Source organism: Enterococcus sp. FSL R5-0957 (assembly GCF_038008005.1).
In the GTDB taxonomy this organism is placed as follows: Bacteria; Bacillota; Bacilli; order Lactobacillales; family Enterococcaceae; genus Enterococcus_B; species Enterococcus_B faecium.
In genome coordinates this window covers 1,411,872-1,469,542 of record NZ_JBBOYG010000001.1, presented here as the reverse complement: position 1 = coordinate 1,469,542, position 57,671 = coordinate 1,411,872, and the positions used below count along the sequence as shown (strand labels likewise).

58 protein-coding genes, 2 tRNA genes and 3 pseudogenes (2 of these 63 cut by a window edge) are annotated in these 57,671 nt (G+C 37.5%); 42 read left to right on the top strand and 21 right to left on the bottom strand.

The features are described from left to right. The 3 genes in view from MKX69_RS07115 to MKX69_RS07105 are tightly spaced (each overlapping or abutting the next) and all read left to right on the top strand, a layout consistent with a single transcriptional unit that may run on beyond the window. A protein-coding gene (locus MKX69_RS07115) for a CAP-associated domain-containing protein (RefSeq protein WP_002298986.1) crosses the window boundary here: on the top strand, positions 1-471 show its end. Its footprint begins 654 nt before the window's first position; 471 of the gene's 1,125 nt are visible here — the last part of the coding sequence; its start codon lies off the left edge, out of view; its stop codon occupies positions 469-471. Then, positions 452-898 (top strand): YlbF family regulator, encoded by a 447-nt coding sequence (locus MKX69_RS07110; protein WP_002295488.1) that lies wholly within the window; start codon positions 452-454, stop codon positions 896-898. The genes MKX69_RS07115 and MKX69_RS07110 overlap by 20 nt, the downstream gene beginning before the upstream one ends. Next, the gene (locus tag MKX69_RS07105) at positions 882-1,220 is read left to right on the top strand and encodes a YlbG family protein (protein WP_341009520.1); all 339 of its coding nucleotides are present in this window, start codon (positions 882-884) and stop codon (positions 1,218-1,220) included. The genes MKX69_RS07110 and MKX69_RS07105 overlap by 17 nt, the downstream gene beginning before the upstream one ends. A 36-nt stretch (positions 1,221-1,256) precedes the next feature. Here MKX69_RS07105 and MKX69_RS07100 read toward each other — a convergent pair whose 3' ends face one another. Then, entirely contained in the window at positions 1,257-2,216 is a 960-nt protein-coding gene (locus MKX69_RS07100) for an IS30 family transposase (RefSeq protein ID WP_000222573.1), read from the bottom strand. A gap of 198 nt (positions 2,217-2,414) precedes the next feature. On the opposite strand from MKX69_RS07100, the gene rsmD reads away from it, so the two are divergent. From rsmD to holA, 9 genes and pseudogenes are all read left to right on the top strand, one after another. Further along, positions 2,415-2,975, top strand: coding sequence for a 16S rRNA (guanine(966)-N(2))-methyltransferase RsmD (gene rsmD, locus MKX69_RS07095; RefSeq protein WP_002295491.1), 561 nt, complete (start codon positions 2,415-2,417; stop codon positions 2,973-2,975). Next, positions 2,972-3,463, top strand: coding sequence for a pantetheine-phosphate adenylyltransferase (coaD, locus tag MKX69_RS07090; RefSeq protein ID WP_010724013.1), 492 nt, complete (start codon positions 2,972-2,974; stop codon positions 3,461-3,463). Before rsmD ends, coaD begins: the two co-directional genes overlap by 4 nt. Beyond that, on the top strand, positions 3,453-4,496 hold the full coding sequence (locus tag MKX69_RS07085) for a SepM family pheromone-processing serine protease (RefSeq protein WP_002295493.1): 1,044 nt from the start codon (positions 3,453-3,455) through the stop codon (positions 4,494-4,496). Before coaD ends, MKX69_RS07085 begins: the two co-directional genes overlap by 11 nt. A gap of 158 nt (positions 4,497-4,654) precedes the next feature. After that, positions 4,655-5,383: a helix-hairpin-helix domain-containing protein gene (locus MKX69_RS07080; protein ID WP_016628352.1), complete on the top strand. Its 729-nt coding sequence runs from the start codon at positions 4,655-4,657 to the stop codon at positions 5,381-5,383. Between the two features lie 115 nt (positions 5,384-5,498). Further along, positions 5,499-5,744: an SGNH/GDSL hydrolase family protein gene (locus MKX69_RS07075; RefSeq protein ID WP_002297231.1), complete on the top strand. Its 246-nt coding sequence runs from the start codon at positions 5,499-5,501 to the stop codon at positions 5,742-5,744. Beyond that, positions 5,741-5,959: an esterase gene (locus tag MKX69_RS07070; RefSeq protein WP_002295502.1), complete on the top strand. Its 219-nt coding sequence runs from the start codon at positions 5,741-5,743 to the stop codon at positions 5,957-5,959. The genes MKX69_RS07075 and MKX69_RS07070 overlap by 4 nt, the downstream gene beginning before the upstream one ends. Positions 5,960-6,094: 135 nt before the next feature. Further along, a complete protein-coding gene (locus tag MKX69_RS07065; RefSeq protein ID WP_002295503.1) occupies positions 6,095-6,634 on the top strand; it encodes a ComE operon protein 2 in 540 nt (179 codons plus the stop codon). Then, positions 6,627-8,899, top strand: a pseudogene (locus MKX69_RS07060) (DNA internalization-related competence protein ComEC/Rec2). Before MKX69_RS07065 ends, MKX69_RS07060 begins: the two are co-directional and overlap by 8 nt. Positions 8,900-8,936: 37 nt before the next feature. Further along, positions 8,937-9,983, top strand: a complete 1,047-nt coding sequence (gene holA / locus MKX69_RS07055) for a DNA polymerase III subunit delta (protein WP_029485599.1) — start codon at positions 8,937-8,939, stop codon at positions 9,981-9,983. 88 nt (positions 9,984-10,071) lie between these two features. Here holA and rpsT read toward each other — a convergent pair whose 3' ends face one another. The 8 genes from rpsT to MKX69_RS07015 form a co-directional block, all read right to left on the bottom strand. Next, positions 10,072-10,326, bottom strand: coding sequence for a 30S ribosomal protein S20 (gene rpsT / locus MKX69_RS07050; protein ID WP_002292188.1), 255 nt, complete (start codon positions 10,324-10,326; stop codon positions 10,072-10,074). 399 nt (positions 10,327-10,725) lie between these two features. Then, positions 10,726-10,995 (bottom strand): hypothetical protein, encoded by a 270-nt coding sequence (locus tag MKX69_RS07045; RefSeq protein ID WP_002289125.1) that lies wholly within the window; start codon positions 10,993-10,995, stop codon positions 10,726-10,728. Positions 10,996-11,256: 261 nt separating this feature from the next. Continuing rightward, positions 11,257-11,385, bottom strand: coding sequence for a hypothetical protein (locus tag MKX69_RS07040; protein ID WP_002295511.1), 129 nt, complete (start codon positions 11,383-11,385; stop codon positions 11,257-11,259). 79 nt (positions 11,386-11,464) lie between these two features. Beyond that, entirely contained in the window at positions 11,465-11,920 is a 456-nt protein-coding gene (locus MKX69_RS07035) for a DUF441 domain-containing protein (RefSeq protein ID WP_002289123.1), read from the bottom strand. Between the two features lie 137 nt (positions 11,921-12,057). Beyond that, positions 12,058-13,986, bottom strand: a complete 1,929-nt coding sequence (locus MKX69_RS07030; RefSeq protein WP_010724018.1) for a heavy metal translocating P-type ATPase — start codon at positions 13,984-13,986, stop codon at positions 12,058-12,060. A 196-nt stretch (positions 13,987-14,182) separates the two neighbouring features. Beyond that, on the bottom strand, positions 14,183-15,016 hold the full coding sequence (locus MKX69_RS07025) for an undecaprenyl-diphosphate phosphatase (protein WP_002298973.1): 834 nt from the start codon (positions 15,014-15,016) through the stop codon (positions 14,183-14,185). A 191-nt stretch (positions 15,017-15,207) separates the two neighbouring features. After that, a complete protein-coding gene (locus MKX69_RS07020; RefSeq protein ID WP_002289120.1) occupies positions 15,208-15,912 on the bottom strand; it encodes a histidine phosphatase family protein in 705 nt (234 codons plus the stop codon). A 22-nt stretch (positions 15,913-15,934) separates the two neighbouring features. Beyond that, on the bottom strand, positions 15,935-16,561 hold the full coding sequence (locus tag MKX69_RS07015) for an MBL fold metallo-hydrolase (protein ID WP_002289118.1): 627 nt from the start codon (positions 16,559-16,561) through the stop codon (positions 15,935-15,937). Positions 16,562-16,886: 325 nt separating this feature from the next. Between MKX69_RS07015 and MKX69_RS07010 the strand changes: the two are divergent. Continuing rightward, a pseudogene (locus tag MKX69_RS07010) lies at positions 16,887-19,261 on the top strand (ATP-dependent DNA helicase). A gap of 23 nt (positions 19,262-19,284) precedes the next feature. Here MKX69_RS07010 and MKX69_RS07005 read toward each other — a convergent pair. Continuing rightward, positions 19,285-19,776: a YajQ family cyclic di-GMP-binding protein gene (locus tag MKX69_RS07005; protein ID WP_002309430.1), complete on the bottom strand. Its 492-nt coding sequence runs from the start codon at positions 19,774-19,776 to the stop codon at positions 19,285-19,287. Positions 19,777-19,960: 184 nt separating this feature from the next. Here MKX69_RS07005 and MKX69_RS07000 point away from each other — a divergent pair, with 184 nt between their 5' ends. After that, positions 19,961-20,881, top strand: a complete 921-nt coding sequence (locus MKX69_RS07000; RefSeq protein ID WP_341010525.1) for a YitT family protein — start codon at positions 19,961-19,963, stop codon at positions 20,879-20,881. 152 nt (positions 20,882-21,033) lie between these two features. Beyond that, positions 21,034-21,378 (top strand): metal-sulfur cluster assembly factor, encoded by a 345-nt coding sequence (locus MKX69_RS06995; RefSeq protein ID WP_002292174.1) that lies wholly within the window; start codon positions 21,034-21,036, stop codon positions 21,376-21,378. Positions 21,379-21,563: 185 nt separating this feature from the next. On the opposite strand, the gene MKX69_RS06990 is transcribed toward MKX69_RS06995, so the two are convergent. Further along, entirely contained in the window at positions 21,564-22,064 is a 501-nt protein-coding gene (locus MKX69_RS06990; protein WP_341009508.1) for a GNAT family N-acetyltransferase, read from the bottom strand. A gap of 297 nt (positions 22,065-22,361) precedes the next feature. Between MKX69_RS06990 and MKX69_RS06985 the strand changes: the two genes are divergently transcribed. Together MKX69_RS06985 and MKX69_RS06980 are read left to right on the top strand one after the other, a co-directional pair. Next, positions 22,362-23,882, top strand: a complete 1,521-nt coding sequence (locus tag MKX69_RS06985; RefSeq protein ID WP_341009506.1) for a hypothetical protein — start codon at positions 22,362-22,364, stop codon at positions 23,880-23,882. A gap of 21 nt (positions 23,883-23,903) precedes the next feature. Further along, a tRNA-Leu gene (locus MKX69_RS06980) sits at positions 23,904-23,987 on the top strand. Between the two features lie 225 nt (positions 23,988-24,212). Here the strand turns inward: MKX69_RS06980 and MKX69_RS06975 are convergent. Further along, entirely contained in the window at positions 24,213-24,836 is a 624-nt protein-coding gene (locus tag MKX69_RS06975) for a LysM peptidoglycan-binding domain-containing protein (RefSeq protein ID WP_002329110.1), read from the bottom strand. Positions 24,837-25,170: 334 nt separating this feature from the next. Here MKX69_RS06975 and MKX69_RS06970 point away from each other — a divergent pair, with 334 nt between their 5' ends. The 3 genes from MKX69_RS06970 to MKX69_RS06960 all read left to right on the top strand — a co-directional run bounded on the left by MKX69_RS06970 (position 25,171) and on the right by MKX69_RS06960 (position 26,282). Further along, positions 25,171-25,605 (top strand): universal stress protein, encoded by a 435-nt coding sequence (locus MKX69_RS06970; RefSeq protein WP_002292929.1) that lies wholly within the window; start codon positions 25,171-25,173, stop codon positions 25,603-25,605. A gap of 22 nt (positions 25,606-25,627) precedes the next feature. Continuing rightward, positions 25,628-25,948, top strand: a complete 321-nt coding sequence (locus MKX69_RS06965) for a hypothetical protein (RefSeq protein ID WP_002315116.1) — start codon at positions 25,628-25,630, stop codon at positions 25,946-25,948. A gap of 142 nt (positions 25,949-26,090) precedes the next feature. Then, the gene (locus MKX69_RS06960) at positions 26,091-26,282 is read left to right on the top strand and encodes a hypothetical protein (RefSeq protein ID WP_002315115.1); all 192 of its coding nucleotides are present in this window, start codon (positions 26,091-26,093) and stop codon (positions 26,280-26,282) included. Positions 26,283-26,351: 69 nt separating this feature from the next. On the opposite strand, the gene MKX69_RS06955 is transcribed toward MKX69_RS06960, so the two are convergent. After that, positions 26,352-26,609 (bottom strand): hypothetical protein, encoded by a 258-nt coding sequence (locus MKX69_RS06955; RefSeq protein ID WP_002292934.1) that lies wholly within the window; start codon positions 26,607-26,609, stop codon positions 26,352-26,354. 157 nt (positions 26,610-26,766) lie between these two features. Here MKX69_RS06955 and MKX69_RS06950 point away from each other — a divergent pair, with 157 nt between their 5' ends. Both MKX69_RS06950 and MKX69_RS06945 read left to right on the top strand, forming a co-directional pair. Further along, positions 26,767-27,030 carry a hypothetical protein gene (locus MKX69_RS06950; protein ID WP_002292935.1) on the top strand — a complete coding sequence of 88 codons (264 nt, stop codon included), beginning with the start codon at positions 26,767-26,769 and terminating at the stop codon, positions 27,028-27,030. A gap of 23 nt (positions 27,031-27,053) precedes the next feature. Continuing rightward, positions 27,054-27,242: a hypothetical protein gene (locus tag MKX69_RS06945; protein WP_002288067.1), complete on the top strand. Its 189-nt coding sequence runs from the start codon at positions 27,054-27,056 to the stop codon at positions 27,240-27,242. A gap of 91 nt (positions 27,243-27,333) precedes the next feature. Here MKX69_RS06945 and MKX69_RS06940 read toward each other — a convergent pair whose 3' ends face one another. Then, positions 27,334-27,522, bottom strand: a complete 189-nt coding sequence (locus MKX69_RS06940; RefSeq protein ID WP_002292937.1) for a hypothetical protein — start codon at positions 27,520-27,522, stop codon at positions 27,334-27,336. A 215-nt stretch (positions 27,523-27,737) separates the two neighbouring features. Here MKX69_RS06940 and MKX69_RS06935 point away from each other — a divergent pair, with 215 nt between their 5' ends. Next, positions 27,738-28,109 carry a YxeA family protein gene (locus MKX69_RS06935; protein ID WP_002315113.1) on the top strand — a complete coding sequence of 124 codons (372 nt, stop codon included), beginning with the start codon at positions 27,738-27,740 and terminating at the stop codon, positions 28,107-28,109. Between the two features lie 147 nt (positions 28,110-28,256). Here the strand turns inward: MKX69_RS06935 and MKX69_RS06930 are convergent. From MKX69_RS06930 to MKX69_RS06920, 3 genes are all read right to left on the bottom strand, one after another. Then, positions 28,257-28,329 (bottom strand) — tRNA-Gln (locus tag MKX69_RS06930). A gap of 45 nt (positions 28,330-28,374) precedes the next feature. After that, positions 28,375-28,803: a hypothetical protein gene (locus tag MKX69_RS06925; protein WP_002329143.1), complete on the bottom strand. Its 429-nt coding sequence runs from the start codon at positions 28,801-28,803 to the stop codon at positions 28,375-28,377. 59 nt (positions 28,804-28,862) lie between these two features. After that, complete coding sequence (locus tag MKX69_RS06920; RefSeq protein WP_341009498.1) at positions 28,863-29,621, bottom strand: C39 family peptidase; 759 nt, start codon at positions 29,619-29,621, stop codon at positions 28,863-28,865. 294 nt (positions 29,622-29,915) lie between these two features. Here MKX69_RS06920 and MKX69_RS06915 point away from each other — a divergent pair, with 294 nt between their 5' ends. After that, a complete protein-coding gene (locus tag MKX69_RS06915; protein WP_002315110.1) occupies positions 29,916-30,113 on the top strand; it encodes a hypothetical protein in 198 nt (65 codons plus the stop codon). 105 nt (positions 30,114-30,218) lie between these two features. Continuing rightward, positions 30,219-30,701 (top strand): annotated as a pseudogene (locus MKX69_RS06910) (hypothetical protein). 55 nt (positions 30,702-30,756) lie between these two features. Here the strand turns inward: MKX69_RS06910 and MKX69_RS06905 are convergent. Further along, the gene (locus MKX69_RS06905) at positions 30,757-31,353 is read right to left on the bottom strand and encodes a nitroreductase family protein (RefSeq protein WP_002309425.1); all 597 of its coding nucleotides are present in this window, start codon (positions 31,351-31,353) and stop codon (positions 30,757-30,759) included. 418 nt (positions 31,354-31,771) lie between these two features. Here MKX69_RS06905 and MKX69_RS06900 point away from each other — a divergent pair, with 418 nt between their 5' ends. The 8 genes from MKX69_RS06900 (at position 31,772) to MKX69_RS06865 (ending at position 46,969) form a co-directional block, all read left to right on the top strand. Then, positions 31,772-32,731, top strand: coding sequence for an IS30 family transposase (locus MKX69_RS06900; RefSeq protein WP_000222573.1), 960 nt, complete (start codon positions 31,772-31,774; stop codon positions 32,729-32,731). Positions 32,732-32,804: 73 nt separating this feature from the next. Further along, the gene (locus MKX69_RS06895; protein WP_010732688.1) at positions 32,805-34,271 is read left to right on the top strand and encodes a peptide MFS transporter; all 1,467 of its coding nucleotides are present in this window, start codon (positions 32,805-32,807) and stop codon (positions 34,269-34,271) included. 180 nt (positions 34,272-34,451) lie between these two features. Then, positions 34,452-37,979: a PD-(D/E)XK nuclease family protein gene (locus MKX69_RS06890; protein WP_341009493.1), complete on the top strand. Its 3,528-nt coding sequence runs from the start codon at positions 34,452-34,454 to the stop codon at positions 37,977-37,979. Beyond that, positions 37,976-41,698: a helicase-exonuclease AddAB subunit AddA gene (gene addA, locus MKX69_RS06885; protein WP_341009491.1), complete on the top strand. Its 3,723-nt coding sequence runs from the start codon at positions 37,976-37,978 to the stop codon at positions 41,696-41,698. Before MKX69_RS06890 ends, addA begins: the two co-directional genes overlap by 4 nt. Before the next feature lie 68 nt (positions 41,699-41,766). Further along, a complete protein-coding gene (locus tag MKX69_RS06880) occupies positions 41,767-42,108 on the top strand; it encodes a winged helix-turn-helix transcriptional regulator (protein ID WP_002292948.1) in 342 nt (113 codons plus the stop codon). A 311-nt stretch (positions 42,109-42,419) separates the two neighbouring features. Further along, positions 42,420-43,463, top strand: a complete 1,044-nt coding sequence (pheS, locus tag MKX69_RS06875) for a phenylalanine--tRNA ligase subunit alpha (RefSeq protein WP_086323273.1) — start codon at positions 42,420-42,422, stop codon at positions 43,461-43,463. Between the two features lie 4 nt (positions 43,464-43,467). Continuing rightward, on the top strand, positions 43,468-45,888 hold the full coding sequence (pheT, locus tag MKX69_RS06870; protein ID WP_341009488.1) for a phenylalanine--tRNA ligase subunit beta: 2,421 nt from the start codon (positions 43,468-43,470) through the stop codon (positions 45,886-45,888). Between the two features lie 952 nt (positions 45,889-46,840). Continuing rightward, on the top strand, positions 46,841-46,969 hold the full coding sequence (locus tag MKX69_RS06865) for a hypothetical protein (protein ID WP_002292953.1): 129 nt from the start codon (positions 46,841-46,843) through the stop codon (positions 46,967-46,969). Between the two features lie 164 nt (positions 46,970-47,133). On the opposite strand, the gene trpS is transcribed toward MKX69_RS06865, so the two are convergent. Then, complete coding sequence (trpS, locus tag MKX69_RS06860) at positions 47,134-48,144, bottom strand: tryptophan--tRNA ligase (RefSeq protein WP_341009486.1); 1,011 nt, start codon at positions 48,142-48,144, stop codon at positions 47,134-47,136. Between the two features lie 253 nt (positions 48,145-48,397). Here trpS and MKX69_RS06855 point away from each other — a divergent pair, with 253 nt between their 5' ends. The 8 genes from MKX69_RS06855 (at position 48,398) to cbpB (ending at position 54,762) form a co-directional block, all read left to right on the top strand. Further along, on the top strand, positions 48,398-49,135 hold the full coding sequence (locus MKX69_RS06855; protein ID WP_341009484.1) for an amino acid ABC transporter ATP-binding protein: 738 nt from the start codon (positions 48,398-48,400) through the stop codon (positions 49,133-49,135). Positions 49,136-49,148: 13 nt separating this feature from the next. Further along, complete coding sequence (locus MKX69_RS06850; RefSeq protein ID WP_341009481.1) at positions 49,149-49,964, top strand: transporter substrate-binding domain-containing protein; 816 nt, start codon at positions 49,149-49,151, stop codon at positions 49,962-49,964. Between the two features lie 12 nt (positions 49,965-49,976). Further along, positions 49,977-50,624, top strand: coding sequence for an amino acid ABC transporter permease (locus MKX69_RS06845; protein ID WP_002288038.1), 648 nt, complete (start codon positions 49,977-49,979; stop codon positions 50,622-50,624). Positions 50,625-50,639: 15 nt separating this feature from the next. Beyond that, positions 50,640-51,296 carry an amino acid ABC transporter permease gene (locus MKX69_RS06840; protein ID WP_341009478.1) on the top strand — a complete coding sequence of 219 codons (657 nt, stop codon included), beginning with the start codon at positions 50,640-50,642 and terminating at the stop codon, positions 51,294-51,296. 160 nt (positions 51,297-51,456) lie between these two features. Further along, positions 51,457-52,278, top strand: a complete 822-nt coding sequence (gene racE / locus MKX69_RS06835) for a glutamate racemase (RefSeq protein ID WP_341010522.1) — start codon at positions 51,457-51,459, stop codon at positions 52,276-52,278. 2 nt (positions 52,279-52,280) lie between these two features. After that, the gene (gene rph / locus MKX69_RS06830) at positions 52,281-53,636 is read left to right on the top strand and encodes a ribonuclease PH (protein WP_341009476.1); all 1,356 of its coding nucleotides are present in this window, start codon (positions 52,281-52,283) and stop codon (positions 53,634-53,636) included. After that, a complete protein-coding gene (locus MKX69_RS06825) occupies positions 53,637-54,155 on the top strand; it encodes a metallophosphoesterase (protein WP_002288030.1) in 519 nt (172 codons plus the stop codon). Between the two features lie 106 nt (positions 54,156-54,261). Beyond that, positions 54,262-54,762 (top strand): cyclic-di-AMP-binding protein CbpB, encoded by a 501-nt coding sequence (gene cbpB / locus MKX69_RS06820; RefSeq protein WP_341009473.1) that lies wholly within the window; start codon positions 54,262-54,264, stop codon positions 54,760-54,762. Between the two features lie 279 nt (positions 54,763-55,041). Here cbpB and MKX69_RS06815 read toward each other — a convergent pair whose 3' ends face one another. After that, positions 55,042-55,962, bottom strand: coding sequence for a mechanosensitive ion channel family protein (locus MKX69_RS06815; protein ID WP_341009471.1), 921 nt, complete (start codon positions 55,960-55,962; stop codon positions 55,042-55,044). 125 nt (positions 55,963-56,087) lie between these two features. On the opposite strand from MKX69_RS06815, the gene MKX69_RS06810 reads away from it, so the two are divergent. After that, positions 56,088-57,140, top strand: a complete 1,053-nt coding sequence (locus tag MKX69_RS06810; protein ID WP_341009469.1) for a branched-chain amino acid aminotransferase — start codon at positions 56,088-56,090, stop codon at positions 57,138-57,140. 109 nt (positions 57,141-57,249) lie between these two features. Here the strand turns inward: MKX69_RS06810 and fabI are convergent, their stop codons facing one another. Next, positions 57,250-57,671, bottom strand: partial view of an enoyl-ACP reductase FabI gene (fabI, locus tag MKX69_RS06805; protein ID WP_341009467.1) — the 3' portion only. 334 nt of this gene lie beyond the right edge of the window; only the last 422 of its 756 coding nucleotides appear in the window; its start codon lies beyond the right edge, outside the window — the gene reads right to left on this strand; it ends in the stop codon at positions 57,250-57,252.

Here is a 57,671-nt window from a genome sequence, read left to right as displayed (position 1 = left end):
GATTGGGAATCAATCAATCGCGTTAAAGAACGAAAAAGTACGACTTTATTAAATATGCTTAGAAGAGAAGACGAACTTCCCATATACAATCAAACACTTGCCTTTCAAAACCACAGTCAGCTGCTACTACATGATTTTTTGACAAGGCCTGAGGAAATATTGTCAGAGGAACGTATGGCTGATTGGCAAAAATCGCTAGGCAGTGCTCAAACGACAGTGAAATTCTCACTGACGAATGATGAATTGGAGAAGTTAATCAGTAAACAAAAATTAGAAAATACTAGTGGGCTATTTATTCATCCGGCGATCGACGCTACTTTTTCGTTTTTATATTGGTACAGCGATCCTTACAACCATGACCGTTTCATGGACCCGGGAACGGATTCTGTAGGCATTGCTTTTTCTAAAGAAAATATGTTAGTCTTATTGCAAGAAGAAAACGGAGAAAGTAGTGATAGCAGTGATCGTTAACGAAGAGCTGTTTCAACTGGAGGATCAATGCCTCCAAGTCGCTGAAATGATAAAAAAGAGTAAAACGATGGCTTCTTATCTTGAACATAAACAGTCAATGGAAGAATCTGCAAAAGTTTGCCAGTTGAAAGAAGCGTTCTTGTCTAAGAAAGAAGCATTTGAAAATGTAGCGGCATATGGTGAGTATGCACCTGATTATCGTGAAAAAAAACGAGCTGTTCGAAAAGCAAAAAGACAGCTTGATATGGATGAGCATGTTGCAGCTTTCCGATATAGTGAAACACAGCTGCAAAGTCTGTTGGATCAAATTGTCCAAGTACTTGCCGAAGAAGTTTCTAATGAAATCAAAGTAGATGCAGGTAGCCCGTTTTTTGAAACGAAAAAACACTTTGGATGCGGAGGTAATTGTCATGCAATTAGACAATAGTGAATTTGAAATAACAAAACGACGCGGGCTGATCGTATGGGTCTACAGCTTAAAACAATTAAAGAATCTGAAAAAGTTCGGCTTGTTGCATTATGTCTCAAGAAGAATGAAATATGTCGTGCTTTACTTAAATGAAGAGACATTTGAAGAAACAGAAGAACGAATCCGTAAATTACATTTTGTTCGAAACGTAGAACATTCTTACCGACCGGATATCGAAATGAATTTTGCCGAAAAAATAGGAAACAAAACAGTATTAAAAGACGAAGGTTTCGAAATCGAAGAGCTAAATACAGAAATCCGATTAGCTGAACATCTTTAAAAATCTCTTATGAGCAGTTTTTAAATATCTTAATTGTCAAATTAAGTTAGACAAATCATCAATACTTACGTAACTCAAAAATACTTCCAAAGGTGTTCGATAATTCAGTGATTTTCTAGGAATATTATTTCGTTTCGATGCGACAGATTGAATAAAAGATTCATCTACTGAATTGAAATCCATAGATTTCAATAAACCATCTCTACGTAACAATCCGTTAGAATTCTCGTTTAGGCCTCTTTGAGACGGCGTTCCTGGATCAGCGAAATAAATGGCAATATCATTGGCATTACTGATCTGTTTCCAATTTGAAAATTCCTTTCCACAATCAAAAGTGATGGATTTGAATAGATTTTTCGGTACAGATTCAAACCAATGATTTAATTTGTTTTCAATATCAATCGCTTGTCTACCACACGGTTTCAATGTGATGATAACTTTTGATAATCGCTCAACTAAGGTAATTACAGCACTTTTATGTTTCAAACCTACGATAGTGTCACCTTCAAGGTGACCAAACTCATTTGAGAATTGGCTATAATCTTTTTCACGTTCATGAATAGAGCGACGGAAAGCTTGTTTTCCACGTCTTTCTTGATGTCCATTTGGTTTACGCTTGCCTTTCATCGGTAAGTCAGAAGGATTAAATAGCCCCTTTTTGAACATACGATAAATGGTACGAGCAGAACAACGAATAGGAAACGCTGCACGACCAACAATCACATCGGGTGTCCATCCTTGAACAACCTTTCTTTGAATATATTCTGATTGTTCCTCAGGTAAAACAAGCGGGCGTCTACCACAGTTTGATTTGTTTTTCTTATACTGTTGATAGTACTCTAAGGCTGATTTTCCTTGCTTGAAGAACAGGTATACTTTATGGATCGTTTGTCTTGAACGATTCAAGCAATGCGCAGTTTTCGCAACAGATTGATTTATTTTGAAATAAGACTCTATCATTACAAGTTCATCCGTTGTAAGATGGGTATAGGTCATTTGTACTCACTCCTTATAATTCTTTGGACGGAACTATTTTGAGTGTAGCACAAATGACTTTTTTAGTTGTCTAGCTTAATTTTACAATCGGCGATAAAAAATAACTTGGATAACGATCGATTTTTGATCATTGTCCAAGTATTTTTTTGTCTTTTTTTTGGTATACTAGTACCAGTACCATTTCTAAGGAGTGAGTAGATGCGGATAATATCAGGAAATTATGGCGGGCGCCGTTTAAAAAGTTTAGCAGGGGCGAACACCAGACCAACTACAGATAAAGTAAAAGAATCCATATTCAATATGATTGGACCATATTTTGATGGAGAGACAGTATTGGATCTGTTTGCAGGAAGCGGTGGTTTAGCTATCGAAGCAGTATCTAGAGGCTGCAGTCATGCGGTATGCGTAGACAAAAATTACCAAGCGCTAAAAATCATCAAAGAAAACATCGAAATTACGAAAGAACCAGAGAAATTTACCACAATAAAACTTGATGCGGACAAAGCAATCGAACGGCTAGCAGCGGAGAAACAACAATTCGACTACTTGTTTCTTGATCCGCCATATGCAAAACAAAAAATAATCGATCAAATCCATAAAATGGAAGAACTGGGACTGTTTTCTAAAACCGCAGTTATCGTATGCGAAACGGATAAAACAGTCGAATTGCCAGAAACTGTGGCTGGATTCCATCAAATAAGAAAACAGATTTATGGCATAACGGCCGTAACTATCTATAGAAAAGAGGGAAATCAATGAAACGTGCATTATTCCCAGGAAGTTTTGATCCTTTTACAAAAGGTCACTTAGATACGGTGGAACGTGCGGCTAAATTATTCGATGAGGTAGTAATTGGTGTTTTTATCAATACTTCAAAGAAAAGTTTGTTTCCCCCAGAAGAAAGAATGACATTGATCACAAAAGCTGTTTCTCATCTTCCTAATGTAAAAGTCATGCATAAAGAAAATCAATTGACGGTAGAAACAGCAAAAGAGATTGGTGCAGATGCGTTGATCAGAGGTATACGAAGTATCAAAGACTTTGAATATGAACGAGAGATTGCTCAGATGAATCATCATCTATATGATGAATTGGAAACTGTCTTCTTATTAGCAAAACCAGAATATAGTCACGTGAGTTCCAGTATTTTAAAAGAAGTACTGCACTTTGGCGGAGATGTGAGCAGCTACTTACCGCCAGTGATCAACGAAGCTTTAGCTGGAAAGCGTGAATCAAATGAAAGCTAAACAATGGTTGAAAACAGTACTAATTATCATATTTGGAATGTTGATCATTGGATTTGTAGTAGTTCCCTTGCCGTATTATGTAGAATCACCGGGAGCCACGATCGATCTGAAAGAACTAATTACAGTCAATGATAAGGAAGATAAAGGTTCTGGGTCTTTCTCTCTTACCTCTGTTGGTATCAGGCAAGCTACAGGTTTCTTAGCTTTAAAAGCTAAAATGACCCCTTTTGAAGAATTGATCAGTGAAGAAGAATTGACTGGTGGGGCGACAAATGAAGAATATAATCAAATGCAGCAGTATTATATGGATTCTTCCCAAAATGCAGCAATCGAACAAGCGTTAAAACTTGCAGACAAGCCTTATAAAATGGAATTCAAAGGCGTATATGTCATGAGTGTAGAGAAAACATCGAATTTCTTTGGCAAGCTTTCAGTTGGAGATACAGTAACAAAAGTAGACGGGAAAAGCTTTCAAAGTACAGAAGCATTTATGGATTATGTAAAAAGCCAAAAAGTTGGACAAACAATCGAAATCAGTTATTTGCATAATGGTGAAGAAAAAACAGCTTCTGGTGATCTGATCGAGTTACCAACAGATAAAAAGGCAGGAATAGGTATCACGCTTACTGACCATACCGAGATCGAATCAGATACAGATGTTCGTATTAATTCTGGCTCTATCGGTGGGCCATCAGCGGGATTGATGTTCACTTTAGAAATCTATGAACAAGTCACTGGTAAAAACTTGCGACATGGTAAGCAAATTGCAGGAACTGGAACGATCAACAGTGAAGGAGAAGTTGGCCGAATCGGAGGAATCGATAAAAAAGTGGCAAGTGCGGATAAAGCTGGCGTAGAGATTTTCTTTGCACCAGATGATACGATTTCAGACGATGTTAAGAAAGAATATCCTGAAATAAAAACCAACTACGAAGAAGCAAAAGCTGCCGCTAAAAAATTGAATTCCTCAATGAAAATCGTACCAGTAAAAACAGTACAAGAAGCGCTTGACTATCTAGAGAAAATGAAATGAAACTAAATAATTAAAGAGGGGTTGTGACACGAGTTCTGTCACACCCCCTCTTTTTCGTCAAAAATCTTCACGATAAAAATAAAAACAAAAGAAAAAATTGACGTAATTAGATGTTGAAGGGACGATTTTGCCAGAGCTCACTGTTTCTTCAATTTCAAATGAAAGGAGTAATGAATGATTTTTACTGGTCATTCTTTGGAAAAAGAACAATGATAGAAAAAATCAGCAAGAAAATACTAGCTTCACCCAAATTGATCATTTGGATGTCTATGATAGTTCTTATCTTTTGTATCGCAAGTGGTTTTTTATTATCAAATTTGCTATTTTATAGAGAACCAGAAGAGACTGCTGCAAAAGAAATACTTTCTCCGTTTAGTTCCAGTGGAGAAGATCCATCAGCTGAAGGAAACGATGTAGAAGAGGATGCTCGTCCAAAGGTCATGTACACCGATATCAAAGGAAGTGTGAAGGAGCCTGGTATCTATTCCTTTTCTTCAGAAGAACGGGTCTATGATGTACTAAAGCGTGCAGGTGGATTATTAGAAGAAGCGGATAGCGATCGAATCAACTTTTCTGCGAAGATAGAAGATCAGCAAGTCCTATATATCCCTGCTGTAGGTGAAGAGCTGCCAGAACATCTTGATCAGTTGGCATCCTCGGAAGGAAAACAGCCTACAGCAGATTCCGAGCCTCCCAAAATAAATATCAATACAGCCACTCCATCAGAACTTCAGCAGATTCCTGGGATCGGATCAGTCAAAGCGCAAGAAATCATTCGATTTAGAGAAGAAAACGGATCCTTCCAGAAAGTGGAAGACCTGCAGGAGATTTCTGGTATCGGTGAAAAGACAGTTGAAAAACTAAAAAACTTCGTTACAATTAAATAGAATGATTCAAAATCGACTGGCACGAGCAATAAATGGACGCTAATGGATACTAAGAATAATCCAATTCTAAGAGCTTGGCAGGACGAGGAGGTAGTATTTTTGGATAGGAAATAGCTTGATTGTTCGCAAAGAAACATTAAAAAAACCAATGCTGAATGTCTATCTCCAAAATAAAATATCTGGGATTCATATTATGAATACGGCTGTCAGCGGCAATAACAGTCAAGCTCTACGAGAACGCTTTGCCAAAGATGTACTTAGCTATACAGCAGATAAAGTATTTATTCTCATTGGGACGAATGATCTAGCAGAGCATAAACAACTTTCTAAAGAAACGTACCAAAAAATCTGCAGTGGATGATAGTTCAGCTGAAAAAAGACTATAGTTCTGATCATGCTTTCTTTATCACGCCACCAGCAGTCGATGAGACAAAACAAAAATATCGGAATAACAAGTTGATCAAAGAATATATCTCTGTTCTCACAGAAGTAGCAAAACGCCATGATTGTGAAGTATCGATTTTTATACGGAATTTCTTGAACAAATGGATTCGAAGAATTTTTATAATGGGCTAATGGATGACGGACTTCATTTCGGCAGTGAAGGGTAGGATCTTTTGTCAGACAGGATGATTCGTTATATTTAAAGAATATTTTGTTTAAGCAATGAGTACTTTTTAATCAACTTGAAAAAACGGAGGAATATAAAACATGTTAGAAAAATCTTCAAAAGCATGCGATACGAATAAAGAAAAAGTTACTGATAAGTCACATAATGAACGCATTCCTTGGGACCAGTACTTTATGGCTCAGGCAGTACTGTTATCTTTACGTAGTACGTGTACACGTTTAGAAGTAGGAGCGACACTCGTTCGAGAAAAAAGGATCATTGCTGGCGGCTATAATGGAGCAGTCAGTGGAGATGTCCACTGCATAGATGAAGGGTGTTACGTCGTGGATGGACACTGCTTGCGAACGATCCATGCAGAGATGAATGCACTCCTACAGTGTGCAAAACTTGGTATCCCGACGGAAGGTTCAGAAATCTATGTCACACATTTTCCATGTTTGGCCTGTACAAAGGCTTTGTTGCAAGCTGGTGTGAAAGGGATCAATTATCTCCATGACTATCGAAATGATCCTTATGCCCAAGCGTTGATCGAACAATTAGGTGTATCTGTACACCAAGTTGCTTTAGACTCACAGCATTTTTCAAAACTTCAAAATGAATTAACAGGAAAACATGTCTAGCGTTTTAGAAAGGCATTTTCGAAATCGGTTGATTTTTCCGGCAATTACGTCGATGATTATCTGTTTGTTGTATTACACTGACAATTGGGGTTATCGTTTGCTTCTTGCCGGAATTTTTTTATGGTTTTCGCTAAAAGAAGGACGTTTTATCGCGTACTTGTGTATTTTGTGTAGCATAACGGTATCCATTTCTTATAGGCTACAAGAGTATTCATTTTTAGAGGAAAAAACAACATCTGCGCAAATTACTGTATTTACAGATACGATTCGTGCAAATGGTAATTTTTTGACAATGGAAGGAAGGTTATCAGAGAATAAACAAAAGCTCCAGCTTTCTTATCAAGTAAACACAGAAGCAGAATTGAAAACATGGCTTAACTTCCGAGGAAAGGGAATAGAATTGACTGCTGAAGGCGAGTTCATTTCTCCAGCAAAAAAGCGGAATCTTTATAGTTTTGACCAAGAAGCTTACTTCAGGAACCATAGAATCTCTGGACGGTTCCAAATTCAAAAGATTGAACAGATCACCATGCAAAATCACTGGCGAAACTGGCTTCAGAGAAAAAGAGGATCTTTTATCTCCTTTGTCCAATCTGAATTTCCGCAAAAAACAAGTGTATATATTAATTCTTTATTATGGGGCTATAAATATGCAGGATTCAGAGAATCAGAAGAAATTTTTAGGGAGAGTGGTTTGCTGCATCTGTTCAGTCTATCGGGTCTACACATCCAATTTTATTTAGGGTGGCTGTATTATTTATTTCGACGTATCGGATGGCCACTACACGTCAGTATTATTCCGTTGAGTCTACTAACTATCTGTTATGTTTCTATTGCAGGAAGTTCTATTTCTGTTTTGCGTGCTAGTTTGCTGTTTTTATTGCGATTGCTAGTCAAATTGCTGAATAAGCATTATTCCACCATGGACTTATTTGCAGTTGTCTTTTGGCTTCTTTTACTATTTGATCCTCGATTTCTTTTTCATGCGGGTGGACAGCTTAGTTTTTTCATGAGTTTTTTGTTTATCCTGATTTCTTTTGATGGAGATTGGTTGAAAAAAACGGCCCTCACGTCCTGTTTACTATGATCACGATGCCGTTGATTGTATGGCATTTTTATGAGTGGCCTATTTTAGGTAGTCTTTTTACATTACTGATTGCACCGGTATTCAAGTTTCTTTTTCTTCCTGGTGTGTTATTTCTCACACTCTTCAATCGCTGGCTGCCGGAAACTTTACTTTTGCTGATAGAAGAGGGATTAATCTTATTTGAGCGAATAATCGATTTTTCTTCAGGGTCGTCTCTCATTATAGGACGTTTGCCCCTTGTACTATCTGGGATGTATATTTTCGGATTACTGATTTGTACGGATAGGTTGAAAGAACAACCTGTGAAACACTTGTTTTATGTTGGTCTTTTTTCTTTTATTTTTTTGACTTTGCCATTTTTACGCTTTTCTTCAACGATCGCTTTTATCGATGTCGGTCAAGGAGACAGTATCTTTTTGCAAAGTCCTTTTCGAAAAGAAACGATTTTGATCGATACTGGAGGTCAGTTACACTTTGAAAGAGAAAAGTGGGCGCAAGGTATGATACGTCCTCCTGCTGAAAGAAATATCGTTCCATATCTAAAAGGTCAGGGGATAAGTGTAATCGATAAACTCATCTTGACACACGACGATACGGATCATGTGGGAGAATTACCCACGTTATCTCAGCATTTTACTATCAAAAAAATTTATATCGGTTGGGGCGCTGGACGAAATGAGCCATTACAAAGCCATTTATCTGAAGCTCAAAAAAATGGTACTGAGATCATTGAAATTAAACATGGGGACAGGATCAGCGGTTATTATGATCTTTATTTATTGACTCCTTTTGAAAAGGGAGAGGGAAGAAATGAAGATTCGATTGGTCTATGGATGGAATATAACAATAGGCGCTTTTTATTTTTAGGAGATTTGAATCAAGCAATGGAAAAACAATTGCTTTTGATTTATCCTAATCTGAAAGCCGATGTAGTCAAATTAGGTCATCACAGTAGCCGTACGTCAAGTAACACAGATTTTCTTTCCCATATTGAAGCAAAACATGGGATTATATCCTGCGGAGTAAATAATCGTTATGGTCACCCGCACAGCGAAGTATTGGAGACACTAGAAGAAAATCAGATAAAAACATGGCGAACGGATCAACAAGGAATGATCACCTATCGCTGGCATCCAGTTTTTCATCCTCATGGGCTAGTGGAAACAATGATAGACTAGTAATTCTCATCTGCTCATGGTAGGATAATTTTTGAAAGTGGTGAGTAATTTGAGTATACAAGCAGAGTTACAAAAAATACGTAAAGAAAAACTTGCATCTTGTTACTTGATTTTAGGAACAGAAAAGTTTCTCCAAGATCAAATTCGGACAGAAATTGTCAAAAAAATCCAATTAGAGGGCGAAGATGACTTAAATTTTTTAAGTTTTGACATGGAAAATGCAAGTTTAGATGAGGTAGTAGCTGAAGCAGAGACGTTGCCGTTTTTCGGAGATCAACGGTTAGTATTCGTAGAGAATCCTTATTTTTTAACAGGTGAAAAAGTAAACAATGGAATCGAACAAAATACTGATTTATTGACGGCTTATTTGAAAGAACCATTAGAATCGACTGTATTAGTATTCTTTGCGCCATATGAAAAGTTGGATGAACGGAAAAAAGTAACGAAACAATTGAAAAAAACAGCAATCATCATCAATGTCCAACAGTTGAATGAAAAAGAAGTACGTCAATATCTGATGAATACCTTAGAGAATTCCTCAATCAAAATGGAACGAAGTGCAATTGATTTATTCTTGAGGTTGACCGACTTAGATTTATCCAAAATGATGAGAGAGTTACAGAAATTGGTCCTTTATGGACAAAATCAACAGCAAATCACGGTAAGAGAAGTAGAAGAATTAGTTCCTAAAACGTTAGAACATAATATTTTTGACATGACCCAATATATTTTAAAAGGGAAGACGGAACAAGCTTTGCGTTTATACGAAGATTTAGTTATGCAAGGGGAAGAAACAATCAAAATTAATGCGATTTTGCTTTCTCAATTACGTTTATTTTTACAGACAAAATTTCTTGTAAAGATTGGTTATCAGCAGGCAAATATTGCTGAAACATTGAAAATCCATCCATATCGTGTAAAACTTGCCATGCAGGAAGTAAAAAAATTCGATGAACATTTGCTGGTACAGTTGTTTGATCAATTAGTTGAGATGGATTATCAAATCAAAACGGGACAAATCGAAAAAGAATTAAGTTTTCAACTATTCGTTTTGCGCACAGGGCAGTTGTTAAGAAATCGATAAGAAGAAAGACGAGGGCAAAGCATGCGGGAAGGTCGTTTGTTTTTGTCCTTTTTTTGACAAATAAAAAAATCGGCCGAAGCCGATTCTTTTATTTAGCGATTTTTTTGCTTAAACGAGATTTGTCGCGGTTAGCTTTGTTTTTGTGGATTAGACCTTTTGATTCAGCCATATCAATAGCTTTAACAGCTTCTTTATATAACGCATCTACGTTGTCAGCACCTGAAGCTACAGCATCTTCAAATTTTTTGATTGCAGTACGCATAGCGCTTGTTTGAGATGAATTTTTCACATTAGCGTTTTCGCTTGTACGAACACGTTTGATTGCAGATTCAATGTTTGGCATTAGTTTCACCTCCGATAACTTAAGTTCTTACGCGTGTTACCGCATAATTCAACATTCATTATTATACCTAAAGGCAGCGTGCTTTGCAATATGAACATGACAAGTTTTTTTCCTTAACAGTCTTTTATTAGGATTTTTTTTCAGTAAAAACGGATAGTACAAGCTGAAAAAAATCAAAAAGACGCTATTGTGGGAGGCAATAGCGTCAAACCAAACTAGATTTTTATTTATCTATTTAAACAAAGTTTGAATGGGAATGTTTGGTACTAAGTTATTATATAACAAAGAGAACCGTTTGCAAAGTTTTTTTTGAAAAGGGATACGATTCCCTGTTGTTCTTTGTTTTTCTATTAAGAAACTGCAGTTATTTTATAACCAGTATCCTTTGATCAGTAAAGGCTATTCTGGTGTACCGATTATTTTAATGTATTCATCGATATTTTTTATCAACATTTTTTTTATGACCAACTGGTTCCGACGGTTCCATTTGCCACTTACTTCCAGCACATATTTATTTAGGGGCAAACGTAAGATATATTTTGCCAAATAGCGATCTTTAAGCAGGCCATTGATCACACGGTCCTCAAGCTGCAAGTTGATCCCAGTCAGCATCATTGGCTGTTCTTGTAAAACGTACGTATCAATTAAAAGACCTTCAAAAGTTTCCACAAGCGTCTTCCTTTCTTTTCAAAGTAACCTGAAAACAGGCACTAATTCTTCCATTTTGATATTCGTTGAAGTGGATGCGATCATTCTTTCTTTTGTCCACTGTAATCTAGTATAACAAAAAAGAGCAGAAGAGCCAAAAAGAAAAAAGAGCATCGAATTCTATAGGAAGTCTCATTGGCATGGCCTAAATTATTACAAAACATTGATTAAAAAAAGCCCCTGCATCGCAGGAGCATCCCCTATATCGTTTTAATAGGTCAATCAAAAAGCAGTATCAAACACATTTTGTATCAAATCAGGAAATAATAGATAAGCTAAGCCCAGAATCAAAAGTACCGCTAGAAGAAACCAGCCGATTGTTCCTATGAAATACTTTAATTTTTCGAACATTGTATCACCTCGTTGTCAGTATATCACGGATCAGTAAATTGGGGGTGTTAAGAATCTCCTAAAATAGACAAAATTTGTTCTATTTTCCTAAAGCAAATACTTGTAAGATACAGTAAGTGATACCAGAAGCAATGACCGGTCCGGCGGCGATTCCTCTTAAGAAGACAACGCCTAAAATCGTGCCGAAAACAAGTGCAACAGTGATTTGTGGATCAGAAGCAATCAATCCTACACCCTTGGAAGATAAGACAGCCACTAGCCCACCGCAAAAAACAGCTACCCAGCCAATAGGGGATTTAAAGGCTTCTAATAGATCACGTAGACCGATTTCTCCTGTTGCGATAGGGATTAGAATAGCCGCTGTGATGATCGTCACCCCAATATTGATTCCTTTGCCTTGAAGCCAAGGGAAAAAGGAACGGGAGGCTGGTATGAGCTTCATAATCAAAACAAAAGCTGCCGCTATCATCAGACTTTGATTTTTAGCTAAAATTGCTACAAGTAAAATAATTCCTAAAAAAAGCCAACTTTCCATGAAATATATTCCTCACTTTCTTCGAAACAATCATAACATGTTTTTAGAAAGTTGCAAAAGTAGGAATTCATCCTTCAAGACCTATTCATAAGCTGTTTTTTTCATAAAATAAACAAAATCATAAAAAAACACTTTGCTTATTTGACAGAAGACAGCCGCGCTTTGTATAGTGGACAAGACTTACATTTTTTTGAAGAATCAGAAAGATCAGGTAAAGGTCTTAGTAAACGCAAGCCATTCAGAATAACCAATATTGTGCTTCCTTCGTGTCCTACAACTCCAAGAGGTAGATTTAAAAATTGCAGGAAGTTAGAAGCAATCAACAAGAGAATAACAAGAATCGAAAAAATAATATTTTGTTTGATGATCCGCCGCATTTTTAAAGATAGCCGATGACTGTAGACAAATTTATTTAAGTCGCTTTTCATTAAGACGATGTCTGCGATATCCATAGCGGCATCTGTCCCTTGCCCCATAGCGACACCTAAAGAAGCGGCTGCTAAAGCAGGCGCATCATTGACTCCATCACCAACCATCGCATTTACTTGGTAAAGTTCATTCTCTTTTTTGACTAGTTGTGTTTTTTCTTCCGGAGTACAGCTTGCATAGTAATGTTCAATCCCTACTTGTTCAGCAATGGCCTTTGCTGTGCCAGAATGGTCGCCGGTTATCATACTTGTATGGATGTTTTGGGATTTAAAGTAGGAAATTACTTGTTGGGTATTTGCTTTTGGAATATCTAGCAGACCTAAAACAGCAATTAACTGCTGATCTTTAGAAAGATAAATCACGGTTTTGCCTTGATTTTCCAAACGTTCGATCATTTCCGCAATCTCTTTGCTGATTATCATCGTCTCAGGATCATATGCGTGCTTGCCAACTTTCCATTGCGCACCTAAATAGGTAGTTTGTAATCCAAAACCAGTAATTTCTTCTATTGGTAAGTATTGGATTTCTTCAGGTATTGTGCAATCGAAATATTGCAAAATCGCATGAGCAAGTGGATGCGTCGTTTTTTGTTCCATAGCAACAAGAAGTTGTTGTGCCAAATCCTTTTCATCAAAGAAAAAGCTGTCAGTTACAACTGGTTTTCCTTTAGTGAGCGTTCCTGTTTTATCAAAGGCAATCGCTTTTAATTCAGAAAGCTTTTCTAAATGGATACCGCCTTTGATTAAAATCCCATTTTTTGCAGAATTTGAAAGAGCAGCTAGAGAAGCTGGTGTAGCAGATGCGACAAGCGCACAAGGAGAAGCCACAACTAATAATACCATTCCTCGATAAAAGCTTTCATCCCAACTCCAACCTAGGAAAAAGTGGGGGAGAAGGATCATTAGAGGAACAGCAAGCAAAATCAATTTTACATAATTATTTTCGATTCGTTCGATAAATGAAGCTGTTTGAGTTGGCGTATTCTGCGCTTCTTCTACTAATTGGATAATCTTAGCAAAGACAGTTTCGGAACTCGTTTTTGTTACTCGAATCGTGATGGGATTTCCTTGATTCAGCGTTCCTGCATACATCTCATCGCCTAAATATTTTTCTACAGGCACAGATTCACCGCTTAATGCAGACTCATCGATCGTTGCCTGTGTGCTTTCTAAAAAGCCATCTATCGGAACAGCTGCTCCTTTAGCGACAAATACCAAGTTATCCACCTTTAGTTGAGAAACATCTACTTCTTGCATTTGTCCATTTTCTTTTAATAATTGGGCTTTTTGTGGTTGAAGATTCATCAAAGCAGTAATTTCTTTTTGACTTTTATTAGTTGTGTATTCCTCTAATGCACCGCTTAAACAAAAGATGAATGTCAACATTGCTCCTTCAAAGTAATTACCGATCAAACAGGCACCAATAGCAGCTAAAGCCATCAATAAATCCACATTCAGTGTTCGATCATTCCACAATTCTTTCAAGCCTTCCGATGTTTGTTTATATCCACCGATGATAATGGCACTGATATAAAAAAGTGGGGTGATGGTAAGAGAGAATCGGTCGAAGATAAAACCGAAGATCATAAATAAAAGGCAGCAGATTGTTGCTGCAAAAGCTTTTTTCTGATTAGTCATCGTTATTAGACCTCCTTGTCAAAACAAGGATAGCATAATAAAAATGTAATTGATAATAATAATAGCTAAATGAGAACGATAATGGTTATCATTTGGTGATTAAGCTTGATGTTGTTTTCATTATTTATAATGATTATTATTAAAGAAAATAAAAAACCAGAACATTTCTCAAATAAGAGAAGTGTTCTGGTTTTTTCTACATTGCAATAAACCAATAACCAATCAAAATGATACCAAGGATAATACGATACCAGCCAAAAGCGGTAAAGTCGTTTTTCTTCAAATAGCTTAGTAAGAATTTGATAGCTAAGACGGAAACCACAAAAGATACGAATGTTCCTACAAGAAGAACAACAGTTTCTTCCATTTTGAATGAATTCCCTTCAGCTAAATATTTGACGATCTTCAAGCCGCTTGCGCCAAACATGACAGGAATCCCTAAGAAAAATGAAAACTCTGTAGCGACAAAACGCGAAGCACCAATCAAGATAGCTCCTAGGATCGTTGCGCCAGAACGGGATGTTCCGGGAACAAGTGCCAAGACTTGGAATAACCCAACAAGAAGAGCTGCTTGGTACGTAAAGTCATTCAGAGAAGTCCAACGAGGTGTTTTGTTTTTGTTGCGTTTTTCGACAATAATAAAGGCAATACCGTAAACGATCAAAACAATGGCAACTGGTAAGAACTTGTGGAAATTTGCTTCTAACCAATCATCCAAAGGCAAACCAATGATGATGGCTGGTATGCAAGCAACGATCACTTTAAACCAAAGTGTCCACGTATCTTTTTTTTCTACCGTTGATTTACTTGGAGAAAATGGGTTTAACTTGTGAAAATAAAGAACGACGACAGCCAAGATCGCCCCTAATTGGATAACGACATTGAACATCGACATAAATTGTGAACTGGCATCCAGTTTGATGAATTCATCTGCTAGGATCAAATGACCAGTACTACTGATGGGCAGCCATTCCGTTATTCCTTCAATAATACCGAGAATCACTGCTTTGATAATATTTGCAAAAAACATAAATTCCTTCCTTCCCAATTAAGATACATCTTATAGTATACCGTTATTTTTTGAGAAACCCAATCTGTTTTTTAATATTAAGAAAAACTTGAGAAATAAAGCAGATAAGTACACGAAGAGAAAAAAGAAGACAAAGCCCTCATTCAGACTTTGCCTTTTATGATTCTCTGGTAAAAATTAAAATATCCCCATTATAGAAACGAGTCGCGACTATGTGTTTTCCCGTTATCGATATAAGACGTATCATTGATGCCGTGGATAGAAAATCGACCGTTTGCATAAGTGACCTTTGTTACGCTGCCATTTAAAAGCCCAGCACGAACAGGCTGTTTAGGATCGATCAGATTAAGCAAAAAGGCGATCGTCAAACCATGAGATACGACTAAAACATTTCCACCACCATTTTTTTCGCAGTGATGGGCGATATCTTCAAATCCTGTCCATACACGGTCTCGCAATGTTTCATAAGTTTCCGCCCACCCAGCGGTATCTAAGTTGTATACAGCATTAGCAATTTGTTCAAAAGAAACTTCTGTGGTAAACATTTCATCATATGTTTTAAAATTCAATACACGAGGGATCACACCCCACATTTCCATGTCATATCCACCTTCAAGAGACCCGAAACACCATTCTCTAATCCTTTTTTCAATAAAATAAGGAATTTCTTTTCCCTTAGAATGTTCTCCTAGAATAATACGGGCAGTTTCGATCGCACGACCACTGTCACTAGAATAAGCAAATGAAAAGTCGACATTTTTTAACCCGCGACCTAAATAATGAATGCCTTCTTGTCCTTGCTTTGTGAGGGGTGTATCACACCAGCCTTGTACTCGTTCAATTGTATTGAACATCGTTTTTCCGTGTCGTACGATATAAAGTGTAGTTTCTGTCATTTTATTCTCCTCCTAAGTCGTTTTAACGATTGAAAAAAGGATTTGTCCTTTTTTCCTGTTCAATCGTCGTTGCATCGCCATGTCCTGGATAGACTGCAAATTCATCAGGTAAAACAAACAGCTGGGTCCGAATACTATGAAGTAATTGTTCTAAATTCCCTGTATACAGATCGGTTCTACCGATACTTCCTCTAAACAGGGCGTCGCCAGAAACGACAAAATCATCAAAAATAAAGCTGACGCTTCCTATAGAGTGCCCGGGGGTAGGGACGACGCGAAAAGACATGTTTCCTAAAGTATAAGTTTTCATTTCAAATTCATATTCTGCAGGCGAGACAATAACATCAGCAATATCATCATGTCGTCCGAGTCCAGAAAGGTTCAAAATCGGATCACCTAGCCATTTTTGCTCTAGTGGGCTGACATACACTGGGATTTGATAATATGCGCGTAAAGGTTCTACTGCACCGATATGATCGTAGTGGGTATGGGTAAGCAAAATCGCTACCGGCTGTTGGTTTGTTTTTTTGATTTCTTGTTTGATTCGTTCCGCATCTTCTCCAGGGTCAATGATCAAAAGTGCTTCTTCGTTGTAGACCAAATAACAGTTTTCTTCAATCATTCCTGTTTTTAATCTTTCGATATGCATGTGCATTCCTCCTTGATAGCCAAAACTTCTTTCATCCATTAGTATAACGCATTCATTGCTAGGAAACAAAAACAGGTACTTATTTCTCTTTACTTATCTGAATTATCAGACTATATGAAAAGTATTTGGATATTCTAAAGAGAAGGAAAGTAAGTTTTCATAGCATTTTAATATGTCCTTGTTACATTAGACTCATCCAAAAATCCAAATTCTATATCCTATATCCCTGCCTAATCAGCAGGGTGTTTTTTTATGCTTGAAAAGAGAGCTCTTTTTGCTAAACTAGGCTTTTTCAGGTAATCTTAGAGAGAAAGAGGTGGTGGAAATGATCAAACAGTCAAAAATATCTGTGCGGCACTTAGTAGAATTTATTTTGCGACGTGGAAGTATCGACAATCGTAAAAAAATAGCCATACTGCATTAGAAGGAGCAAGAATCCACCGCAAGCTCCAAAAAGATGCGGGAGAAGACTATGAAAAAGAAGTCTTTTTAAAAACAACAGTTCCATTAGATGAATATCACCTGATCGTTGAAGGCCGTGCAGACGGTATTTTCAAAAGAGATGGTATTTATTATATAGATGAAATCAAAACCTCCGAGCCACGATTTGAAGATTTAGAACCAGAACAAGTGGAACTTTTCTTTCATCAAGCAAGGGTGTATGCCTATATCTATAGTCAAGAACATGATTTACAAGAAATAAATCTGCAATTGACTTACTTTCAGACGGCTGAAGAAGTGATTACGAGAAAGGTCGAACATCAGACAAGAGAGCAGTTAGAAACTTTTTTTAAAAAACTGACTGAAGATTATAAAGAATGGCTTGTTTTTCAAGAAAACTGGCGCACTGTACGCAATGCCTCTTTGATGGCTTTGAAATTCCCCCATGATGAGTATAGGAAAGGCCAGCGTGAACTAGCGGTAGCTGCTTATAAAACAATCCGTACGAAACAGAAATTGTTTGTAGAAGCACCTACCGGAACAGGAAAAACAATCTCTACGTTATTCCCCGCTTTGAAAGCTGTAGGGGAAGAAGAGGGAGAAAAGATCTTTTATCTAACAGCCAAAACAATAACTAGACAAGTAGCTGAAGATGCCATGACAGCATTAAAAGATACTGGAGCTGAAGTAAAAAGTGTCACTTTGACGGCTAAAGATAAGATCTGCTTTTTAGATGAGACGACCTGTAATCCAGATCAGTGCCCGTATGCCAATGGTTATTACAATCGTATCAACGAAGGGTTATGGGATCTTTTGAATCATGAGAATCAGATCACTCGAGAAGTCATCGAAACTTATGCAAGAAAGCATACACTTTGTCCTTTCGAACTATCATTAGATGTCAGTATCTGGTGCGATGTGATCATTGGGGATTACAATTATTTGTTTGATCCTACTGTTTATTTAAGACGTTTTTTTGAAGATGAAAAAAACGAGGATTATCTGTTTTTGATTGATGAGGCACATAATTTGGTGAATCGTTCCCGAGTGATGTATTCGGCAGAACTATCTTATGAAAAAACAAAACGAAGTAAGGAAGCTATACCAAAGGAATTCAAAAAACTCCATCGTCGTTTCAACAAACTATTGAAAGAATTTGATACGATCCGAGAAATAGCAAAAGAAGATCATTGGGATTATCATCATCAAAAAGCACCAGCTGAATCTTTAGTAAAGGCAGGTTATCAATTAAGCGAAAAAATCAAAGAATGGCTAGCAGAATTTCCTGAGCATCCATCACAAGAACAATTGCTTCCTTATTATTTTGATTTGCTTCATTTTTTGAAGGTCAGTGAATTTTATGATGATCACTATGAAACAACGGTCGAAAAAACGTATCACGATCTGATAGTAAAAGAGTTTTGTATTGATCCAAGCTTGTTTCTTGAGCAGTCGTTGGATAAAGGAAGAAGCAGTATCCTTTTTTCTGCGAGTTTTTCACCTCTATCTTATTATCAGGAAACACTGGGCGGACAAAAAAGTCTCGCTTACAAACTGCCGAGTCCTTTCCCAGAAGGAAACCAGCAAGTTTTCATTGCAAATTACTTAGAGACGACTTATCGAAAAAGGGAACAAAGTCTGGCAAAATTAGTTGAGACGATCCATGCTTTTGCTGATGGAAAGGTCGGAAATTATTTCGTTTTCTTTCCTTCTTATCAATATTTAGACCTTGCGGCGGAAGCATTCAACCAGCAATATCCTGACAGCAATGTGCTGATCCAAGAAACGGACATGGGTGAAGAAGAACGCGAACGATTTTTAGCAAAATTCCAAGCAGATCCCGATGAAACATTGATAGGATTTTGTGTACTTGGTGGGATTTTTTCAGAAGGAATCGATTTGAGAGGGAACCGATTGATCGGCAGTATGATCGTAGGTGTAGGGTTGCCGCAGATGAATCATGAGCAGGAACTGATCAAATCATATTATGATGAGAAGGAACACCTTGGATTTGCTTACGCTTATCAGCTTCCTGGAATGAACAAAGTCTTGCAAGCTGGTGGTCGAGTGATTCGTGGCATGGCGGATCAAGGAATCGTGGTATTGGCAGATCAACGATTTGCTCGTTTCTCTTATCGACGTTTATTCCCACAACATTGGCAAACAGCAAGAGAAGTACGAAGTGTTGGAGAATTGGAAGAAGGAATACAGCGTTTTTGGTCATCCAAAGAAGCAGTAAATGAAAAAAACGAGGGATGACAGATGTCAGCCTCGTTTTTTCATTAACGATAGTTAGTGAATTGCAACTCGATTGGTAAGTCAAGTTTACGTAATAAAGCAATCACAGCTTGAAGATCATCACGGTTTTTACCTGTCACTCTAATCTGATCTTCTTGGATTTGTGCTTTTACTTTCAGTTTTTCATTTTTGATAGCTGTAGTGATTTTTTTCGCGTTTTCGCGATCGATTCCGTTGACCAGATCGGCAGTTTGACGAGCTTTGCCACCTAGCGCGTGTTCCGATTCGGAAAAATGGATATTTTTGATTGGCACATTTCTTTTGATCAACTTACCAAATAATACATCTTTGATCTGTTCGATTTTGAAATCATCATCGCTCAAGACAACTAGATTGCTGTTCTCTAATTTGATTTCTACCGTAGAATCCTTGAAGTCAAATCGATTAGTCAATTCTTTTGTTGTTTGCTGAATCGCATTTTTTACTTCTTCTGTATTGACTTCTGATACAATGTCGAAGCTAGCATCTTTTGCCATAAGAACCCTCCTGATATACGTATAAGTTTACTATACATCTATCTTATCATAGGAATGGGGCAGATTCTTACTTGTTTGCTAAAATTCTTCTCATTTGAGTTCGAAGTATTTTATTTTAATAGATAAACTGTTATTCTTACATTTGGAATAATAAAGTAGAGGAGAGGTGCTTGTGAGCAAAATTATGACTGCGTATCATAAAAATGAAAGATTAAAGAAAATAGTGGTTATTTTGATAACCGGATTGACCGCTGCGGTCGCTTTAAATTATTTTTTGATTCCAGCCAATGTCTTTTCTGCAGGGATGAATGGGATCGCTCAAATCATTTCCTCGCTTTTATATGAATGGTTTCATATCAAGGTAGACACAGGAACATTTATTTTTATTTTGAATATCCCTGTGTTTGTATTAGGGTTTCTCAAAGTAGGAAAACGAGCAACGATCCTTAGTTTTGTGAACGTTGTATGCGTATCAGTGATGACGATGCTACTTCCAGTCGGACAGATTACTGATAATATTTTGATGAATGCCTTAGTAGGCGGTGTCTTATTAGGTCTTGGCGTAGGCTTATCTTTAAAAATGGGCTTTACAACTGGTGGGATGGACATCATCTCTCTTGTGCTTTCACAAACAACTGGAAAAACAGTCGGAAATTACATGCTGATTCTAAATGGGATCATTGTAGTCATCGCAGGCTTCTTCTTTAACTGGGAAAGTGCCTTGTATACGATTATTTCCATTTATGCGATGACTCAAGTGATTGATGCCATCCATACGAGTCATCAAAAAGTAACAGCGATGATCGTGACCGTCAAACCGGAAGAGGTATCAGAAGAACTAGCGAAACGGATGGTACGTGGAATGACATTGCTTCCGTCTGTCGGTGGCTATTCAAAAAAACAAGGAAATATGATCATGATGGTCATCACCCGCTATGAAATGTATGATCTTGATCAGATCGTTCATGAAATCGACGACGATGCATTTATCAATATTTTACCAACTCATTCAGTATTTGGCCGATTTGCAAATGAAAACGAACAAAAAATGTATCGAACAACAGGTGTATTGCCAGAAATAAAAAATCGTTCACAAAAAAAATGAGGAATCAGATTTATTTTAGAATGAATTTAATGTATTCCATCTAACAAGGACATTTTATAAATTTAAACGAGAATCTTCCTTCTAAATTCTCATTTACAAGTAGTTAAAAAAAGAGTATGATAAATAAAAATCGTGTTAAGGAGTGTCGTACGATGAGCGAAGCAAACCAAGAACGGTCTGCGCAAGAAATAGAACTGATCAAAGAACGTATTCTTGCTGCCTTGGAAATGGTGATCGATCCTGAATTAGGAATCGATATTGTCAACTTAGGCTTGATTTATGATATAGAATTCAATCCTGAAAATGGAGAAACAGTCATCAAAATGACGCTAACAACTATGGGCTGTCCACTAGCCGATATTTTAACAGAATCTATCCATGACGCATTGAAAGAAGTGCCAGAAGTAACGAAAGCAGAAGTAAAACTTGTCTGGTATCCAGCATGGACGACCGATAAGATGAGCCGTTATGCACGGATTGCGTTGGGGATTCGATAGGAATCTTGACTGACTAGCTATGAGAAGTAAGTAGTAAAAAAAAAACTTTTATCCTTTCTTGAAGAAAAGAGATAAGAGGTTTTTTTGTTTATAAAATTTTGTCTGCTATATTAGAAGTTAATCAAATAAATGTGTTCTATTGATAAAGGACGTTCAAATCCCTTTCCTTTTGCCATCCATCTTTTTTACATCAATTTGATTTTCGTATAGTATTCTTTCTCATCTTCACGATAAATCGTGGCCCCATTTTTTTGCTGCGCCTTAAGACTGCCAAGATTTTTTTTATTTACAGACAAAAGTGCCTCATTGATGCCGAGTTTTTTTACCTCTTGCAGTACTAATGCTAAGCCTTGTGTTGCATATCCTTTTTTACGATAGTCAGGGGAGATGCCGTAACCGATATGGCCAGCGCCGTTTCTTAATGATTCGTTCAGTTTATGGCGCAGATTAAAAATTCCTACATACTCATGTCCATCATTTTCCAAAATAAAGACGGTTGCGGGAACGTAATTCTCAGGAAGATCGATCCCTAAAGAAGTGTTTTCGCATTTTTTTACATAATCTAAAAATTCAGCAAGTGTATAGCCGTAAGCATTGTTGATAAATCCATTCTCGTTTGGTCCGAAGCTAGTTTGCAGCCGATAAGCTTTCTCCAAATCTGCTTCCCATAGTTTGATCAATTTCATCGAATCCGCCTCTTCCTAAGTAAACATATTTTTTTCTACTATGGCACTATTTTGGTGAATAGCCATTCTTATTTTTATTTTTTGTGATGTATCGTATTAAGAATAATTTAACAAAATAAACGATTGCAGATTTTTGTTATTTATTGTATTGTTTTTATAATAGATGAATGCTCGTTATCTTTTGAAAAAATGATCTTATTGATTGATATTGAAAGTTCAAGATAAATTGAATTTTTAATAAATGTGTTATTTAAAGTTTTTTCGTCCGTTGCTTATGATCACTAGAAAGGAGATCTCGTGAACTACTTTAGCGGTTATAAAAGAATTCCAGAAGGATGGCAACAAGCAGAAATAAAAAATGATCAGTATCAAAATGAAAGAAGAAGACAGTTGTTGGAGAAAATGAAGCAAAAACAGCTGAATCGAGAGAAAAAGAAGAACAAAGAAACGAAGAAAAAGCAGCAAAATAAAATAGCTACCGATCCCAGAGTCGTTCGTTTAAACAATGAAATGAATCAACTGAAGCAAGAATTGAGTAAAGCAAAAAAGCAAGTAGCTACTGTGAGCAAGAAAAGAAGAGAGGACAAGAAACACATCAGAGAGCTGTCACAGCAACTCGAACGACAGCACCAACAAGCAAAAGTAGAAAAAGAAGAGATGAGACAAAAAGTCATCGAACAGCAGAGGAAAACAGAACTATTGTATCAAAAATTAGAAGAAGTGGGCTGGGATACAGATAATCACGCACTTCAGGAACTCCAAAAACGTAACCAGATCATCATTTATTTGCTGCAAAAAAATAGCCAAATGCAACATTATCTAGAGAGAATACATAAAGCGTCAGATTTATTAAAGAAAAGAAATGATCGACTGAACAAGAAATTAGAAAAGCTTTCAAATAGAAATGCTACGTATCTGAAAATCATGGAGAAGAAAAAACAAGAACTGCAGCAGTTGTCTAAAGTCAACAAGCGACAAACAGAACAATTAGCAAAGGAAAAACAAAACTTCGTACAAGCAGCTCCTCAAGATCTGATCCATGCATTGATTCAGCAGTTAGACACCCAATCATTTTATAAGTTCAATCAGCTGAACAAGCTGTTCAATAGGTATCAATGGATCTTCGAACATCAAGCGAATGATTTGCAGTATCAAGAAACAAATATTTTTTATGGTTTTGTAGAAATAGAAGAGGGCAGCATTTATTTCCACGAGGTCAATACGGAGCAAAGAAGACCACTGATAGTAGAAGAGAGCTTTAAACGCAAAGATCTTTTAACAGATGGGATAGCAGTACGAGTACATCAAAAAACAGTAGACGGTCCAGTATATCTAAGGTATTGCTATCCTATCGTTGAACAGAATAAGTCAAAAAGAAGAAGCGACAAATATCTAAAGAGAACAAGTCAAAAATCTAAACAGCCAAGTAAAAAGCAATTGAGCATAGATGCTGAAAAGTGGGCATCATCACTCAAAATTGCTGTGATCGGGAACAAACAAATAAAAGGATTCGTAAAAGGATTGCAGAAATATGTAAAAACTGTCGAAAGAATCGACGCATATGAGTATGGGGAGAAAGCACTATTTGAAAGAATCCGTGCTGTTGACTATGTCTATGTTTGCATCGATAGCGTCCCGCATCATGTGACCAATTTTCTGAAAAGTGAAATTGAGCTTATGGAAAAAACAGAATTTTTTTATCGCCCTTCAATAGATGATGGAGTTACTCGGATGAACTATTTGTATTGGTTGCAAGAGGGAAAACGCGTAGAGATAAAAAAGAACAAAAAATATGTTCTTGACAAAAAACAAATGTAATCCTAAACTAGAACATGTGATGCGGCTATGGCGGAATTGGCAGACGCGCTAGCTTCAGGCGCTAGTGAGGGCGACCTCGTGGAAGTTCGAATCTTCTTAGCCGCATAATTTTTTTATATACTGAGAAAAGATATCGAGGGAGAGATCCCATCGGTATTTTTTTATAAAATCTGATATAAAATAGATTTCGGTAAGAAAGTCATAGAAGTAATAGATAAGCAAAAAACTCGCTCTGATGTGACAAAACAACTCAAAAATAGGCCATGCGATGTATTCTTTCGCATGGCCTCTTCCTATTTTGAATGTGTTTAAACGTTCAAATAATGAATCTTAGTACCAACCGTTTGCTTCCCAGAATGCTTTCGCAGCTTCCCAAGAACCATAACGTGAAGCAACATATTGTTCTGCCACTTTTTCTTGGTTCGCAGCAGAGTAGTCACCATTCAAGTAAGAAGAATCTAATTGGTAACGTCCGATGTAACGTCCGTTCGTTGCTGTGTAAGAACCGCTTGATTCTTTTTGTGCGATCCATTCTTTTGCAGCATTCGTGCTTGTTGCCGTTGTTGTTGTTTCTGTTGCAGCAGGAGCAGATTGTGTTTCAGCAACAGGGGCTGCTTGTGTTTCTGTTTGAACCGTTTCTTGTACAACAGGTTGTTCAGCTTGGACGGGAGCTTCTTGAACGGTTGCTTGAGGTTCAGCAGCTGCTTGTGCAGAGCCTTCTGTTGGAATCGTTAATTGTTGTCCTGAGTAGATCAGGTTAATGTCAGAAATTGAATTTGATTCTGCAATGGCATTGATCAAGGAGTTGTCACCAACGTATTTTTGAGAAATCGTTGATAGAGTATCACCTGATTGAACGGTATAAGCTTCGTCCGCATGAGCAGTCGTTCCCATGAAGAATGCAGCACCGGCAGCCAAAGTTGTTCCAAAAAGTAAAGTTTTAAGTGATGTCATGAAAAATCTCCTTTATTCGGTAAAAAGTTTTATTTGTTGTGTTCAACGAGGAATACTTTAACACGTGAAAATATTTCATAGGTAAAAGAAGCATGACAATTTATGACAAATCCACGTTTTTTGTAACAGAATGATGTTCATCTCATGTGAAAAATGATGAGAAATTCCACATAATGCAGAAATGATAGGTTTAGAACAAGTGTTCTGATGAGAACAGAAATGTATAAATAACTTGAAAAAAATTGCTATTAATCATCATTTTATTTACACATTGCGTATATTTTTTGTATTTTTGCTTGAGATGTTACAATAAAAGAAAAAGGAGGCGGTTCCAATGAGTAAGAGATACCAGAACATCATGGTAGCAGTTGACGGATCAAGACAATCGATCAAAGCGTTCGCTGAAGCCCTTGACTTAGCAAAGGACAATGAAGCCCACTTATTTATCGTGTCAATCATCAACAAAGTTGAGCTGACCCATAGTGCCTATGCCTTTTCAAAAATCTATGCAGATGAAAAACAAAGAACAGAAGTAGCCATGCTGAAAAAAATCAATGATGCCAAAGAGTTCGGCATTGCTGAGATCCATGCAATAGTTGAAACTGGAGATCCAAGAAATTTGATTGCCAATGTCATCCCTGGACAAGAAAATATTGATTTGATCGTTATGGGAGCGACAGGAAAAGGAGCGATACAACAAGCACTAGTCGGATCGACCGCTTCTTATGTCGTTTCACATGCCCCTTGCAGTGTATTGGTCGTGAAGTAATTAGATAAGGGAGGAATAGAAAATGGTTCGCCCTCAAGAAGTTCGTGCACCAAAAGAAAAAATAGAAATTTTAGCAATTATTGAAGACGGCACACAAACAAAAAAAGGATACTCGATTGCTTTAATAAAGTGGAAAGGAAAAAAAGGTGTTGCTGTAAGGTGGGATGGAGATAATCAACAAGACAAAGGATTCCCGATCACTGCGAACGGCTACCATCCAGCGTGGTTTGTTCTGCCTGATAAATTTACAGAATTATACAGCTATGATTATGCGAAAACTGTCACATCCATTAAAGCATTAGACAAATTAGCAGAAGAGCAGCATAAAATGGATGAAAAATAAAAAAGATGAACCAATCAGTCTTTAGAAAACTGATTGGTTCGAGGAGTAAAAAATGAAAAAAGGTTATTTGGGATGAATATAGAATAATGCGTATAGCTTAAATCAAACTTAAAGCCATAAAAAAGGCAAGAGGGTGAGGTAAATGGAAGCAGGAAAAGTTTTACAGGAAGTAAAAGTATTATGTGCAGATAAAAAATATGAAGAAGCAAAAAGTCTGATTGAAAAGAACAAAGAAAATTTGGAAGAAAAATATCCGATTGCACAAGAATTTATAGAATTAAAACAAGGAACGCTTCTTCATCGATTCAAACATTTTTTTGGTATCACAGAATAGAAAAAAGCGATTAAAGATACAGCAAATCTCTGCTGATCTTTAATCGTTTTCTTTTGAAACTGCTAGGATTCAATTCTGATTTTTATATAAAAAATAGATCCAAATGATTAGAAAAACTACTGCAAGCGTCAATTCGATGATGTGTATCACTAATACAGATGTTGTTTCCCAATGTCTAAAAGAAAAAATCTGATAAGTAAAATATACGGCAGGTAAAGAGGCCAGTAAAACTGAAAACTTCTTTTTCGTCCATTTTATGTAATAGAAAAGAATGCTTAGCATAATAAAAAAAGGAATATAAAAAACGAACTGACCGATCGCGATCATACTATTGCCTCCAATAAATAAAGTCCAAGATACAAAATAACACTTTGTGCGTGAAGGCGCAAGCAGTTCTATGGATTTATCCAGTAAAATATGTATTGATTTTGAATTTATAGGGGAAAATTGCTATAATCAAAGTGAAAGAAGGAGTGGAATTTTCATGGATCATGTAGTGTTAGAAATCGATTTGCATTTAATCAATAATATTCGGGTGATTTACTATGTTGTAAGCAATAGTGTCGAACAACGTGTACTGACGAATAAAATCAATGGTATTTTAGCAAAGAAAGACGTTCACCGATTCAATAACGGTGAAGGTAGTTATTATAGTATCCCAGTAGAAAAAATTATTTATACGACAGTCAAAGTCAGAGAAGATCTGGATACTAAAAAGGCATATGAACCTATTTTTACAACTTATTGATTAACAGTAAATGGAGGAAAAAAATGAATCCATATGAACAACTTATCCAAGATTTGATTGATGGAAAAATCGAAAAAATCGATGTAAAAAGAGAAGAATTAATGGCTTTTCGAGAAGCATGGCTGAAATTGGAGAATCGTAAATATGTGGTAGGAAAAGCATCGCTGAACGGCAATGTGACTTATCACTATGATCCGACACGCTTATTTTAGTAAGGATGATTCAGAAAAAACAAGGGACTGTGACAAAAGTCGTGTCACAGTCCCTTCTTCTGGACAAACGGTGTTCCAGAAATGAAAATTCCTACTTATTAAATAGATTTTTGAATTTGTCTTTCACACTGTCGATATTTACGTCTTTTAGAAGATTTTGTGCTTTCTCTTTGTAAGGACCTAGTTGTTCTTTATGTTCTTCGATAAATCGTTTTGCGCCGTCGAAGTTGCCGCCTTTTATCATTTCCTTGACTTTTTGAAATAATTCTTCTTGATTCATTTTGAACACATCCTTTGCCATCAACTTGATTTTTTTCCATGGATAAAGCGAGAAAATCTAAATTATCCACATCACCATAATATCAAATAACGATCATTTTTGCTAAAAAAACACTTGTTTCTCGCTTCTAAAGTAGGAGAAAAATCTCCAACTTAGGACGGATGGAATTTCTCTAATTGCCCCATATACTGGATATATAACAAGGAGGTAGAAAGATGAAAGTGATTAAATATTTGATAGGATTGGCGGCGATTAGTGGTATTTTGCTATTTGGACTGAAATACTATACTGAAGGAAGTTACGGGGAAATCCCTGGTATACTTGACCAACTAAATCCATTAGTTGAAAAAGGTGAGGTCTATGTAAAAACACAAAAACCAGAGGAAGTAAATGAACATGGAACGGCAAGGTATGTTCAAAAAGCTGCTAATGCCGATGGGGAAGAACGAACAATTGAATTTAATGGACTTTCTGTGTTAAAAGAAAATCATTATTTGAAAATCAGCAATAAAGGAGCACACATAGAAACGTATGAAGAAGTTCCTAGAGAAAAAGTTCCGGAAAAAGCATTAGCAATTATTGGCTAAATCTACTGTATGAGTGCTACAGATTTAATTGTTGATTATAATAAAATTATGTAAACTAAATAATAAATAATAAAAATATTCCAAAATCCCCTGAAAAAAGATCATTCTTTTTTCAGGGGTTCATTTCTTATCAACAAGCTCATCAAATTGGGATGGCAGGGTTCGAACCTACAATTGCTTGATTCAGAGTCAAGTGCCTTACCAGTTTGGCTACATCCCATTTATTCAACAAAATAATCATAGCACTTTTCTAAAAAAACGCAAGTTATTTTTCTTGATCAGATAGTTGTTGTTTTACTCGTAAAAGGCGACGCACCAGTTTCTTTTCCAGTCCAGCAGGAAGGGCAATCCGCTCTGCTACTGACAAGACGGAGTCAAGCAACTGATATTCTTTGACAGGTTCATTCATGATATGGTAAATGTTTGCTAAACGCTCGATATATTCAAAGTGGGTGTACTCTGTTCGAGCGATTAGAAATTTTAATAAATCGATTGCTTTTCCATACTCTTGGTCTCCATAATAGACAAGAGCTTGACGATACAGTTTGATTTCTAGTTCATTGAGGGTAGCAGGTCTGCGCCGTTCGTTCCACTCATTAATAGAAACTTTACCTTGAACATTTCCTTTGCGATCACGGACAAAAATAATCGGAATTTCATTTGGATCCATTTTTTTATGAGTGAATTTTTCCATTATCTGTGCTCCCTTCAAAGGTTCGGTATCTAGAGTATAAGGGATTTTTACTTTAATTACTAGCTTTTCTCCAAAGTTAGCATTTGTCCGCCCATTGCAGTGAAAATGGCCGAAAAATCATTGATCGGTACTGCTCGATTTTTTACGCCATAGGGGTCGTTGACGTAAATATTCTCTTTGTCGTATCCAGTGACTACACAAGCATGAACAAGTGGAGTGACTCTTACTTCTCCGTTGTTTGTTGTCCAAGTCATAAAATCAGTTTCATCAGGGACTTCAAAATTGATAGTCACGGAAGTCCATACAGGATTTCCTTTAGATAGAGCTTTTTTGATATCATCTAGTTGAGCGTCTGTTTTTGGAAAAGTATGATAATCCGTTTGGACGATTTGTTGAGCAAGAGAGGCAATAGGAGGGACATAGACGCCCATAGCCCAGTCTCCGCCACTGATATCTCCAACAAATCCTTCATTAGGATCGCCGTGAGTCCCGTCTGCATTGAAAACAGGGACGTAATCCAATTGTTCAGCTAACTGGTTTTTAGTCGTTTCATAACCATAAAAAGATAAAAGCATGGAAAGCGAAGTGACCTCGCAGCCATTTTCTAGAGAAGGAGAGTCAAACTGGCTCTCTAATGGAACATCTAGCAAAACTTCTGCTTTCTCTTTTGTCTTTTTCGTTTTTTGTGTTGCACTTTTTTGTGTAGTATTCATTGTATGTTCTGGAGAATGGATATGTAGGTAATAACTTGTACCGCTTAATAAAAGAGTAGCTGTACCTCCTAGAAACAATAGTTTTTTAAATGTTTTTTTCTTCATTGGAAATCTCCCTTTTCAGCTGTTTATCTTTCCTATTATAAGTGTATTTTTATTGGGAAGGGAAGTATTTTATTTAAATATGTAAGAAGTAATCAGTTTTTGAGGAATATTATTTATTATTTTAGAAAAAATTCTTCTAGATACAACAGCTGTTTTAATTGTGAAAACGAAAACAGTACGCTATAATGCCTGTAAGGTTGATTTTTGACTGTAAACAAAAAATCAAATAGTTAAATCTCCAAAAAATAGCAATTGTAATATGGAGAAAAGTTCCAGCAGTTTAGGAGGATTTTGATGACGGAAGAAATGATTAATTTAGGAGAACAATATGCATGCAAACCAATTGGCTTTACAAAAACGGTCGTTGGTGAAGTTGTATCAAAAATGACAAACTGTGCCGTGGTCAAAGTTGCCCAATGTGCTGCAGAGGATCAAGAGTTATTAGATGAAAAAGCAAGCATGGTTGTTGCAAAATATGATACATTTGAATAAAGAAAATAATTGGACGTGCGGCGTGCTGCAAGTCCAATTTCTTTGAGAAGGTAAATCAGTATTCTTTTCCTGTTTTCAGGAGAAGAAAAAGCGAGGCGAGTTGTCATGGTAACATTTTTTACGGTCCTATTGTTTTTATTCGTTGTTGTTATGTTCTTATTTCTTTGGCTGGTGCGAAAATAAATTATTTATCGGACTGTTCGGAATCGATGGGTCTACTTGGTCATACCATTCTTAGTAGTACTAGTCATTTGGTACACACTCATCAGTCAGCCTACAGCAGATGAATTGGCAAAAGGGATTTTGTCAGCGATGATTTTTATTAGTTTTTTGTTGGACAGTCGAGGAATTACAGAAGAAGGGCTTGTCTTGAATAGCTTTGATAAAAAAGGTGTTCCTTTTTCTGAAATCAATAAAATCGTGTTGTACCAACCAAAAGGTTCCAAAATTGTAAAAATGAATTTTTTCCGAAACGGGTGGCGGGGACCGATGCTGAAATTTTCTGCATCATTAGAAGAATTAGTTCCATTTTTGTCCCAACGCTTGAACGATGAGGCGGAGATCGATATTATGATCGATCCAGAATAAAAAATAGAGGTTGCGACAAGATGTTTGTCACAACCTCTGTTTTTTTCAAGTAAAATTATCCGAATACACGGAAGCGATCTGCATCGTTCATGTATTCTTTTTCCCCAGCTGGTGTTTCTGGTGAACCGAATACTAATTGTGAACGTAGTTTCCAGTTTGAAGGGATATTCCATTCTTTTGCAACTGCTTCGTCAATAACTGGGTTGTAATGTTGCAGGTTTGCGCCCAATCCTTTATCAACTAATGCTACCCAAGTGTTCGCTGTTGCGATTCCGTTTGATTGTTCTGACCAATCTGGGAAGTTGTCTGCATATAATTCAAATTGTTCTTGTAGACCTTTTACCACGTCAGTATCTTTGAAGAATAATACTGTACCATAACCATTTTTGAAACCAGCTAATTTGTTTTGTGTATTTGGGAAAGCTTCTGCTGGAGTCAATGGGCGAAGTGCTTCTTCAGTGATTTCCCAAAGTTTTTCATGTGCGTCTCCGAAAAGAATAACTGCGCGTGTTGATTGAGCATTGAAAGCAGTTGGGCTTTCTTTAATTGCTTCTTTGATCAAAGCTGTCAATTCTTCATTAGAAAGTGAAACATTACGTCCTAGATGATAGATTGAACGGCGATTTTTTAAAGTGTCAGTAAAAGTTGTCATAATAAAATTTCTCCTTTGATTTGCGTTTTGCATTTTTTTAATTGATTACGAAATGAAGTATAGCATCTTACAAAAAGTAAGTAAACAGATATGCTCACAAAAAATAAGCGAAGTTCAAAAAACAATTTTAATAAGGGAAATCGTCAGAAAAGGATTTTCTTGGTTATCGCTTTCATTGCTGTGTTTTAGGAATTTTTGCTTATTTGAAAAAAACAGCTGATATATAATTATTAAATCTCTATCTTCTTTTTTTTATGATATTGCCATTAAAAATTACTTGTTTTTATAGAAAATTAGTTTATATTTCTTAAATAAGTTTTTTAGTCGCCGATTGTAAAATTAAGCTAGACAACTAAAAAAGTCATTTGTGCTACACTCAAAATAGTTCCGTCCAAAGAATTATAAGGAGTGAGTACAAATGACCTATACCCATCTTACAACGGATGAACTTGTAATGATAGAGTCTTATTTCAAAATAAATCAATCTGTTGCGAAAACTGCGCATTGCTTGAATCGTTCAAGACAAACGATCCATAAAGTATACCTGTTCTTCAAGCAAGGAAAATCAGCCTTAGAGTACTATCAACAGTATAAGAAAAACAAATCAAACTGTGGTAGACGCCCGCTTGTTTTACCTGAGGAACAATCAGAATATATTCAAAGAAAGGTTGTTCAAGGATGGACACCCGATGTGATTGTTGGTCGTGCAGCGTTTCCTATTCGTTGTTCTGCTCGTACCATTTATCGTATGTTCAAAAAGGGGCTATTTAATCCTTCTGACTTACCGATGAAAGGCAAGCGTAAACCAAATGGACATCAAGAAAGACGTGGAAAACAAGCTTTCCGTCGCTCTATTCATGAACGTGAAAAAGATTATAGCCAATTCTCAAATGAGTTTGGTCACCTTGAAGGTGACACTATCGTAGGTTTGAAACATAAAAGTGCTGTAATTACCTTAGTTGAGCGATTATCAAAAGTTATCATCACATTGAAACCGTGTGGTAGACAAGCGATTGATATTGAAAACAAATTAAATCATTGGTTTGAATCTGTACCGAAAAATCTATTCAAATCCATCACTTTTGATTGTGGAAAGGAATTTTCAAATTGGAAACAGATCAGTAATGCCAATGATATTGCCATTTATTTCGCTGATCCAGGAACGCCGTCTCAAAGAGGCCTAAACGAGAATTCTAACGGATTGTTACGTAGAGATGGTTTATTGAAATCTATGGATTTCAATTCAGTAGATGAATCTTTTATTCAATCTGTCGCATCGAAACGAAATAATATTCCTAGAAAATCACTGAATTATCGAACACCTTTGGAAGTATTTTTGAGTTACGTAAGTATTGATGATTTGTCTAACTTAATTTGACAATTAAGAAGTTAAATTTTTCGGTAAAGATGTATAATATTTTCTGAAAATTTAAAGAATTGGGGTATAGATTATGGAAAAACAGCAAGACAAGGGCTTCTTCGGACAGCCGAAGGGATTGTCAACTTTGTTCTTCACTGAGATGTGGGAACGATTTAGTTATTATGGTATGCGTGCATTACTTATCTATTATATGTACGATACAGTTGCTAACGGGGGACTTGGATTACCACGAGCAACAGCATTAGCTATCATGTCGATATACGGATCGCTGATCTACATGTCTAGTATCGTCGGCGGTTGGGTATCTGACCGAATGTTAGGAGCAAAACGCACTGTGTTCTTTGGTGGAGTCTTCATTATGCTTGGACACATCGTCTTGGCTTTACCATTTGGTGTAAGTACATTGTTTGTTTCAATGGCATTGATTATTATCGGAACCGCCTTTTTGAAACCAAACGTTTCTGGCATGGTCGGACATCTTTATTCAAAGACTGATTTGCGAAGAGATGCAGGATTTTCGATTTTTTACATGGGTGTCAACTTAGGGGCATTATTAGCACCACTAATCGTTGGGACAATCGGTCAAGAATATAACTACCATTTAGGGTTCTCTTTAGCTGCTATTGGGATGTTCTTTGGATTATTACAATACATCATCCAAGGACGCAAGACATTAGACGGAGTGGGTACTACACCGCCGAATCCTTTGACAACTGAGGAACGTAAAGGATTCATCCGTAACTTGATCATCGCACTTGTTGTTATCGCTGCAGTATTCGGTGGGGCACAATTAACTGGTCATCTGACAATCGACTTTTTTGTCAATACAATCAGTGTATTGGGGATTATCTTACCGTTGTATTACTTTATCAAAATGTTGACTTCAAAAGATGTAACTGCTGAAGAAAAACCAAGAGTATGGGCGTACATCCCATTATTCCTTGCAGCAATCATTTTCTGGTCATTACAAGAACAAGGTTCATCTATCTTAGCTTTATTTGCTAGTGAACGTACGCAATCTACACTATTTGGTGTGACGATCCAAGCAAGCTGGTATCAATCATTGAATCCGATTTTCATCTTTATTTTGACGCCGGTATTTGTAACAATGTGGACAAAACTTGGCAAACGCCAACCATCTACAGTAGTGAAATTCTCACTTGGTCTTTTGTTTGCAGGATTATCATACTTACTATTGATGTTGCCAGGTATGCTTTATGGGACAAGTGGAAAAGTAAGTCCATTGTGGTTGTTAGGAAGTTTCTTCATCGTGGTTATTGCTGAATTGTGTCTTTCACCAGTTGGTTTGTCTGTAACAACGAAATTAGCACCACGAGCATTTGAATCACAAACAATCGCTATTTGGTTCTTAGCTGATGCTTCTTCACAAGCAATCAATGCACAAATTGCACGCTTCTACACACCGGGAACAGAATCTGCCTACTTCGGTATTATCGGTGCAGTAGCAATCGTTGGTGGTATCTTGCTATTTACTGTGAAAGAACCAATCAAAAAACTAATGGGATCTATCCATTAATCAACTCACGAAAAGACAGGAATTGCTTATTTGTAGCGATTCCTGTCTTTTTGCGTATACTCAAAAAAGATAGAAATATCAGAACCATAAAAGTATATAATTTGAAAAATATAGAACAAATGTTCAGTATTTTTTGATATAATAAAGAAGCGCCGTATCATGTGTTGAAGGAGGAAAAGCATGTCTTTACAATTTATTCTTGGAAACGGGAAAAAAGATCACCGTCAAGTCTTGATCGATGAAGCGTCAGATTGGCTCGACCAGGATGCAAGCAACCAAGTATTTTTCCTTGTTCCCAATTACAGCAAATTCGAACAGGAACAAGAAATTTTAGCGGAGATGCGAAGAAGAAGCGGGAAAAAAGCTTTCAGCACAACAAATGTTCAAGTATTCAGTTTTTACCGTCTGGCTTGGTATTTGCTGCAACAGACAACCCTTCTTACAGGAAATGAATTATCAGAATCCGGATCTGCGATGATCTTGCGACAGATTTTAGAAAAACATGAGGAAGAATTAACGATCTTTCGCGGAGAAATCAATAAAAGAGGATTTATTCGCCAATTGCAAGAACTCTATAGTGAATTGCGCACAGGGAATATTCAACCAGAAGACTTGATGCTTTTATTTGGTGATTCACCGAATGCAGAAGGCCAGCAACTTAAAATGAAAGACTTGAAGTTGATTTTTTCAGCTTATGACAGCGAATTGATCGAACGTGCCCTATCAAATGAAGATGCACTGGCTATACTAGCAAATTATATGCAGACACAAGATTTCACCAACGTCAAATTTATCATCAGCGGTTTTTCCCGAATCAATGGGCAAGAGTATCAATTACTGCAGGCAATGATGGAAAAGGGGCAATTAGTTGTCGATTTATTGTTGGATCGTCCTTATACAGCGGATCTTCCAGAAGTACTTACGCTCTTTCATGAGACTGGAAAGCTTTATTTCCGTCTTTTTCAAAGTGCGAGAGAACGGAAAGTCCCTATATTAGTAGATCGTTTTGCGCCAGAGCAGAATCGTCCGACAGCGCTGCAGTTGCTGCAAACGATGTGGGAAGAGACTTCCAGCCAAAAGAAAGCAACCGTCCACAAATTAGGGGAACAAGAGGCTCTCCATTTGTGGGAAGCTGAAAATCCAACTGAGGAAGTCCGACAGTTAGCCGTTGAAATCAGACGGCTAGTCAGTGAAGAAAACTACCGTTATCGTGATATCCAAGTACTGACAAAAAATATGTCCTTATATGGAAATATTCTTCGACCAATCTTTCAAGAAATGGCGATTCCTTTTTATATCGATGAAGAACAAATGATGGAAAATCATCCGCTGATTGAATGGATCAACAGTCTGTTCGCTCTTGACCGTTATTCTTATCGATTAAGTGATATTATGCGTTTTTTCAAGACGGAATTGTTCCTATCGATGGAAACAGAAACCGAACTGGATGAATGGAAACAAGAACGAGATGAATTCAGGAAAAAATTGGACATCACAGAAAATGTCGCACTTGCTTATAATTATCAAGGCACTTACTGGACGCGTGAAAAAGATTGGCAGTTTGTAGCGTATGATTTTGAAGCAGAGCAGATTGAAGACGTACAGCATCTGGAAGAACAGTCAAATACGATTAGACGATTATTTCAGAAATCTGTACCTGCATTTTTTAAAAAAATAAAGAAAAGCAAAACAGGACAAGCGGCCGCAAATGTTTTTTATCAATTTTTGATCCAAAGTGGTGTACAGCAACAATTATTGTTTTGGCGTAATCAGGAAGTAGATAGAGGAAACTTAGAAGCGGCAAGAAACCATGAGCAGACATGGGGAGCGCTGATTGATCTGCTGGATGAATATGTAGTCATTTATGGTGAATCGGCTTTTGACTGGTCACTGTTCCAAGAAATCATTACGAGTGGTCTAGAAAATCTAAGTTATGGTAAAATCCCTACCGCAATCGACCAAGTGCGAATCAACCGTTTGGAATTAGTTCGACCGAATCAAGCTGCCGTCACTTTTGCATTAGGTTTGAATGATCAAGTGTTTCCAGACCGTAAAGAAACAAAAGGATTGTTGTCCAGTGAAGAACGAGAAGTATTAAATCAAGCTTTGCCAGATGGACAGTTTTTATTCGACCCATCCAAAGAAAGTATCTCTTTTGAGCCTTTCCAAGCCTACCTTGTTTTTCTTTCCGGAACGGATCGATTATATCTTAGCTATGCACAAAGCTATGACACAGATGGTTCACTGAAGATGTCTCCTTATTTGCGCAGAATCACAGAATATTTATCAGTTCCCGTCGAGAGAAAAGAGCATTTGACGATCGAAAGCGATCCTGATTGTTATGTAGGAACTTACAGAAGCGGAATCAATACAGTCAATAGGATTTATCGATTAGCTTTAGATGAAAAGAAACCTGTACCAAAGCATTGGCAAAAGCTCAAAGAATTAGTACTGAATTCCTCATGGCGCAATTTTGCTTTACAAATCTTTGAAAGTCAGGAACATTTGAATGTGCCTGTTTCGATGCCAGAAAAAATGGCGGAAGAGCTTTATGGAAAAGAAATTTATACTTCGATTTCACGTATGGAGAATTTTTATAATTGTGAATACAAATACTTCATGCAATTTGGTTTGAAATTGAAAGAACGAACTGTTTATGGTCTGACTCCAGCAGCAACAGGTGATTTTTATCATGAATCATTGGATCGTTTCTTCAAGCTACTGTTTTCAAACCAATTATCCTTAGTGAATATGACCGATGCGCAGCGTAAAGACTTCACTGAAAAAGTGCTGCAAGAAGTGTTCGGAGAACTTCGGTTTGAGATATTGGATAGTTCCGCAAGAATGAACTATATCCGCTATCAATTAGGACAGACGATCCAAAAAGTAGCATGGGCTTTGCAAAAACAGAGCAAAAATACGGGCATGCATCCTCTTCAGACGGAGATTTTATTTGGTCAGATTGCTGGAGCAAAAGGTATCACAGGTCTGGAATTGCCGTTGAGTAATGGTGGAAAACTCCACGTCCGAGGAAAAATCGATCGGATCGATGTAGCTTCTGAACAAGAAAATACTTGGTTAAGCGTCGTTGATTACAAATCTAGTGGACGTTCATTCGATGTCACAGAAGCTTATTATGGCATGGCTATGCAATTATTGACGTATCTGGACGTAGCATTGATGGATGCGGTACGTTTGACTGGAAAGGCGGCTGTTAAACCAGCAGGCTCTTATTATTTACATGTTCATAATCCTGTATTGACAGAGACAGATGATGTAGAGAAGAATACATTGAAAAAATTTAGTTATGATGGCGTTTTTGTCGATGATCCCGCTCTTTTAGAAGTATTAGACCATTCACTGGAAGCAAAAGAACAATCACTGATCTATCCAGTGAAAAAAAATGCGAAAGATGAATACCAAAAAGGTAGTTTCAGCAAAGATAAATTTTTCACGGAAGAAGAACTGCAACTGTTCATGGCGCATAATCGGGAAAATATGCGGTTAGCTGGAGATGCAATCACTTCCGGAGAAATCAAACTGAACCCAGCTTATAAAGATAAACAGCGAATTGCCTGCGAATTTTGTCCATTCAGAAGCATCTGTACGTTTGATGTGATGCTGAAAGAAAATAATTACCACTGTCTGGAGAAAATAGATAAGGAAGAAGCACTGCGCAGAATATTGAAAAGGAGTGAAGAAGAGTGAATCAAATTCCTTTAAAACCGCAAAATGAACGATTTACAGATGATCAGTGGCAGGCGATTTTCGATCAAGGAGATAATTTGTTAGTCTCTGCGTCTGCCGGATCAGGTAAAACTACAGTGCTTGTTCGAAGAGTGATTGAAAAATTAAAAATGGGTTTTGATATTGATGAATTACTGATTGTGACATTTACTGAAGCAGCTGCAAGAGAAATGAAAGAAAGAATTCAAGAGGCATTACAAGAAGCGGTCAACAGCGAAAGCGACCCTGTACGAAGACAGCATTTTACTAAGCAGTTAGTTTTATTGCCCACAGCGAATATCTCAACCTTACATGCTTTTTGTCTAACAGTTATTCGACGTTATTATTACTTAATTGATATTGATCCGGTCTTTCGCATGTTAACAGATGAAACAGAAACGATCTTGATGAAGGAGGATGTGTGGGACGAGCTGAGAGAAGCACTTTATGCAGAAAATGATGAACGATTTTTTCAATTAACAATGAACTTTTCTAATGATCGTTCAGATGACGGCTTGACGAATCTGGTGTTTTCTCTTTATGAGTTTGCCCGTGCCAACCCTGACCCCCAAAAATGGCTAGAACAGTTAAGCGATAATTATCGTTTGACTGAGGGGCTAGCGAAATCTCGATTATATCAAGAACAAATCCGTCCTTTAGTTTTGGCAGATATATACCAATGTGTACAATTATATGAACAGATGACTCAGTTAGCACAAGGTGAAGGATTAGAAAAAATGCATGAGCAAGTGGCTGGAGAACAACTGCAGATCAAAAATATCTATGAAGCTTTCTCGCAAGATCGGTTAGAAGAAGCTTATGCTAGTTTGGAACAACTGACTTTTTCAACTTTTAAGAGCAGTCGTAAAGCAGAATTGAAAGAAATCTCTAATGAAGTCAAGGGCATGAGGGATAAAGCAAAAAAATTGATTCAGCAGATAAGTAAAAGTTACTTTCCTGTTTCACCAAGCCAAATAGAAGAATTAACGGAAAAAGCACTACCGTTAGTCGAAGAAATGACAAAAGTCACGCAAAGCTTTATGGACGGTTTCAGTATGCGTAAACGGGAAAAAGGTGTGTTGGATTTCAATGATCTGGAACATCTAGCGTTGCAGATTCTCACAGAAAAAACGAAAGATGCATGGCTGCCAAGTGAAGCTTCAAAACATTATCGAAAAAAATTCAAAGAAGTAATGGTAGATGAATATCAAGACGTGAACCAATTACAAGAAGCCATTTTATACTGGCTAAGAGAACCTGACGATACAAAAGGAAATATGTTTATGGTTGGGGATGTCAAACAATCCATTTATTCTTTCCGTTTAGCAGATCCTAGTTTATTTATCGGGAAATACGAGAATTTTTCAAAGAAAGAAGGCGGACGTCGGATCGTTTTGGCTGAGAACTTCCGCTCTAGAAAAGAAGTCCTTTCTTTTACGAATCTTATTTTTGAACAACTAATGGATCCAGCAGTGGGTCAAATCAATTATGACGAAGCAGCCAAACTGATACAGGGATTCTCAGACTTTCCGGAGAATGAACAGTTTGAGCCAGAAATCATGATCTATGAAAAAGAACAGGAAGAATCAGAGATCGAGATTCCGACGGACGATATACTGGAAGACAAAACAGAAGGCGAACTTTTTATGACAGGACTAAAAATTCGTCAATTAATTGATTCCTCCTTTATGATTTATGATAAAAAATCAAAGAAAAGTCGTCCGATAGAGTACAAAGACATTGTTCTCTTGACACCTACAAAGAAGAACAACTTAACAATTTTAGAGATTTTCAAAACATTGGATATTCCTTTGGAGATGAATGATGCTCAAAATTATTTTCAAGCGACAGAAATTCGCACGATGATCTCGCTGCTGCAATTAATTGACAATCCCTATCAAGATATTCCGCTTGCGGCTGTATTGCGTTCGCCAGTCGTGGGTTTGATTGAACCAGAATTAGCCAGCATCCGATTAGCCGACCGTGCACATACTTACTATGATGCTGTGCTTGCTTATCAATCATCAAACGAAGATGAATTAGCGGCTAAGTTGGAACATTTTGGCAAACAACTAGATCATTGGCGAGAACTTGCTCGCCGTTCTTCGATCGCTGACTTGCTATGGGATATCTATTATGAGACGGGATATCTAGAGTATGTGGTCGGTTTGCCAGCAGGAGCACAGAGACAAGCCAATCTTTATGCATTGGTCGATCGTGCCAAAGCATACGAGCAAAGTTCTTTCAGAGGATTATATCAGTTCGTGCGTTTCATTGAAAAAATGCAAGAAAAAGATAAAGACTTAGCAGAACCAGTCATTTCAATAGAAGATAATGCTGTTCGCGTAATGACAATCCATGCAAGTAAAGGCTTGGAATTTCCAGTTGTATTTTTGTTAGATATGACGAAAGAATTCAACTTACAAGACTTGCGCAATCGGTATGCTTTTGAAGAAAAACTTGGAGCAGGTATTCGCTATATGGATCCTGAAACACGGGTGTTATATGATACGTTACCGTTTCAAGCCATCAAATTGGCAAAGCAAAACAAATTGTTGTCGGAAGAAATGCGTAAATTGTATGTAGGATTGACTCGGGCAGAACAAAAGCTTTTCATTGTCGGTTCCTATAAAAATAAAGAGCAAATGATCCAAACGTGGTCTGAAGCAGCTGATCATGAGGAGTTGGTTTTTGATCCTGCGCTACGTTTGAAGGGCAGAAGCAGCTTGATGAATTGGATTGGTTACGGATTGATCCGTCATCCTGAAATGCAGAAATACTTAGAGGAAGAAGTTTCGACTTCTCTCCTTCAAGATTCAAATGCACAGTTTTCTATTTCATGGATGAATCAGCAAACAATCATTGAACAAAGACAGTTGCTTGCTGAAAAAGAACTGGTTAACTTAGATCAGCAGATGAAAGAAAAGGAAACTGTATTAGCAGATTCGTTACAAAAACGTCTAGCCTATGAATATCCTTATCAGGCTTCTTCGCAAACCACAAGTTATCAATCTGTATCTGAGATCAAACGATTATTCGAAGATCCAGATGATACACAAGAATCACGTTTGACTCTGGAAAGTAGTCAGACAAAGGCAGCATCTCGTCAATTCCGTTATACGCAAGAACAACTAGCAGAACCAAAATTTTTACAAAAAGATCGGCAAGTGTCGGCAGCTGCTGTTGGAACAGCTACCCATGCTTTATTGCAATTGCTGCCATTAGAGATGCCAACTACTGAGAGCATCAATCAAAAGTTGCAGGAATTAGTAAAGAAACGGTTAATAGACGAAAAGGTCGCAAAAAAAGTAGATGTTTCTTCTATTATATGGTTCTTTCAAACAGAACTTGGGCAACAATTGATTGCCAACAAAGAAAACGTAAAACGGGAGCAACCTTTTTCCATGCTGCTTTCTGCTGATGAAGTATTTCAAGACTATCCAAATCAGGAAGATGAGCTATTGATCCACGGAATCGTCGATGGATACTTAGAAGAAAAAGATCATCTCCATATCTATGATTTTAAAACAGATTTCATTTTACATCCGGATGATCCAGCAGAAATAGACGCAATCGTCCAAAAATATCAAGGACAGCTAAGACTTTACCAACAAGCAATGACAGAAGCACTGAATAAACCTGTAGAAAATGTTTTCCTAATTTTACTTCGAGTGAAACGAATCATAAACATTAATAAATAATTATAATTGAGCAAACTTGACTTATGTTTTGTAAGGATTATGCTATACTCTGGGAAGAGGTGAGTATGATGGAGCTAACACAGACAGAATTCGTTTTGTGTCCTAAATTTGAAAAAACGTTCTCTATTTTAGGAAAAAAATGGAACGGATTGATTATCGATGTACTACTCGAAAATGGTCCGCAACGCTTTGTCGAGCTTGCGGCAAAAATCCCGATGGTTAGTGATCGGGTATTGGTCGAACGCTTGAAGGAATTAGAAAAAGAAGGAATAGTCACTCGAAACATTGCCTGTAGTGAAAAAAGCCGTTCAGAATATCTCTTGACTGAAAAAGGAGCAGACTTGCAAAAAGCAATGCGTCAAATACAAGTTTGGAGTGAAAAATGGGTCACAGAGGAAGAATGCGGTTGATTTTGTAAAAAAAATCTTGTAAACTATAGTCCATACGAATAAGTAAAAGAACGATGACGAAAAAGAGTAGTTTGGCTAAACCAGTTCAGGGAGATCTGTCACAGACTGAAAACAGGTCCTGTGTTTGAAAAATGAAGTTCACTTTCCGAGTTCGTCTGATCATTATCAGACCGGCATCTGTCGTTAACGAAGTAAGAGTGCGGTGTAAGTTTATTTATCCGCAAATTAGGATGGTAACGCGAAGACCTCGTTCCTTAACAGGAATGAGGTCTTTTTGTTTTGTATTTGGAATTTAAAGGAGGAACAAGCACATGTCTTTACAAGCACAATTAGAGAGCTTGAAAGAAGAAACAATCGTCAAAATCACGGCGGCACAAGATTTAAAAGAATTAAATCAAATACGTGTTGAAACGTTAGGAAAAAAAGGACCGATCACAGAAGTATTGCGTGGGATGAAAGATCTAAGTCCAGAAGAACGTCCAAAAGTCGGAAGTTTCGCAAATGAGATCCGAGACCTTTTGACAGAAGAAATAGAGCGAAAAAAACAAATATTAGAAGAAGAAGCGTTAAATGCAGCTTTGGCAAAAGAAACAGTAGACGTGACATTGCCTGGTAGAAAAGTAAAGCATGGTACACGTCATATCGTGACACAAATCATGGAAGAAATTGAAGATATTTTTGTAGGTATGGGGTATCAGATCGTAGAAGGTTACGAAGTAGAGTCTGACCATTACAATTTCGAACGGATGAACCTGCCAAAAGACCATCCGGCAAGGGACATGCAAGATACTTTCTATATTTCAGACGAGATATTGATTCGGACACATACTTCACCAGTCCAAGCACGGACAATGGAAAAGCATGATTTCTCTAAGGGTGCTCTACGAATGATTTCGCCAGGAAAAGTTTTCCGCAGAGATACAGATGATGCGACCCACAGCCATCAGTTCCATCAAATTGAAGGGCTAGTTGTTGATAAAAACATCACGATGGGCGACCTTAAAGGAACATTAGAAGTCGTAATGAAAAAAATGTTTGGGGAAGAACGTGAAATCCGTTTGCGTCCAAGTTATTTCCCATTTACGGAGCCATCAGTAGAAGTAGATGTCAGCTGTTTCAAATGTGGTGGTGCCGGTTGTAACGTATGTAAATACACTGGCTGGATCGAGATTTTAGGAGCTGGCATGGTGCACCCGAATGTGTTGAAGATGTCAGGAATTGATCCAGAAGAATATTCAGGCTTTGCTTTCGGCCTTGGACCAGACCGCGTAGCTATGTTGCGGTATGGAGTGAATGATATCCGTAATTTCTATCAAAATGACTTACGTTTCTTAAGTCAGTTCAAGGGGGAGTAAGAAGATGTTAGTTTCATATAAATGGCTTAATCGTTATGTGGATTTATCGAATGTAACACCAAAAGAATTAGCGGATAAAATGTCTGTAACAGGAATCGAAGTCGAGGGAATCACGGTTCCAGAAGAAGGCTTGAAAAAAATCGTTGTCGGTGAAGTCAAGGAATGTGTACCACATCCAGATTCTGATCACCTTTCTATTTGTCAAGTCGATATTGGTGAAGACGAACTGTCTCAAATCGTTTGTGGAGCGCCTAATGTGAAGGTCGGAATCAAAGTGATCGTTGCGCTTCCTAACTCACGGATTGCTGGAAATGTGAAGATCAAAAAAGGGAAAATGCGTGGTCAAGTATCAAATGGCATGATTTGCTCGTTACAAGAAATTGGCTATTCAGACAGTGTTATACCAAAAGAATACGCTGAAGGTATCTATTATATGCCAAAAGAAGCTGTAAATGGCGATCCAGTTTTTCCTTATTTAGATATGGATGATTCGATCATTGAATTGTCTATCACACCAAATCGTGCAGATGCATTGTCAATGCGTGGCGTAGCTTACGAAGTTGGGGCAATCTATCGTCAGACGCCTACATTTGATGACGAGAAATTAGTAGAATCATCACAACTTGCTAGCGATAGAATCAAAGTGACAGTTGAAGATAAAGAAGTCGTTCCTGCCTATCAAATCCGCATCATTGAAGGAGTAAACATCCAACCAAGTCCTCAATGGCTGCAAAATCTTTTGATGAATGAAGGCATCCGCCCAATCAACAATGTAGTAGATGTGACGAACTATATTTTGCTTTTATTCGGACAACCACTACATGCATTTGACTACGACAAATTGAAATCAAATGAGATCCTTGTCCGTCATGCAAAAGAAAATGAGACATTAGTCACGTTAGATGGAGAATCTCGGGAATTGACAACTGACAATCTTGTCATCACTAATGGCAAAGAACCAGTTGCTTTGGCTGGTGTCATGGGTGGATTAGATTCAGAGATTACGAATGAAACAACAACAGTGGCACTGGAATCTGCTTTGTTTGATCCAATTTCGATCCGTCGTACAGCAAAACAATTTAATTTGCGTAGCGAATCTTCTGCACGCTTTGAAAAAGGGATCAACCATGCAACTGTTGGAGAAGCCAGTGAGGTTGCTGCAGCAATGATCGTTTCTCTTGCAGGTGGGGAAGTTCTACAAGGTGCGGTCAAAGGTTCAGAGATCAAAGCAGAAGACGTATCAGTGAGGATTTCACTTGAACGCATCAATCAATATTTAGGAACATCTCTTGTCGTTAAAGAAGTAAATGAGATTTTTGAAGCACTTGGATTTAGCTATGAAGAAAAGGATCATGTTTATTCCGTAGTCGTACCACCAAGACGATGGGATATCCAAATCGAAGCAGACATTATCGAAGAAGTTGCTCGTATTTATGGATACGATCAGTTGCCATCTACTCTTCCAAGTGGAGAAACGGTTGCTGGAAGCTTGTCAAAAGAACAAGAAACTACTCGTAAAATTCGTACAATCTTTGAAGGAAGCGGATTGAGCGAAGCAATCAGTTATGCATTGACAACAGAAGAAAAATCAAGACAGTTTGTTATAAAAGAAAGTAATATTACACGTTTGGACTGGCCAATGAGCGAAGAACGTTCTGTATTACGAATGAATTTGATCAGCGGACTATTAGATGATATCAGTTATAACACTGCTCGAAAAAATACAGAGATTGCTTTATATGAAATCGGTCGGGTATTCTTCCAAGAAAATGATCCGCGCACACATCTGCCGCAAGAAATAAAACATGCAGCAATCGCTATTTCTGGTATTTGGGAAGAAAAAGATTGGCAGACGAAAGCACAAAACGTAGACTTTTTCACTATCAAAGGTCTTTTAGAAAACTTATTTGAACAACTAGGTATCCATGAAGATATCCATTATCAAACGGTGACAGAAATAAAAGAAATGCATCCTGGAAGAACTGCTGCGATTTACCTTGGCGAACAATTCATCGGTTTTGTCGGTCAAGTGCATCCGACAATTGCCAAAAGTTATGATATTCCAGAAACATATGTTGCTGAGTTTGATTTATCTGCTGTAGTGGAAGCTGCCCAAAAAGGAATCGTTTTTGAAGCAGTGACAAAATTCCCAGCAGTCAGCCGGGATATCGCTTTGCTTGTAAAAGAAACTGTGACAAATCAGGAATTAACAGAAGTGATCCATTCTGCTGCCGGAAGATTTTTAACAGATATCCAATTATTTGATGTCTATCAAGGAGAAAACATCGAAAAAGGACATAAATCCATGGCTTATAGCCTGACATTTGTCAACCCTGAAGCAACATTGACAGATGAAGAAATCAATAAAGCAATGGATAAGGTAACAAAAGCTTTGACAGAAACACTTGGAGCAAGTATTCGTTAAAAGTTAGAAGCAAAATAGTTATCAGTCGTCCATGCTTTTAAAAAATTTTTTTAAAACACTTATATATATAGAATAGATACTTGAGCAGATCCATCTTCGGTTCTGCTCTTTTTTATTTTTCAGGTAGATTCCATAAATTTCTAAAATCAGAAAAATAGGTAGGTATCGAGCCGTCGCATTCACAATGAAAGACTATCAATAACACTGCTATGTAAGTATGATAAAAAAGAGAAGATGAAATTGAAAAGGGAGAGTTTTATTACACAAGTAATTAGATTTTAAATGAACAGGAAAATCATTATTTTTATCGCTAATTTTCAAAGAACAGTTTTGGCTATATACTAATAAGAGGTTTATTGGATAAGAATTCATGACATTTAATCTGCTGAATATGGAAAAATGACCGAGGTGGTAATCCCAACCATTTTTTCTTAGTGTATCATTAATTGAATTTCAGACGTTTTGCACATGGCTACTTCAGAGATTAAAGGAGGTGGTAGTGGTGTTCATGTTAGTTGTTCTTGGTCTTTTATTAATAATCGTTGGTATTCAACTTAGAAGAGGCAAATGGTATGGAATAGTTGCTGGGAATACTTTTAAAGATAAACCGATTGAAGTTCAAAAAAAAGTGCATTAGGAGCTTCATCTATTGCTTTTTTTGTAGGAGGCTTTTTACTAATCGTTTATATTTTAATGTTTTTTGATATTCAAACTAGATTTTTAATCATTCCAGTAATTGTAATAGCGATAGTATATTCTTTGTTTACCTTATATAAATATCTTAAACACTTCATTAAATATGGAGAATAAAGGAACTATTTAGTAAGAAAAGGAATATTAGAAAATCTATAAAAAACTACCACTAAAAATGAGGGGGACACAGCTTTTGGCCCTTCTTTGACGACAGCTGAACAAAATATCCGCACTTGAAAAAGGGAATGTCACTGAAGCTGTGGTCGCCACTCAGCCGATCAATGAATACGAAGATGCATTGAAAAAACTGACCAACTATGAAAAGCAGTATACGACACTTCTTGAAGAAACCAATCAAGTGATCGACAAACAAGTTGTCACGGACTAAGAACTGGCCAATTATTTCAACTAAAGTGAAAGTCTCTGATTCTGCTTTTGAACATCAAAAAACCGAACGATAGAGAGCGTACGCATGCAAGTAAGCAGCTACTCAACTATTGTTCGGTTTTTTGTGTTTGGTAATGATGTCACTAAGATGGATTCATCGGTGTATTAATGGAAGTAATTGATCCCCATTGCTGATTTTACTTCAGAAAGTGTTTGTGCAGCTACTTTAGCAGCTTCTTCACTACCTTTACGTAAGATTTCCATAACAGCTGAAGGATCTTTTTCCAATTCTTCTCGGCACGCGCGGATCGGTGCAAATTCAGCTTCCAATACATCAATGAGGTATCGTTTGATCTTTACATCGCCAAGTCCGCCGCGGCGGTAATGAGCTTTCATTTCTTCAATTGCTTCTTTATCTGTTCCGAATACATCCAAGTAGGTGAAGACCATATTCCCTTCTACTTGTCCAGGATCTTGTACATGGATGTGGTTTGGATCAGTATACATACTCATGACTTTTTTCTGTAAGACATCGGCAGGATCGGAGATATAAATACCGTTTCCTAACGATTTACTCATTTTGCCATTTCCATCGATTCCAGGTAATCTACCCATTCCTTTTGGTGGGAATACGCCTTTTGGTTCCACCAAGACTTCACCATATGTATGATTGAAGCTTTGTACGATTTCCTGTGTCTGCTCTAACATTGGTTTTTGATCCTCGCCAACAGGTACGAGATTCGCTTTGAATGCAGTGATATCTGCTGCTTGAGAAACAGGATAGATAAAGAATCCTGTAGGCACGCTTTCACCGAATTTCTTTTGTTCGATTTCTGTTTTGACAGTCGGATTGCGTCGAACGCGTCCTACGCTGACTAAGTTCAAATAATACATGGTTAACTCAGCTAATTCCGGAATTTGTGATTGGATAAATAAAGTAGATTTTGCAGGATCTAATCCCACGGCTAAATAGTCTAAAGCAACTTGTAAGACATTTGATGAAACCTTCTCAGGATTTTTAGCATTATCGGTCAGGGCTTGCATGTCAGCAATCATGACAAACAGTTGGTTATCTTCATCTGCTTGCATAGCCACTCGGGTTTTTAGAGAACCGACGTAATGCCCTAAATGCAGCTTCCCAGTTGGTCGATCTCCCGTTAAAATAATATTTTTCAAAAAAGACACCTCTTTACGATTTGTAAGTCTGAGCACTTAATATCTTACCGTTTTTCCTGACAAGAAACAACAGTTCCTAAGGAAAAAACAAGGAAAGAGGATAAAATAACTAATAGATAAGAAATGAAAGAAATATTTATGGGAGAATAAACGTTCTAAGAAACTTTACAAATTACTAAACTATCAGATATAATGTATTTTATTATACATCTTTAAAAGAAATCTTACTAAATAATAATGGGAGTGTAATTCTATGGCAATGATTAAATTTGATCACGTGGATAAATATTATGGCAAGTTCCACGCATTAAAAAATATCAATCTCGAATTCGAGAAAGGAGAAGTTGTCGTTGTCATTGGTCCTTCTGGTTCAGGAAAGAGCACGATGCTTCGCTGTATCAATGGATTAGAGACGATTTCTTCAGGTAAGCTACTAATTAATGATACTGACTTGCATGATAAAAAGACAAAGTTGACAGAAGTCCGAAAGAATATCGGCATGGTTTTCCAGCATTTCAATTTGTATCCTAATAAAACCGTTCTGGAAAATATTACATTAGCACCAATCAAAGTGTTAAAGCAAGACCAGGCAACTGCAGTCAAAAACGCGGAGAAATTTCTGAAAACTGTCAATATGTTAGATAAGAAAGATTCTTATCCTTCCATGTTATCCGGTGGACAACAGCAACGGGTGGCAATCGCCAGAGGTTTAGCGATGAATCCTGAGATGCTGCTGTTTGATGAACCTACTTCTGCTTTGGATCCGGAAATGATTGGTGATGTATTGGACATCATGAAAAAATTGGCGCATGACGGCATGTCAATGATTGTCGTGACGCATGAAATGGGCTTTGCCAAAGAAGTTGCGGATCGTGTCATCTTCATGGCTGACGGAGAAGTATTGGAAGATAGCAGAAATGTGAGAGACTTTTTCGAAAATCCAAATGAAGTCCGAGCACAGCAATTTATCAGTAAAGTTATCAATCATTGATAGGAGGAAAAAGATGCGCAGGTTTAAAAAAATACGCCTGATTTTCCTTTTAGGCATTGCTTTTCTTGCACTAGCCGGATGTAAAGGAAATGGGTTGGCAAATGAAGATATTTTAGAGCGAAGCAAATCTACCAATGAAATCATCTGGGGTGTCAAATATGATACTCGATTATTTGGAATGATGGATATTGAGAGCAGAACCGTACAAGGATTTGATGTAGATATTGCAAAAGCAATCACTGAAAAGATCCATGGTGAGAATGGAAAAGCGGAATTTGTTGAAGTCACTTCTAAAACGCGGATCCCGTTATTGAAAAACGGAAACATCGATGCGATTATTGCGACGATGACGATCACAGATGAACGAAAAAAACAAGTCGATTTTTCAGATGTCTATTTCGATGCTGGCCAAGCTTTGTTGGTAAAGAAGGGAAGCCAAATCAAAAGTGTAGATGATTTGAATGCTTCTACAACAGTTCTAGCAGTCAAAGGTTCTACGTCGGCTGCGAATATCCGACAGCATGCACCAGATGCAAACATTCTGGAATTGGAAAATTATGCAGAAGCATTTACTGCGTTACAATCTGGCCAGGGAGACGCAATGACTACGGATAATGCGATCTTGTTAGGGATTGCAGATGAAAATCCAGAGTACGAGTTAGTCGGCGGAACGTTTACTAACGAGCCTTATGGAATTGCGATCAACAAAGGACAAGAAAATTTCTTGAAAGCTGTTAACCAAGCGCTAGAGGAAATGCATGCAGATGGCACATATGATAAAATCTATCAAAAATGGTTTCCAAATGAAACTGAAGGAAAAGTAGAGTAAGGGGGAGAGGCAATGAGCGAATTGATACAGACTTATGGACCAATCTTTGTCGACGGGTTCAAGATCACATTGTTTTCGAGTGTCTTAGCACTTGTGTTTAGTTTGATTATCGGAACGTTGATGGCAATCTTCCAATTATCAAAGAATAAAGTAGTAAGTGCCTTAGCAAAGGCATATGTAGAATTTTTTAGAAACATTCCATTATTGATCATCGTGATGTTTTTTTATGTTGTCGTACCTATTTATTGGTTTAATCTAGACGGATTCCAAGCAGGGACGATTGGCTTGACTATCTATACATCCGCTTTTATTGCTGAAACAGTACGTTCAGGGATTCAAACTGTACCAAAAGGCCAAACAGAAGCAGGATTGTCTTCTGGATTTACCTATTCAGAAATTATGCGTTATATTGTTTTGCCCCAAGCATTCAAAATCGTTATTCCGCCATTAGGCAACCAATTTATTAATCTTGTGAAAAACTCGTCTATTTTAGCAATCGTAGCTGGTTTGGATTTGATGTATCAAGGAGATTTGATTGCCAGTGAAACATTCAATACCTTCGATACGTATATCATCGTTGGGTTATTTTACTTAGTTATCACGCTGCCGTTATCTTACTTAATGGTTTATCTTGAGAAAAAATGGGCGGTTCGTTCATAGAAGGAGGGGAAATACATGGATTTTAGCGGCGCTTTTTCATGGATGAATGTCCGTTTTTTATTGGAAGGATTAAAGGTTACTGTTGAAGTTTCATTGTTTTCGATCATTTTCAGTTTCTTGATTGGTGGTCTGACAGGTGTGATTCGTTTTGCGAATATCCCTTTCTTGTCCAAAATCCTTGGTATTGTGATCGATATCATACGAAATCTTCCATTATTATTGATCATTTTCTTCACTTATTTTGCTTTGCCTCAGATTGGCATCCAGATGAACATCTTCTGGTCTGCTGTTGCAGCATTGACGATCTTTGAATCAGCTATGCTGTCGGAAATTTTCCGAGCTGGACTTAATGCTGTTCCGAAAGGGCAGATGGAGGCAGGATTGTCAACGGGACTGACTTATGTAGAAACGATGCGGACGATCGTTTTGCCGCAAGCATTCAAATCGATGATCCCGGCAATTGTGAGCCAATTGATTTCACTGATCAAAGATACATCATTAGCAGTAATCATTTCTTTACCTGAACTTTCTCATCAGGCACGTATTATTTATGGACAGAATACCAATTATGTGATTCCAATGTTCATCATCATGACACTTATGTACTTCGTGGTGTGTTACGCGCTTTCTCTGCTTTCCGGTTACTTGGAAAAGAGACGGTACAGTTATTAATAGATGATTCTTTTAGCGGTTGTGGCAAACTAAGTCACAACCGCTTTTCCTCTTTCCATTCGAAAAAAAGAGATTTTGATTGTTTTAAGCAAGTGAGAGCACTTGAAAATTCACGCTAAAAAGTACACAATAGGGAAGATAGAATTTATTGAAAAAAAGGATGATACGATTGACAGATAATCGCCCTATCGGATTTATTGATTCTGGTGTCGGCGGCTTGACTGTAGTAAAAGAAGCCCTGAAACAATTACCGAATGAAAATATTTTATTTGTAGGAGACACAGCACGCTGCCCGTATGGTCCTAGACCTGCGGAACAGGTAATCCAGTATACTTGGGAAATGACGGATTATCTGGTGGAGCAAGGAATCAAGATGCTGGTGATTGCTTGCAATACCGCAACTGCGGTTGCTTTAGAAGAAATCAAAGCTGCTCTTTCTATTCCAGTCATCGGTGTGATCCTTCCCGGTACAAGAGCAGCAGTAAAAAAAACACAAAATAAACAAGTTGGCATTATCGGTACGATTGGTACGGTAAAAAGTCAAGCTTATGAAAAAGCACTGAAAGAGAAAGTGCCAGAATTGACTGTGACAAGTCTTGCTTGTTCCAAATTTGTTTCAGTTGTCGAAAGTAATGAATACCATTCATCTGTGGCAAAAAAAATCGTGGCAGAAACATTAGCTCCGTTAACGACTAAAAAAATCGATACATTGATTTTGGGATGCACCCATTATCCATTATTGCGCCCCATCATTCAAAATGTAGTGGGGGAAAATGTTCAACTGATCGATTCTGGAGCAGAAACAGTAGGTGAAGTATCTATGCTACTCGATTATTTCAATTTGAGCAATTCACCGCAAAATGGACGGACATTATGTCAGTTTTATACAACAGGATCTGCTAAACTTTTCCAAGAAATAGCCGAAGACTGGCTTGGAATCGGACACCTAAATGTAGACCATATTGAATTGGGAGGAAAATAAGGATGCGTCATGACGGGAGAAAAGCCCAAGAGCTTCGTAAACTGGAGCTTCAAACAAATGTTTTCAAATATCCAGAGGGATCGGTTGTGATCCGTTTTGGTGATACAACAGTTATTTGTTCTGCAACAGTAGAGGATTCTGTACCTCCCTTTTTGAGAGAAACAGGAACAGGGTGGGTAACAGCTGAATACAGTATGCTACCTCGAGCAACGAGTACGAGAAATCGTAGAGAAAGCAGCAAAGGAAAACTTTCTGGTAGAACAATGGAAATCCAGAGTCTTATTGGTCGCTCCTTGCGTGCAGTAATAGACTTGGAAAAGCTGGGAGAGCGTAGTATCATCATAGACTGCGATGTGATCCAAGCGGATGGCGGAACTAGAACAGCTAGCATCACTGGGGCATTCGTCGCGTTGAGACTAGCAATTGAAAAGCTTTTAAGAGAAAAGGAATTGTCAGAAGATCCAATCAAAGAGCATCTTGCAGCAGTTAGCGTAGGGATCTTGCCGGATGGGACTTGCGTGACAGATTTGGACTACCAAGAAGATTCCGCAGCACTTGTAGATATGAATCTCGTGATGACAGAATCAGGAAAATTCGTGGAGATTCAAGGAACTGGAGAAGAAGCAACGTTTGATGGAGAACAGTTGAATGAAATGCTCTTTTTTGGAAAAAACGCGATTGAAGATTTGATCAAAGAGCAAAAACATGCTTTGCTAACAGAATTTGCTCAAGATAATGAGCGGATAGAAGAAACAAAAACAATCATCATTGCGACAAGAAATCCAGGAAAAGCAGAAGAGTTTCGAAATATGTTCAAAGAAGCGGGATATCATGTAAAAACATTACTTGACTATCCTGAATTGCCAGATGTGGAAGAAACTGGCAGCACATTTGAAGAAAATGCCCGATTAAAAGCAGAAACGATTGCACAATTGCTTGATCAACCAGTCTTAGCAGATGATTCAGGTTTGAAAGTGGATGCGTTAGGCGGTATGCCAGGAATCTATTCTGCACGTTTTGCAGGGGAACAAAAAAGTGATGCGGGGAATAACGCCAAATTATTATATGAATTGACAGATGTGCCGGATGAAAAAAGAACAGCACAATTCCATTGTACATTAGTATTCGCGGCACCCAAAAAAGACAGCCTCGTAGTAGAAGCGGAATGGCCCGGTCGAGTAGCCCGTATACCATCTGGCGAAAATGGCTTTGGGTATGATCCTTTATTTATCCCAGAAGGTAAGAAACAAACAGCAGCAGAATTATCGAGCGAAGAAAAAAACAAGATCAGTCATCGGGCTCAAGCAATGAAAAAATTGAGTGCCGAGTGGAAACAATGGCTGGAAGGAGAGAGATAGATGCGGTATTTAGTAGTAAGTGATAATCATGGAGACAGAGATATCCTCGTTGACTTAGTAGATCGTTATCGTTCTGAAGTGGACATCTTTTTCCATTGTGGTGATTCGGAATTAGAAGCTTCTGACCCATTATGGGATACATTCCAAGTGGTTCAAGGTAATTGTGATTATGGACCAGGATTCGAACAGAAAAAAGTGATCCAAACTGGTCAGGATACAGTATTCATGACTCACGGTCATTTATCGAATGTCCGATTTGGTTTGACACAGTTAGCAATCGAAGCTCGAGCTGCAACTGCCGATATGGTGTTTTTTGGTCATACCCATCAAATAGGCTGTGAGATGGATCAGAAAATCCTATTTTTGAATCCTGGTAGCATTTCTCAGCCTAGAGGCCCGATCCAAATCCCATCATATGCTCTTATCGAAAGTTTAGATGACCAAATTTCTGTTCAATACTATAACCGTGCCCATCAGGCAGTTGAAGAGTTGGCCTTTTCTTTTTCGAGAGAGCGCTGAATAAAAAAACTCTAATTTTTAATAAAAATAAGCTTTATTTTATGAATTTTGCATCCGGTTTCGGTAAAATAGTAGTGTTGAATGAAATAGAAATGGAGGCCATCAGATGATTGGACCTATAGTAAGAGAAATGCTGCTGGAAAATCAGGAAACGTTTTTGATTCCTGCAGAAAATGTGGCAAATGTTATGTATCATCATCCATTATCCCATGGTTTACTTGTGTTATCGAAGGTCGGTTATTCCAAAATTCCTGTATTAGGAAAAGATGATCACTTTGTAGGACTAGTAAGTTTATCAGATGTGGTCAATAAAATGATTGACTTGCAAACAATCAGCATGGACCCGTTAGAAGGACTAACGGTTGCTGATGTGACAGAAACAGATGTTCCGACAATTGATGAAAATTGGGAACTAGAAGAAGTACTCCATTTGTTAGTCGATTCGCCTTTTTTACCGGTTGTCACAGAAGATCGGATTTTCAAAGGAATCATTACAAGAAAAGAGCTGCTTAAAGCCGTAAACTTCACGGTGCATGAATTAGAACGTCGTAATATATTGTCTCCGAAAATCGAAGAATTAAAAGAACAAATCGATATCGTGAGCTAAAGAACGAGAAACTAAAAGATAATCAAAAAATAAGTAGAAAAAACAGCGTACCAGTTTTGACTTTATCTTGAAAAAGAGGCTGGGACAAAAGCGTTTAACTCCAAGAAATAAGAAGGAATTCACGAAAATTGCTTTTCAAATTTTTGTGAATTCCTTCTTATTTCCGAAGGAGTTGCTTCTGCTTCCGCCGTTTATACGTGTTTAGAGCGTGGGACAAAAGTGTTCTTTACTTTTGTCCCACGCTCTTTTTAGTGAGATTCGTTGCATCGTTTGTCCAAATTATTTTCCGACAGCAATTGGACTGTTCGGAATCGTGAAACCAGAAGCTGTCAATTCTTTGACATAGGAGCGCAAGAACTCTTCTTTTAAGGCATATTGTTTTCCGTTCAATGCGTAGCAGACCGTACGAATCGCAAAATTGCTGTTTCCAAGATCCACTAATCCAAAGATAGAAGGTTCAGTTTGGAGCTCTTCTTGGTATTTTTCAGCTAATGTACGATTTACTCGATCGATGATCTCATAGATTTTGTCATATCCTTCTTCAGGAACAATCCGAATATCTAAAAGTACTTGCATATTTGCACGAGAGAGATTGCTGATCGTGGTGATGTTTCGATTCGGGATGAAATGGACAGTACCATCCGTTGCTTTCAGCTGAAGGGTACGGATACCAACAGATACGACGGTTCCTTCAATCGTTAAGTTTGCTAGCTTGATGTAGTCCCCAACATCCATCTGTTGTTCCATGATAATAAAAAATCCGGTAATAACATCACTCATGAACCCTTGGGCACCAAGACCGATTGCCACACCTGCAATTCCGGCACCAGCCAAAAGTGATCCGATCGGCACACCAATAGCAGATAAGATTGCATAGATAAAAAAGAAACCAAGGGTATAATGAAAAATAGTATTTAAAAGACTATGTAAAGTCTTTAAGCGGCTCTCGTTTAGAATGGCTTTTTTAGAATACTGATTAAAAGACTTATCAATCAGATATTTTCCCACACGGTGAAGAATCCAAAAAAGGATGATCAAAAAAACCAGATATAAAATTTTTTGGATAAAGGCAGCCAAAATGGCGTCCCAATCAATCCCGTCCCAAAACCGCTGAAACGCATTTACTTTGCTGACAGCTTGATCTGTCAATGTCTCGCCAGAAGAGTCTGTCGTACCGGCAGTTGCTAATAATGAAAACATAAAATCCTCTTTTCTAAATTTTGATTCTTTCTGTATTGTACCAAGAAGTTTTCAAAAAAGGAAATAGCAAAAATAACTATAATGAAGGAAAAAAGCTGAAAATAAAATGACAAATAATATGGATAATGATAAAATGTGGAGAAAATAACGAAGGTGGTAAGTATATGCAAATCGATTGGAACAATCTAGGTTTTTCTTATATCAAAACTCCTTGGCGTTTTATTGCCAAATGGAAAGACGGACAATGGGAAGAAGGAGAATTGACAGAAGATAATTACCTGACGATTCATGAAGGCTCTCCAGCGCTTCATTATGGTCAGCAATGTTTTGAAGGTCTAAAAGCTTATCGTCGAAAAGACGGCAAGGTCAATCTCTTTCGACCTGAACAAAATAGTCGACGGATGAATAAAAGTGCTAGACGATTGCTGATGCCAATGGTCCCTGAAAAGATGTTCGTTGATGCTATCAAGCAAGTGGTAAAAGCAAATGAAGATTTTGTGCCGCCCTATGGAACAGGCGCTACATTATACTTGCGCCCTTTACTGATTGGGGTCGGTGAAAACATTGGTGTCCATCCAGCTCCAGAATATTTATTTGTCGTCTTCTGTACGCCAGTAGGAGCGTATTTCAAAGGTGGACTAAAACCAACGAATTTTATTGTATCTGATTACGATCGTGCTGCTCCTAAGGGGACTGGTGCAGCAAAAGTCGGCGGAAATTACGCAGCAAGTTTGCTTCCAGGAACAGAAGCAAAAGAACTGGATTACTCAGATTGTGTTTATCTTGATCCAGCCACACATACGAAAATCGAAGAAGTAGGTGCAGCAAATTTCTTTGGAATTACAAAAGACGGAAAATTCATCACTCCGCAATCGCCCTCTATCTTACCAAGTATCACGAAATATTCCTTGTTGCAGTTAGCTCAAGAACGACTAGGACTGCAAGCAATTGAAGGAGATATTTTCATTGATGATCTAGATCAATTTGCAGAAGCTGGTGCATGTGGTACAGCGGCTGTTATTTCTCCAATCGGTGGGATTTATCACAATAATAATCTTCATGTATTTTATAGTGAAACGGAAGTAGGACCAGTAACAAAACGGTTGTATGATGAATTGACAGGTATTCAATTTGGAGACATAGAAGCACCAGAAGGCTGGATTGAAGTCGTGGAATAATTTCAAAGTAATGAGTTGAAAAAAACGTAAAAAGAAAAAATCAGGAAGAGACTTTAAAAAGTTTTTTCCTGATTTTTATATGTTTTACTTTAAAGAATGCAACAAAAGTTTATGAAAGATGGACACCTTTGTCAACGTAGATAATATCACCGATGATTCCGCTGGAAAATGGGCTGATTAAGAAAGCACAAGCATTACCGACTTCTTCGATCGTCACACCTTGCTGATCAGGCGTACGAGATTCAGATAACTGGATCAGTTTTTGATAGTCTTTAACACCTGTGACAGCTAATGTTTTGATTGCCCCAGCTGAGATTCCATTGACCCGAATTCCTTTAGGCGAGAACTCAGCTGCCAAATAACGGATAGCAGCTTCAAGAGAAGCTTTCGCAATACCCATCATGTTATAATTCGGGATTGCGCGTTCTGAACCTAGATAAGTCATGCTAACGATCCCGCTGTTTGGTGCAAGAAACGGTTGTGCGTATTTTGATACAGCAATTAAAGAGTAGCTGCTGATATCTTGAGCTA

Excerpts from the sequence above, each read along its gene's own strand:
- MKX69_RS07105 (WP_341009520.1), top strand. The coding sequence starts at position 882 with ATGCAATTAGACAATAGTGAATTTGAAATAACAAAACGACGCGGGCTG.
- MKX69_RS07100 (WP_000222573.1), bottom strand. The coding sequence starts at position 2,216 with ATGACCTATACCCATCTTACAACGGATGAACTTGTAATGATAGAGTCT.
- rsmD (WP_002295491.1), top strand. The coding sequence starts at position 2,415 with ATGCGGATAATATCAGGAAATTATGGCGGGCGCCGTTTAAAAAGTTTA.
- coaD (WP_010724013.1), top strand. The coding sequence starts at position 2,972 with ATGAAACGTGCATTATTCCCAGGAAGTTTTGATCCTTTTACAAAAGGT.
- MKX69_RS07085 (WP_002295493.1), top strand. The coding sequence starts at position 3,453 with ATGAAAGCTAAACAATGGTTGAAAACAGTACTAATTATCATATTTGGA.
- MKX69_RS07080 (WP_016628352.1), top strand. The coding sequence starts at position 4,655 with ATGAAAGGAGTAATGAATGATTTTTACTGGTCATTCTTTGGAAAAAGA.
- MKX69_RS07070 (WP_002295502.1), top strand. The coding sequence starts at position 5,741 with ATGATAGTTCAGCTGAAAAAAGACTATAGTTCTGATCATGCTTTCTTT.
- MKX69_RS07065 (WP_002295503.1), top strand. The coding sequence starts at position 6,095 with ATGTTAGAAAAATCTTCAAAAGCATGCGATACGAATAAAGAAAAAGTT.
- rpsT (WP_002292188.1), bottom strand. The coding sequence starts at position 10,326 with ATGCCAAACATTGAATCTGCAATCAAACGTGTTCGTACAAGCGAAAAC.
- MKX69_RS07040 (WP_002295511.1), bottom strand. The coding sequence starts at position 11,385 with ATGTTCGAAAAATTAAAGTATTTCATAGGAACAATCGGCTGGTTTCTT.
- MKX69_RS07035 (WP_002289123.1), bottom strand. The coding sequence starts at position 11,920 with ATGGAAAGTTGGCTTTTTTTAGGAATTATTTTACTTGTAGCAATTTTA.
- MKX69_RS07030 (WP_010724018.1), bottom strand. The coding sequence starts at position 13,986 with ATGACTAATCAGAAAAAAGCTTTTGCAGCAACAATCTGCTGCCTTTTA.
- MKX69_RS07025 (WP_002298973.1), bottom strand. The coding sequence starts at position 15,016 with ATGTTTTTTGCAAATATTATCAAAGCAGTGATTCTCGGTATTATTGAA.
- MKX69_RS07020 (WP_002289120.1), bottom strand. The coding sequence starts at position 15,912 with ATGACAGAAACTACACTTTATATCGTACGACACGGAAAAACGATGTTC.
- MKX69_RS07015 (WP_002289118.1), bottom strand. The coding sequence starts at position 16,561 with ATGCATATCGAAAGATTAAAAACAGGAATGATTGAAGAAAACTGTTAT.
- MKX69_RS07005 (WP_002309430.1), bottom strand. The coding sequence starts at position 19,776 with ATGGCAAAAGATGCTAGCTTCGACATTGTATCAGAAGTCAATACAGAA.
- MKX69_RS07000 (WP_341010525.1), top strand. The coding sequence starts at position 19,961 with ATGACTGCGTATCATAAAAATGAAAGATTAAAGAAAATAGTGGTTATT.
- MKX69_RS06995 (WP_002292174.1), top strand. The coding sequence starts at position 21,034 with ATGAGCGAAGCAAACCAAGAACGGTCTGCGCAAGAAATAGAACTGATC.
- MKX69_RS06990 (WP_341009508.1), bottom strand. The coding sequence starts at position 22,064 with ATGAAATTGATCAAACTATGGGAAGCAGATTTGGAGAAAGCTTATCGG.
- MKX69_RS06975 (WP_002329110.1), bottom strand. The coding sequence starts at position 24,836 with ATGACATCACTTAAAACTTTACTTTTTGGAACAACTTTGGCTGCCGGT.
- MKX69_RS06970 (WP_002292929.1), top strand. The coding sequence starts at position 25,171 with ATGAGTAAGAGATACCAGAACATCATGGTAGCAGTTGACGGATCAAGA.
- MKX69_RS06965 (WP_002315116.1), top strand. The coding sequence starts at position 25,628 with ATGGTTCGCCCTCAAGAAGTTCGTGCACCAAAAGAAAAAATAGAAATT.
- MKX69_RS06960 (WP_002315115.1), top strand. The coding sequence starts at position 26,091 with ATGGAAGCAGGAAAAGTTTTACAGGAAGTAAAAGTATTATGTGCAGAT.
- MKX69_RS06955 (WP_002292934.1), bottom strand. The coding sequence starts at position 26,609 with ATGATCGCGATCGGTCAGTTCGTTTTTTATATTCCTTTTTTTATTATG.
- MKX69_RS06950 (WP_002292935.1), top strand. The coding sequence starts at position 26,767 with ATGGATCATGTAGTGTTAGAAATCGATTTGCATTTAATCAATAATATT.
- MKX69_RS06945 (WP_002288067.1), top strand. The coding sequence starts at position 27,054 with ATGAATCCATATGAACAACTTATCCAAGATTTGATTGATGGAAAAATC.
- MKX69_RS06940 (WP_002292937.1), bottom strand. The coding sequence starts at position 27,522 with ATGAATCAAGAAGAATTATTTCAAAAAGTCAAGGAAATGATAAAAGGC.
- MKX69_RS06935 (WP_002315113.1), top strand. The coding sequence starts at position 27,738 with ATGAAAGTGATTAAATATTTGATAGGATTGGCGGCGATTAGTGGTATT.
- MKX69_RS06925 (WP_002329143.1), bottom strand. The coding sequence starts at position 28,803 with ATGGAAAAATTCACTCATAAAAAAATGGATCCAAATGAAATTCCGATT.
- MKX69_RS06920 (WP_341009498.1), bottom strand. The coding sequence starts at position 29,621 with ATGAAGAAAAAAACATTTAAAAAACTATTGTTTCTAGGAGGTACAGCT.
- MKX69_RS06915 (WP_002315110.1), top strand. The coding sequence starts at position 29,916 with ATGACGGAAGAAATGATTAATTTAGGAGAACAATATGCATGCAAACCA.
- MKX69_RS06905 (WP_002309425.1), bottom strand. The coding sequence starts at position 31,353 with ATGACAACTTTTACTGACACTTTAAAAAATCGCCGTTCAATCTATCAT.
- MKX69_RS06900 (WP_000222573.1), top strand. The coding sequence starts at position 31,772 with ATGACCTATACCCATCTTACAACGGATGAACTTGTAATGATAGAGTCT.
- MKX69_RS06895 (WP_010732688.1), top strand. The coding sequence starts at position 32,805 with ATGGAAAAACAGCAAGACAAGGGCTTCTTCGGACAGCCGAAGGGATTG.
- MKX69_RS06890 (WP_341009493.1), top strand. The coding sequence starts at position 34,452 with ATGTCTTTACAATTTATTCTTGGAAACGGGAAAAAAGATCACCGTCAA.
- MKX69_RS06880 (WP_002292948.1), top strand. The coding sequence starts at position 41,767 with ATGGAGCTAACACAGACAGAATTCGTTTTGTGTCCTAAATTTGAAAAA.
- pheS (WP_086323273.1), top strand. The coding sequence starts at position 42,420 with ATGTCTTTACAAGCACAATTAGAGAGCTTGAAAGAAGAAACAATCGTC.
- pheT (WP_341009488.1), top strand. The coding sequence starts at position 43,468 with ATGTTAGTTTCATATAAATGGCTTAATCGTTATGTGGATTTATCGAAT.
- MKX69_RS06855 (WP_341009484.1), top strand. The coding sequence starts at position 48,398 with ATGGCAATGATTAAATTTGATCACGTGGATAAATATTATGGCAAGTTC.
- MKX69_RS06850 (WP_341009481.1), top strand. The coding sequence starts at position 49,149 with ATGCGCAGGTTTAAAAAAATACGCCTGATTTTCCTTTTAGGCATTGCT.
- MKX69_RS06845 (WP_002288038.1), top strand. The coding sequence starts at position 49,977 with ATGAGCGAATTGATACAGACTTATGGACCAATCTTTGTCGACGGGTTC.
- MKX69_RS06840 (WP_341009478.1), top strand. The coding sequence starts at position 50,640 with ATGGATTTTAGCGGCGCTTTTTCATGGATGAATGTCCGTTTTTTATTG.
- racE (WP_341010522.1), top strand. The coding sequence starts at position 51,457 with ATGATACGATTGACAGATAATCGCCCTATCGGATTTATTGATTCTGGT.
- rph (WP_341009476.1), top strand. The coding sequence starts at position 52,281 with ATGCGTCATGACGGGAGAAAAGCCCAAGAGCTTCGTAAACTGGAGCTT.
- MKX69_RS06825 (WP_002288030.1), top strand. The coding sequence starts at position 53,637 with ATGCGGTATTTAGTAGTAAGTGATAATCATGGAGACAGAGATATCCTC.
- cbpB (WP_341009473.1), top strand. The coding sequence starts at position 54,262 with ATGATTGGACCTATAGTAAGAGAAATGCTGCTGGAAAATCAGGAAACG.
- MKX69_RS06815 (WP_341009471.1), bottom strand. The coding sequence starts at position 55,962 with ATGTTTTCATTATTAGCAACTGCCGGTACGACAGACTCTTCTGGCGAG.
- MKX69_RS06810 (WP_341009469.1), top strand. The coding sequence starts at position 56,088 with ATGATAAAATGTGGAGAAAATAACGAAGGTGGTAAGTATATGCAAATC.